The organism is Olivibacter sp. XZL3 (assembly GCF_004368405.1).
Taxonomy (GTDB): domain Bacteria; phylum Bacteroidota; class Bacteroidia; order Sphingobacteriales; family Sphingobacteriaceae; genus Olivibacter.
The window spans coordinates 57672-115342 of record NZ_SBJH01000011.1 but is presented as its reverse complement, the minus strand read 5'-3'; the positions used below and the strand labels follow the sequence as shown (position 1 = coordinate 115342).

Genomic DNA, 57671 nt, shown 5'->3' with positions numbered 1-57671 from the left:
TTGAATTCGATCCGTTTTTCTTGTGCAATAGCGGCGAGGGTTTCCTGTTGTGTAGCAGGGGCGATAGCCGGGAGATCGGCCCGATGTCTCACCACGTTTAAATCGGCATGTGCACCGTTTAGGTTATTCAATGCTGCCCTTGATTCCGCGCGGATCAAATATTGCTCGGCTAGGCGCAAGGCGGTGTAATATTCCGCATTTGCTCCCGTTGCCAGACTGGTATATTTGTTAGCATAGACGTATTCGGTGCCATTATAGTCAACTGAAGACGTCCAAACGGATTTACGGGCATCGCCAGGCTCAAACGCTTGTACGAGCTGAGGTGTTAGGTAAAAAGTAGGGATCTTTGCCACTGGGTTAGGCAATACCTGCGCGGCATAATCGGTATATCCCGACGGGGAATTGTAAAACTGGAAAATGGCTTCTCTACTGGAGGAAGAAAAGACGTCCCCGAGAGCTGGCAGTTCGAACAACGCGGGGTTGTTTATTACCACAGTAGCTTCGCTTTCGGCCTCTGCCCATTGTTGGCGATAAAGGTAAACCCTGGCTAGTAAGGCGCTGGCCGCCCAAGTGGTGGCCCGGGTGCGACTCTGGCCGCTCTGGAAATAATGATCCGGCAAATTTGCTTTGGCAACTTGGAGGTCTTCCACCAGCTGATCGTAAATTTCTTCGCTCCGAGCGTTTCCCAATACGGTATTATGGTCGATATCGGTCTCAGTTATGAGCGGAACGTCGCCAAAATAATTCACCAAGTGGAAGTAGCAAAAGGCTCTTATAAACCTTGCCTCGCCAAGGGCCTGCGCCCTGAAGGAGTCTGACACTGCCGTTGAGGTTTGCAGGTTGCTGATGATATTATTAGCGATATAAATGATGGCATAGTTGGTAGACCAAATATTATCGAGGTAACTCACGTCGGGGGTAAGTCCATTGTTAATAAAGGCGTCATATGTGTTTCCTAAATACCGAAACTCGTCTGCACTCATGCCCGGGAAGGTGCTGGAATACGATAAATAAACGCTGTTGTTTAAAAATCGGGCATACATACCAGTCAAATTCTGCTGTACACCCAGCGAATCCTTAAAGGTTTCAGATGCCAATATCTGTGCGGTGGGCGGATTTATTTCAATTAGATTTTTGCACCCAGGGATCAAGTTGACGGAAGTGATGATGGCGACGATAATCGCTGATCTTTTCAAGTTTAATGTCTTCTTCATAAGTTTTCCTTAAAGCGTTGTTCTTAGTCCTATTAAAATCACCTTCATGGGCGGTAATGCATTAAGCGTTTCGGGATCCAAGCCCTTATAACCTGTTAAGGTTACTAGGTTTTGACCTCGTAAATAGACTTGCAATGCGTTCATTTTTATTTTTTTCAGCCAATCGGTTTTGAAATTGTAGGCAATGGAAAGGTTTCGTAAACGCAGATAGGCTGCGCTTTCCCAGGCCTCGTCTGATCCAATATAATACTGCCATGCGTTCGAGGAAGGCGTCCCGGTGGTTGCGGTATATCGGACCGGGATGTCTAACATGCTTTCCGGTACATTATAGCCCATACCCGGTCGCGTGGCGAGTCCAAGATCTCCCCGTGTTTCATCACGTACGGTGCCCTGTATCAATATATCGATCTGAAATCCTTTGTAGGTAATGGTATTGCTGATCCCTCCGTATAGCTTTGGATCCCTGTTCGCTGAGCCCGTGCGGTCGCCGAGTCCGTAGGCATTTAGTCCTGATGAAATCACGCCGTCCTGATTGGTGTCTGCGACGGTGGCAATTCCATCCACAAAGCCTGTGAATTGATATAGAGGAACATAGTTTAGCGATTGTCCGACAACGTATTGAGAGGTGTAGTAGGTGTTGTCAATGTTTGGAAAGTCGATCAGCTTATTTTGAGGTAAGGTGAGATTGATGGAGGTCGACCATTTCAAGTCGGATTTCTGCACATTCACGGTGCTGAGCTCGAATTCTATCCCTTGGTTCTGCACGGTAGCCGGCAAATTGGCTGTATAACTTGAGAAACCTGTTTGGGATGGGATTCTGATTGTTCCAAGTAAGTGATTGGATCGATTGCGGTAGAGGTTGGTTGTGAATAAGACGCGATTATCGACAAAGCCCAGATCCAGAGAGAGATCGGCTTTCTTGGTTACCTCCCATTGCAAATACGGGTTGGCAACCCTGCTGGGAGCGTAGCCGGTTGTGGGACCGTATGGCTGGCCGGCCATATAAAAGGCATCATATAAATAATCCTGTATTCTATCGCTACCGATGGAGCCATAGCTTCCCCTGAGTTTACCGAAGCTCAACCAAGGAATGGTTTGCTTGATAAATTCTTCTTCAGAGAAGATCCACGCGGCGCCCAAGCTTCCGAAATTACCGAACTTTCGGTTTTCTCCGAACCTCGAGGATCCGTCCCGCCGGAAATTAGCATTTATCAGATATTTATCGGCATAACGATAAGAAACCTTGGAGAAGCCGGAAACATATTTATAATCATTGCCTGCGGATGTTTTGACAAACAGATCGATGGCATTTAGGCTTCGAGCCAATTCGATGGTAGAGAAGCTACCGTACACGTAGTAGGGCTGCACGGTTTGCGTTTGCTGCCAGGTACCGCCTACCAGCGCCAATAAGTTGTGCTTCCCCCAGGTACGGTTGAAATCAAGCTGCGGCTCTACCAAATAAGTTTGGATGTAGTTGTTATTTAGCGTGGACGTTTGTAGGTTGTTACTCGTCGGGTTTAGCGCAGATGAAGGGGTAATGATGGCACCGTTCACTTCTATTTTATTATAGCCGGCGTTTGCTTTGATTTCCAGTCCGGGCAAGACCGTATAGTGAAAAGAAGCGTTGGCGATAAAGTTTTCTGATTCCAGGTTATTGATGATGTTAAAAGCAGCCAGTGGGTTGGTATAGCTCGGTGCAAAATGTAGACCTCCGTTATCATCATAAAGCGGATAGTTTGGAGGCAAGCTATAATTCAGGTAATTGATGGTATAGTTAGGGATTGTATTGTTATCTAGGTTGTAATTAACGGAGGCGTCCATGCCGAACCTAGCATCAGCACTTTTATGTTGCACAGACAGGTTGAATTGCTGTGCATTGTCTTTTGTTCGGGATTGATAAATAGAAGACTGCGACCGGATATTTGCGCCCAGTCTAAACTGGGTCTGGGAATTTCCTCCAGATGCGCTAAGGGCGGCATTGGTCATCTGAGCCGTTTCGCCCGCGATGAGTTCGCCAAAATCGGTATCCATATCGGTGGGCCACGAAAGAAGATCCGGTGCGTTGGTGGCCGTTGGCGTTACGCCGTCGTTCTCAAAGGCTTGTCGTCGGATGTTTAAGTATTGTTCCACCGAGGCCATTTTTACGAGATTAGTAACCCTTCCGTTACCGTGGGAGAGGTCGACCGTTACTTGGGTGTTCCCAACATGTCCTTTTTTGGTTGTAATCAGTATGACGCCCGCGGCTCCTCTGGAACCATAGATGGCCGTTGCATCTGCGTCTTTCAGTACCGATATGCTTTCAATGTTTTCTGGATTGATGGTGTTGAGCGGACTGAAGCCTACCTGTGCCATAAAACCGCCAACAGATTGCTCTACCTGCTTGCTGTCAAAAGGCACGCCGTCGATGATGTAAAGCGGCTGCGTGGTTAAGGAATTGAGACTATTCTGCCCGCGGATGTTCACATTGATCTGAGATCCCGGATAGCCGGAATTAGCGGTAATAAAAAGTCCCGGTACCTGCCCTTGTAAATTTAAGACGGGGTTTGATTGAGGTTGACGTTCGATGCTGACTCCGCTCACTTGATTGGAAGAGCCTGTGTTGAAACGACGTGTCGTATTTCCATAGGCGATAACCTGCACTTCATCCAGCTTACTGTCACTTTGGCTAAGGATGATACTTTCCATTTCAGCGCGGGCTACCACTTCTTTCTTTTGATAGCCCAAATAGGAAATGATCAAAAGATCGCCTTCATCAGCATTTTTTATGCTGAATTCGCCTTGGCTATTGGTTATCGCCCGCGCGTTTTTGTCTTGTATCAGAATGTTGACACCTGATAGCGGTTCGCCTTTATCGTTTATGATTTTACCATTGATGTCGATAGTAAGGTGTTTCTCGACCGGATTATTCGCGCTTTCCGCTTTTTTTCTGGTAATGACAATGGTTTTTTCGTCAATGGTGTAAGTTGCCTGTTGGTTCTGTAGGCATGCATTCATTACCTCGCGTAATGCTGTTTTTTCAAAGTTTGCATCGATTTTTTTATGGGGGTTTAGTGCCGAGGGGAGGTAAAATACATCATAGCCCGTCTGTTTTTTTATCTCATCAAAGACGCTGCCAATGGTTACATTGCGTTGCTTGAGGGTTATCTGTTGCGCAAATCCGATGGCACTAGCCTGCATCATGGTGATGAAAAGGGCCAAGGTTGTTAATTTCATAAAGAGCAGGATTTGGTGTATACGGGCCTTTGCCCTGTATATGCGTTGGTAAACCTTATTCATTTCGTTTTAGGTTGCGACAAGACTTAGGGGATAGCCGAAGACCTTCAATCTTGCTTAAATTCGCAAAATTGCCTAAGTTTGACTGTCTTGTTGATCAAAAATTAATTAAACACTTCATTTGGTTAGGCAAGCCATTTCCGGACTCCGATTGCCGTCGGAGTTCGGTTTTTTGAGGCCGATTAAAGTTTTACGTAGGTATTTCTCCTTTTTTTTTCATGGTGTAATTTGTTTGGTTAATATGAGTAAATGATCATTTTCTTTATTCCACTACGATCTCTCTTCCCTTAACGGTAAAGTGAAAGGCTCCCGTCAATTCCATTTTCTTGAGTAACTGCTCAATGTTGCTATATTTACTGATGGTACCTCCGAGAAGTTCTTTTCGGAGCGAAGGGTTTTTATAGCGTATATTTACATTATACCAGCGCGCTACTTCCTTCATTCCCATTTCCAGCGTTTTTTCATTGAACCGGAAATATCCGTCTTTCCAAGCGGTGGCATAGGTGGTGTTTATGTTGGTGATTTGTACGATATCGCCATCATTTACAGCTTGTTGTCCGGGTTTGAGAACCACGCTTGACCCTTTCAGTGGAGTTACCTGCACACTGCCCTCCAGTAAAGTTGTTTTGAGGTCTTTTTCGTCGTTGTAGGCATTCACATTAAAATGGGTACCTAACACTTTTATTTCCTGTCCTTTTTTGCCCTTGTTTCCTCCGGTTGCCGGAAAATGCTCTGTTGCCACTATGAAGGGGCGGGTATGGTCCTTTGCGACCTCAAAGTACCCTTCACCCGTCAGCTGAACTCGACGTTCACGCTTGCCAAAGCTAACCGGATATTTCAGGCATGAAGCGGCGTTTAACCAAACCGTACTGCCGTCTGGCAGGCGAACCTGGTATTGCCCCCCGTGTGGTGTTTCTATCGTGTTATAGGCATCGGAGGTTGACTGCTGATCGCTTTCTTTTACCTCGTAAATCAATTGCCCATCGGCGGCCTTGCTGATCTTTACACCGGCCTGTATGGCGATGTTTCCGTCGGCAGCATCGGTGAGGGAAATGCGATTGCCGTCGGCAAGCGTTAGGAAAGCCTTATTGCTTCCGGGTGTGATCAGATCCTGAGCCAGTTGTTCGGTTTTTTGTAGGCGGCTCTCTCGCAGGTAATAAAAGGTGCCCGCGCTTAAAGCGAAGAGTATTAGTGCGGCCGCCAGTACATTGCGTAAGTATAAAGGTCCTTTAGTGCGTTCGCTTCGGTGGGCCGACGGTATTGACTCCTTATAGATCTGTTGGTTGATGTTGCGGAGTATCCGGTCTTGAGATTGCCTCTTTTCTGCAGCGCTCATTCCCGCCGCATATTGCTGGTACGGCGGAAATTTTTCGTACCATTCGTCCAGCTCCAGCATATCAGCCTCCGACGCTTGCCCTTTGGCGTAGCGCTCCATAATGCTTAAAATATGCTGTTTATATTCCTCTTCGCTCATGCTCATATACCCAATACTCGTAGAAAAAGCATGTTGGTTCTACTCTGAAGGCAAATAATCTTTGTGTTTTTTGTAAACGACTGATTGTCAATGTTATTCTTTTGTTAAGAAATGGTTATTTTAAGAAGATGAACATACCAATCAACAGGAAATCGAGCTGGTTGTCCTTGAAGTCATGTCGGAGGATCTGTAAAGCTTTGTGGATGTGCTTTTTTATGGTACTAATGGAAATTCCCGTACGATCTGATATTTCTTGATGGGAAAGCTGGTGGAAGCGACTCATGATAAACACCTCTCGACATTTATCCGGCAACTTGTCAGCGGCATGCAATACGCGTTGTTTCAGCTCCTTCAACTCCACTTGCTGATCCGGTGCTGCTAGGGCGAGCTTATGCTCTTCGATCAATCCTTGGAGACGCTGGTAGTATTGCTGTTGCAATCGGTAAGCATCAATTACCTTATATTTCAGAGCCTGCTTTAGGTAGGCTTCCAGCGTCGATTTCGGATTTAGGTCTTTACGGCGGAGATATAGATTCACAAATATTTCCTGTACGACTTCCTCGGCATCTTCGCGCGAGCGTAGGCGCTGGTATGCGGCGTCGGCCAATACCTCCCAATACCGATTATATATCTCGGTAAATGCAGCATGATCGCCAAGGCGCAAAGATGCAAGCAATTGTTCTTCATTACAGCGGTGATAAGCCGACATAGTCTTTACTTTTAGATACGAATGTAAGTAAATGTTATAAAAATGTGAAACGTAAATTCTTTGATTGGGTTTTAACGGCTATTTTGCTTGTTCTTAGTTCCTTTTTTTTAATGATTTTGGCTTGCTTTGGTTGTTTTGTGCGTTTTTGATGTTATCCTTTTTGTTTAGTTGTTTGTTTCGTCGATTGAATGCGTGTCTTTTGGTTTATGGAGATTGGTTTTAGTCGGAAACGATCAGATTCCAGTCGATGGATTGCCGTTAATAAGAAAAAAAGGCTTCCATTAACTCATGTTGGCTTCTTAACTGCTGGGCGTTTAACACGAAGGCCAAGTCGGTCTTTAAATCGGATAGGCCGTATCATTCTTTGTTTCCGAAAGGATGAAGGAACTCTGCACCGTCACAATATTGGGAAGCACTGCGAGCTTATGACGCAAGAAGAGATGATACTCCTCCATATTAGCGGTGGCAATCTTTAAGATGAAGTCAAACGACCCGGTCATTTGGTAACATTCCATCACCTCATCAAATTGGGCAACGCTGCGTTCAAATTCCCCTAAAGTTTTGGCCGTATGCTCCTTTAACAATACATGCGAAATGGCAATGAGCGTTTTGTCGATCTTCTTTCGATCGAGGATGGCAACAATACGGGCAATGTATCCTTGTTCCTTTAAACGTTTGACGCGCTCATGAATGGCCGCTGGCGATTTGTTAAGCTTATAAGCCAGTTCCTTGTTTGTGAAGGTGGCGTCGCGCTGAAGCAATTTTAATAAGGCACGGTCGGTATTGTCAAGTGTCGTAGTCATGTATTCGAAAAATAATATAAAGTGTAAAGTCTTCGGTTATTTCGTCTAATGTCCGAAATTTTTATGGTAAACGCGGTAATTCATGGTTTTTTTTTACTGAATGCCGTCAATTCAAGGTCTTTGTTTTATATCTACCATAAAAACTAAAAGGAATCGATCAATATTTGTTTCTCCTGGACCTGAAAAGGCGAAAAAAAGAAGCCGAATAAAAATTTATTCGCGAGGTAAAAGCAATGTTTATTCTGTTAAAAAATCGGTGTATTTGTTAAATTTCAATAAAATTTTCGTTTATATATCTATAATGTTGTATAAATATTTGAGTTATGTAATTTTGATTTAAATATTTTCGGATTGTGTTAGGTTGCTTGGCGTGGCCGAAACTAAGTTTAGAACCTTAAATAAAAAGAAGACTATATGAAAAAACTATTATTCAGCATCGCAATGCTGTTTTTGTGCACCATGGCTTTTGGGCAGATACTCGAACCTGTTAAGTGGAGTTATGCCGCAAAGAAGATAAGCGAAAATGAAGCTGTCCTATTTTTGAAGGCCGATATCGACGCGGGTTGGCATTTGTACTCGCAGCACATAGAGGAGGGCGGTCCGGTAAAGACGAGCTTTAGCTTTGTCCCGTCGGACCAATACGAGTTGGTGGGCAAGACGGCCGAGCCGAAGCCTATTAAGAAGCACGAAGCGGTTTTCGGGATGGAAGTCGCGTATTTCGAAAAGCAGGCCGTATTTCAACAGCGAATCCGGTTGAAGGATGGGCAGACGGTTGTTAAGGGGAAGTTGGAGTATATGGTCTGCGACGATCATCAATGCTTGCCCCCAGATGAGAAGACATTTAATATAACGGTGAAGTAATGAGGAGCGGAGAACAAGGTAAGAAGGGTATCGGGATGCTCCCTCGTGCTAACGTATGGCTTGTACTGTGGTGTGCGCTTATACTGATAGGAGTGGCGAGCGGTCATGTTTTGGCACAAGATACGGTTTCCTATGACGATATTGAATTCCTTCCGGTAGACGGGGCGGACACAATAACGGAATCTGCAGCGGTGGATAGTGTAGCCGCGAAGGCGCCTGCTACAGACCCTGAGGATGCGGAATCGCAATCCCTTTGGGCAATCTTTATCGCCGGATTTATCGGCGGTTTTGCCGCGCTGTTAATGCCCTGCATCTTCCCGATGCTGCCGCTTACGGTAAGTTACTTCACGAAAAGTAGCCACACCAAAGGAAAAGCGATGGCGCAAGCAGTTCTCTATGGACTGTCCATCATCGTGATTTATGTTGCATTGGGTTTGGTTATTACCGTTATTTTCGGCGCTGATGCCCTAAACAGTTTGTCTACCAACGGCATTTTCAATCTGCTCTTTTTTGTATTACTGGTCGTATTTGCAGTTTCATTCCTGGGAGCTTTTGAGCTGACATTACCCGCTTCCTGGGTGAATAAAATGGATGCCAAGGCCGATAAAGGCGGTTTCATCGGCTTATTTTTTATGGCAGCGACGTTGGCGCTCGTGTCCTTCTCCTGTACCGGCCCCATAATCGGCACCCTGCTAGTGCAGGCTGCAACGATGGGTGCGCTACTCGGCCCGGCATTGGGTATGTTCGGCTTTTCCTTGGCACTGGCGATACCTTTTGCGTTGTTTGCGATGTTCCCAAGTTGGATGAAAGGGTTACCCTCTTCAGGCGGTTGGCTTAACAGCGTGAAAGTGACGCTTGGCTTTCTTGAATTGGCATTGGCACTGAAGTTTCTTAGTAATGTGGATTTATCCTATCACTGGAATTGGTTGGATAGGGAGGTTTTCCTTGTGTTGTGGATCGTCATTTTCGGATTATTGGGCCTATATCTATTGGGCAAAATCCGTTTCAGCCACGACAGTCCCCTTCATTACCTGTCCATTCCCCGCTTGTTCCTGTCGATTATCGTGCTGTCGTTTACCATTTACATGGTGCCCGGCTTATGGGGGGCGCCCCTGCGGGCGGTGTCGGCCTTTTTGCCGCCACAATCAACGCAGGATTTCGACTTATACACGGCCTCATTCGGCGGGGGAAGTAAAGCGGGGGAAGAGGTGTATACGGGACCGCGGAAATACGCCAACATTTTCCATGCCCCTTTAAATCTTGATGTATTTTTTGATTACGATGAAGGAATGGCGCACGCCAAGGCGGTAGGCAAGCCGGTTATGATCGACTTTACCGGACATGCCTGCGTCAACTGCCGGAAGATGGAAGCCTCTGTTTGGCCGGATCGGGAAGTGTATTCCTTACTGCGGAATGAGTTCGTTCTTATTCAGCTTTATGTGGACGACAAGACCGAACTTCCCGCTGCAGAACAATACGTTTCGGAACTAAGTGGCAGAGCAGTGCGTACTATCGGAAATAAATGGAGCGATTTACAGGCCAGCAAGTTCAACGCCAATTCGCAACCCTTTTACGTATTGCTAGATTCGCGGAACGAAGAAGTATTAGTAGCGCCCCGTGGCGCAGATTATAATGCGGCCAGTTATCGTGATTTTCTGCAAGCCGGCCTAGCCGCTTTTAAAAAGTAATGGTTTCTGTGTTTGTTCTACCGGTCCAGGCGATTTCCGTCGCCTGCCGGTAGTCTTTGAGCCTTCGGCGAAGGTGGAGTATTTGGATGAGCCTGCATAAAATTCCATAAACAAAATGAGATGCATAATTTATGCAAGCTTCATTTCCATTAAAAAGCAAATTATTCGAATGAAAAAAATTCTTATTGCCCTGATTACTGCAAGCTGCTTAGGACAAGCGGTTGCGGTTTTTGCCCAAAACAGCGCGCGGCTCATTGAAACTGTCGAAAAAAGGGGAGATGAGATCGTCATTCCCTATCAAAAGTATGTCCTGCCAAATGGCCTGACGGTGATCTTAACAGAAGATCATTCGGATCCGATTGTGCATGTCGACGTTACCTATCATGTCGGTTCGGCCCGCGAACAGATCGGGAAGTCGGGCTTTGCCCATTTCTTTGAACATATGATGTTTCAGGGGTCCGACCATGTAGCGAATGGGGATCATTTTAAGATCATTACCGAAGCGGGCGGTACGCTTAATGGTACTACTAACCGCGACCGAACGAACTATTTTGAAACGGTACCGAGTAATCAGCTTGAAAAGATGCTGTGGCTGGAATCAGACCGGATGGGCTTTTTGCTGGATGCGGTTACCCAAAAGAAGTTCGAAATTCAACGGGCAACGGTTAAAAACGAAAGAGGACAGAACTATGATAACAAGCCTTATGGTCTTGCCTTTGAGGTTGTTGGGAAGAACCTTTATCCATACGGCCATCCTTATTCTTGGCAAACAATCGGGTATATTGAGGATCTCAATCGGGTAGGCGTTTCGGATCTAAAAGATTTCTTCCTCCGGTGGTATGGACCGAATAATGCGACACTCACGGTGGGTGGAGATATTGATGTGGAACAGACCTTGGCCTGGATTAACAAGTATTTCGGTTCTATACCGCGCGGCCCGGAAGTGGAGAACATGGAATTACCATCGCCCGTTGTGACTTCGAACCGCTACGTTTCTTATACGGACAATTATGCGAAGCTGCCTTTGCTGTTCATCAGTTATCCCGGAGTCAAAATGTATCACAAGGACATGGCAGCCCTCGATGCATTGAGCATGATTATCGGACAAGGAAAGAATTCCATTCTTTACAAGAACTTTATAAAGACCCGTAAAGCCGCTCAGGCAACGATGTATTCCAACAATGCGGAGCTGGCCGGGGAGATTGGCTTCCAGGTTGTTCCTTTCGCCGGTCAGTCGCTTGCCGAGATGGATAAGATCCTTAAAGAGAGTTTTACCGAATTCGAAAAAAGAGGGGTAACGGACGAAGATCTGCAAAGATTTAAGGCGCAGTTAGAGGCGAGCGTCATCAACTCATTGGCCAGTATTTCCGGAAAAGTCTCTATGCTGGCTGCAAGCCAGACCTTTACCGGAACCCCCAATTCGCTGGCCTCCGAAATTGCCGCTATCCGGAAAGTAAGCAAGGAAGATGTGATGCGTGTGTATGAGCGATATATTAAGAACAAAGGTGCGGTTGTATTAAGTGTGCTGCCGAAAGGGGCCGCTGTAGCGCCGGTTGCTGCCGATAACTATGAGGCTGTAGTTGACCAGGCCTATCAGGCTCCGGATTACGGTTATGGTAAAACAAGCTATCGTAAAGCGAAAGATGCTTTCGATCGAAGTGTAGCACCGCCTGCCGGTCCAAATCCCTCTGTTAAAGTACCTCCGTATTGGACCGCAAAAACTGCTAAGGGCATTCCGGTAATGGGATCGTTTAATAATGAAATTCCTACTGTATACCTCGCTATTTCGGTAAAGGGAGGTGCTTTGCACGCGGTGAATAATCCCGAGAAGGCGGGGCTTGCATCGGTAGTGGCTGCCATGCTTAACGAAGATACCGAAAACTACACGGCCGAGGAGATCAGTTCTGAGCTCGAAAAAACAGGAAGTGGGCTAGGCGTATCTGCGGCGTCCGATGAAATCGTTTTCTCTTTGTCGGCCTTATCACAGCATGTTGACAAAACGCTTTCTTTATTGGAGGAACGCCTGTTCCGGCCGAAGTTCACCCAAGAGGGTTTAGACCGTATTAAAAAGCAAATGATACAAGGCTTTGAGCTTGCACGAACACAGCCTGCTACCATTGCCTCCGATGTCTATAGCAAAGTGTTATATGGCAAAGACAATATCCGAACTTACGCCTTAAAGGGGAATGAAAAGACAGTTGCCGCTGTTACTTTACAGGATGTACAGGATTTTTATGATCAATATATCTCTTCGAATCTGGCTTCTATCGTGATTATTGGCGATATTACAGAGGAGGCGAGTCTTCAAAAGCTTGGTTTTCTAAGTGCTTGGAAGAATACCCGTGTGGAAGTTCCGGGTTTTTCGGCCGAAAGGCAGCCCCTTGAGAAAAACACTTTATATCTGGTAAACATTCCGAAGGCGGCGCAATCAGAAATCCGTATTGGTTACCTGACGGATGTGAATTTTGATGCTACGGGGACCTATTACCGGCTGGGCTTAGTCAATTATAGCTTAGGAGGCGCTTTTAATAGTCGCATTAACCTGACCCTGCGAGAGGAGAAAGGCTGGACTTACGGCGCATATTCGGGTTTCAATTCCGGTGAATTCGGCGGGAACTTTACTGCTGGAGCTGGTGTTATTGCATCTGTCACCGACAGTGCTGTAACGGAGTTTGTGAACCAAATCAACCTATACCGTACGAAGGGGATCAATGAGACGGAACTCGCGTTTACGAGGAAGTCGGTCGGCCAAGCGGAGGCTAGGCGCTACGAAACCAATCAACAAAAAGCAGCATTTCTGTCGAGAATGTACCGATATAAATTGGATGATTCGTTTGTAAGGGAGCAGGCCCGTATTTTGGACAGCATAGAGGCCACCGAACTGAACGAGCTTGCGGGGCAGTACCTAGATACGGAAAAAATGACCATTGTTGTAGTGGGCGATAAGGAGCATATCTTGCCGGGCCTTCAAAAGCTGGGCTATCGGATTGTTGAGCTGGACGCAGAAGGTAATATTATTTAAAACAGTATTTCCCTCTTCCGGGATATTCAGGTAAAGCTAACCTGGATATCCCGCTGTTTAAAGGGGCATAACAGATAATTTGAGTCGGTACAGATGCTAACAATTGGCTTTATCGCAGCGTCATGCATAGGAATTTCACTTGGCTTAATTGGCGGGGGAGGTTCTATTTTAACCGTGCCGGTTTTGGTTTATCTTTTTGGTTTTGATCCGCTGATTGCTACTCTGTATTCTTTGTTTATTGTTGGCATCACAAGTGCAATGGGGACTCTTGGTTATATGGCGAAAAGAGAGGTTTGCTACTCAACGGCGTTGGCAATTGGACTGGCATCAGTTACAACGGTACTATTGATGCGGTACTTTGTTCTGCCGTCCATTCCGTCTGTTTTATATCGTTCGCAAGGAATGGTTATCAGTCGGAACAGTGCGACGATGTTTTTATTTGCACTGGTCATGCTGGTGTCTGCTTATTTAATGATTAATCAAAAAGCGATCCATCAGCAGGCCGTAAAACAAAAAAATGCGCGTGTCGGACGACTCCTGCTGTATGGTGCAGGGGTGGGAATAATCACCGGACTACTGGGCGCAGGGGGAGGCTTTTTGCTTATACCGACTTTCGTTATACTTTTGACCTTTCCTATGCAAAAGGCCATCGGTACCTCGCTATTGATTATTACGATGAATTCGCTTATCGGGTTCTTGAGCGATGTGCACCGTTATGAAATAGCATGGCCTGATTTACTCTGGATAACCGCTCTGGCAAGTGTTGGCGTCCTGATCGGTGCTTTTTTGAGCAAAAAAATAACAGGCGTCAAACTGAAGAAATCGTTTGGCTTTTTCGTGTTGGCGGTTAGTGTTTTTATTCTATTTAAGGAGGGCGTGTCATATATAAACTAGTTTATAATGAAGCCCGCATGAAGCTATCTTTCAAAAAAACATGATTAGAAATGGCTTATGCTTGCTGCGGTAGGTTTAAGCTTCATCACTATTAAAAACAAGTAATCAGATGAAAATTGAGCAAATCTATACAGGCTGTTTATCCCAGGCAGCGTACTATATTGAAAGCAAGGGTGAGGCCGCGGTGATCGATCCCTTGCGAGATACGCAGGCCCATCTAACAAAAGCGGCGCAGGATGGAGCCAGCATCCGATATATCTTCGAAACGCATTTTCATGCCGATTTTGTCAGCGGTCATTTAGAGCTTGCTGATGCAACCGGAGCCGACATCGTTTTTGGTCCCAATGCCGAAACAACGTATCCGGCACATATTGCTGCCGATGGCGAAGTATTCATGATTGGCGAATTGACCTTAGAAGTCCTTCATACACCGGGCCATACCTTAGAGAGTGTATGTTACCTGCTAAAAGATAGTAAAGGTAAAGCGCTGGCGCTTTTTACGGGAGACACCTTGTTTATAGGAGATGTGGGCCGTCCAGATGTAGCGCAGCGTGATGACGGAACCTTAAGCAGTGAGCTGTTGGCGGGTATGTTGTATGAATCGCTGGTTCAGAAAATTTTGCCTTTACCGGATGACGTGTTGATTTATCCTGCCCATGGAGCAGGTTCTGCCTGTGGAAAGCACATGAGTAAGGAGACTTTCGATACCTTGGGAAATCAAAAGCGCCTTAACTATGCGCTTCAAACGATGGAGAAGAACGCCTTTGTACAGGCCGTATTACAGGGGCTCCCGCCAGCTCCGGCCTACTTTGTACAGAACGTGCAGCTGAATAGGGCAGGTTATGAACCGGTGGATCAGGTGTTGGCGCGGGCGCTTAAAGCGCTTGATGCCGACGCTTTTGAGTGCATGCGGCATACGGGCGAATATGTCGTGCTGGATACGCGCGCAGCCGGTTCGTTCGCCGAAGCGCACATTCCGGGTTCGATCAATATAGGGATAAAGGGCAGTTTTGCCCCTTGGGTCGGTGCGCTAATTGAAGACATTCACCAACCTTTACTCATCGTAGCGGATGCTGGTATGGAGCAGGAAGTGGCGCTGCGTTTAGCGCGTGTGGGCTTCCATAATAGTTTCGGCTACCTTTCAGGTGGCCTCCAGACTTGGATAGCACGCGGGTTTGCCGTCGATACGGTGGCATCAATATCAGGGGAAGCTTTTATGTCGGCTTATGCTGACGGACAGGTAAAGGTGTTGGATGTGCGCAGCCAAGGTGAGTACGACAAGGAACATTTAATCGGCGCGGAGTCGATGCCTTTGGCCAGTTATAAACAGTTTATTGCTGCGGTGGAGGAAGAACAGGACTGCTATGTGTATTGTGCAGGAGGCTATCGGTCGATGATGTTCATTTCCTTAATGAAACAGGCCGGCGTTACCGCTAACATGGTGAACGTCAATGGGGGAATGGCCGCGCTGAAGGCGCTCTCTAACAATAAACACGTATAAATAAAAACGAGTGTAAGGAGCCCATTATCCATTGTATTCGTACACTTACCACTAATTACACACATATGAAACAGATATATTTAGACAATGCCGCTACCACAGCGCTCCATCCGGAAGTGATAAAAGTGATGTTGGAAGCGATGGAAGAAAATTTTGGAAATCCCTCCTCTGCGCATGCCATGGGCAGAAAGGCCAAAGCAATGATTGAGCGGTCGAGGAAATTGGTGGCCGATTTATTGAACGTATCTCCCTTGGAAATATACTTCACTTCTGGCGGTACCGAAGCGGATAATATGGCGATTAGTCGGAGTGTGGCTGATTTAGGGATAAAGCAGGTAATCACCTCCCGTTTGGAACATCATGCGGTGCTGCACAGCTTGGAAGCCCTGGCTGGTCAAGGTGCGATAAAAATCTTGTATGTCGAGGTGGATAGAAAAGGTAATGTTGATTATGCACAGCTCGAGCAGCTCCTGGCCAGTTATCCTAAATCGCTCGTTTCACTCATGCATGCAAATAACGAAATCGGTACGCTTACTGATATCAATAAAGTTTCCTCCATCATCAATGAGTATGGCGGCGTTTTCCATTCGGATACGGTGCAAACAATGGGGCATTTTCTCCATAATTTCGGTGAAGGAGGCTTGCATTTTGCAGCCGGTGCAGCCCACAAATTTCATGGTCCGAAAGGAGCTGGGTTCCTTTACATCAATAAGCGTATCCGGGTTAAACCTTTCATTTACGGGGGCGCGCAAGAGCGCGATATGCGTGGAGGCACAGAAAATATTTACGGTATTGTAGGTTTGGCCAAGGCGCTTGAATTGAGTTATTCACAATTGGACGAGCATCGTATGTACATCCAAAGCCTGAAGGATTATATGGTGATGCAGCTGGCAGCAAACATTCCCGGTATACAGTTTAATGGAGAGATAGATGCACATAACAGTCTTTATACGGTATTGAACGTGTCGTTGCCGATTGCAGGGTCAAGCGAGGAAGTGCTTTTTCATTTGGACATGGCCGGTGTCTATGCGTCTGGTGGCAGCGCATGCAGTGCGGGTTCCGGCAAAGGTTCACATGTTTTACAAGCAATTGGCGCCGATATCAGTCGACCGAGTATACGTTTTTCGTTCTGTAATAGTAATACAAAAGAAGAAGTAGATTTCGTAGTTGCCAAACTGCGCGAGCTGTGTGTTGTTGATTCTGCGGAATGCGTCAGGCAGACGGTTTGATACTTGACAGAGAAGCATGCTGTAAATATCCACTGCTTTCTTTAACTTAGTACGCTTTTATTATCTAGACCGAAAAGTATTTGAGCGGCGATGAAAGAAGCAAACGTTTGACTCGTAGATGGAAGAGAACGTTAAAATCCGAGAATAATTGAATAAGCGTGTAAAAAGACTTCAAACTTTTGGCGATAATCAGTGCGATGACCAAAGGTTATTTGAACGTATCCAATTAAGAGACGCAAAGGCTTTTAATACGGTATACGAACGCTATTGGTCTATACTATTCAATGAGGCTTATAAGCGGATCAATGATATGGAACTGTGCGAGGAAATTGTTCAGGATGTGTTTGCTTCTTTATGGGAAACTAGTCCACAAAGGAATATTCAGGATCTGGGCGCATATTTATTTTCCTGTATGAGGTTTCAGGTCTTTGCGCACTATCATAAAAGAACAAGGGAGCAGGAAGCTACACACGCCGATCTGTTCGATAGTAAGGAGTTTTTAAATGATGGTGCTGATGAATATATGTTGGAAAAGGACTTAGTCTCTTTTATCAAGAATTGGCTTGGAAGTCTGCCAAAAAAAAGGCGTGAGATTTTTCATTTGCGGTATTTGGAGGGCTTGTCGGTGAAAGAAATCAGTGAGTTAATGGGGGTTTCTCCGAATACCGTTCAAAATCACCTTGGATTGTCGCTTGCTAAAATACGTTTTCTGCTGAAAAAGTACTTTTTGGTTCTGTTTTTAGTTTTATTCCGTTGATGGTTTAGTGTTTTGGTAATTTTTTTATTTTTTTATTAGTACGTTTTTCGCTCATTCCACACTATAGGTATAATAATTATTATACAGCGTGGTATGCAGCATAAAAAAGACGGGAAACTAAGCCAACTGATTGAGAAATATATCCAGAAAGAGACGAACGCGTCTGAAAATAAAATCGTAGAAGATTATTTCGATTCTTTTTCCTCCCTACCGAATGTGCTCGAAAATATGTCTCCGGAAGAAAGAGCCATTATTAAACGGCGTATGCAGGAAAAACTGCATCGACGCCTTTCCGGCAAGCCAATCAGGCTGTATCCAACCGTTAAAAATTTCCGGAAAATTGCCGCTGCGGCCGCCGTTCTATTAGCTTCATTAGCTGTTACTGTTTATCACTACCAACCTTTCAGCACGTCTAAAAAAAATCAAGTATTAACGTTGAAAAGTGGGGAACAGCGAGAAGTGATATTGCCGGATGGTACAAAAGTGAGGCTCAATGCATCGAGTAAATTAATTTATCCCAACTCTTTCGACGACGCTAGTCGGCGCGAGATCACACTTATTGGTGAAGCGTTTTTCGACGTTGTTAAGAAAAGCGACAAGCCCTTCCTGATCCATACGCCACGAATGGAAATACAGGTGCTGGGAACGGCGTTTAATGTGCGAGACTACAAAGAGGACAAAATCGCCGAAACATCGCTGATCGAGGGAAAAGTAGCGGTTTGGAAGACAGGGCAAGCAGCAGACCGGTTTCTCCTAAAACCAAAGGAAAAATTCGTTGTAACGGAAAAGCTGCCTGTTAACAATAATCAAATGGCCTCTAAGCATCCCGTGAAACAGTTGAATGCAACGGTAGAGCCGGTTACGATCTCCAAAGGAGACGGCACTACGCTAGAGACTGAATGGCTGTTAAAGCGGATGACAATTGAAGAGGAATCCCTAAGCCAAATCGCCCAAAGGCTTGAGCGCATGTACGGAATAAAGATAGTTATTTCAAATCCGGAAGTAGCCAAGCAACATTATTCTGCAACTTTCGAAAACGAGCATCTGGATAATGTAATTGGTGCATTACAGGTTGTTAAGCCATTCCGGTACAAAAAGGACGACCAAGGTAATATAGAGATCTACTAGTAAAGCCAAACCACAACCAATCTAAATAACATATCAATGAAAAAAGTAATACCCAAACCGATCAAAAAGATCAGATTGACCTTGCTGTTAGCCTGTGTCAGCATGATGAACATTCAGGGTTACGCCTATTCCCAAACAGAAAAGATAGATATATCTATAAAAGGCGGAAAGTTAGAAGATGTTTTTGAGGTTATTAACAACAAGAGCACTTACAAAATGTTTTTCAGTAAAAGTTCACTTCCTGCCGTTAAAATAAATCTGGAAGGCAAGCAGCTTTCGGTAAAAGAGGTGCTGAGTCGCTCTTTGCAAGGGAGTAACCTGACTTATGAATTGATGGAGGATAACATCATCGCCATTAAAGAAAAACCTGCTATACAGCAAAGGGTAGCAGGGCAGGTGGTAAGCCAGGATGGCGAGCCGTTGGCAGGAGTTTCCGTTCTGATCAAAGATTATGGAAAGTTAAATGCCGGATTGCAAAGCAGTACAGCGACAGACGTTAACGGACATTGGTCCTTAGTTCTGCCTAGCCATGACGTCACGCTTATTTTTTCTTTTATCGGCTATCAAAAACAGGAAATTCCCGCACGGCAGCTTCTTGAAAATTCGGCTCCACTACGGTTAAGACCTGATGAAGGTAGTTTGGAAGAAGTTGTTGTTGTAGGGTTTGGCACAACCACACGGCGACTTAACACCGGATCTGTGGCTTCTATCACGGCGAAAGATATCACCAGTCAACCTGTAGGGAATCCGTTAGCCGCGCTCTCGGGTAGGATGTCGGGGGTCTTAATTGCGCAAAACAACGGTGTTCCGGGTAGCAGCGTTCAAATCCAGATCAGAAACCAAAGTTCATTGAGCGGCACAACTTCGGGGTCCATCCCCTTATATGTCATAGATGGCGTTCCCTTTACCAATTTTAATGGGGGTGCACCGGCCACCGATAACCTAAACTCGATGGGGATTTCCGGTTCGGCAGGGGGAATAAGTCCTTTTAGTATGATTAATCCGGCTGATATTGAACGTATTGATGTATTGAAAGATGCGGATGCAACAGCCATCTACGGAAGTCGCGGTGCAAATGGTGTGGTGCTGATCACCACCAAAAAGGGCCAGTCTGGCCGTACGCGTATTGGTGTGAACTTTAACTCGGGCGTTAGCGAAGTGAATCGTTTTATTCCTATGTTGGATTTAGACGAATACCTAAGTTTAAGAAGAGAAGCTTTCGCCAACGATGGGATTACACCCAATACCACCAATGCGCCAGACCTCACCCTATGGGATCAAGATGCATCGACCGATTGGCAAAAATTATTGATTGGCAACACCGGACATATCAATGAAGTGCAGGCCAACTTATCGGGTGGAAACGATCAAACCCGCTTCTTTTTCAATTCCGCCTATCGAAGAGAAAGCACTGTCTTCTATGGTGATAACAAAGACGTTCGGTTTACCTCGCGTCTCAATCTGGATCACCGCTCTGCGGATGGAAAGTTTAATGCGGCCTTCTCCGTAAGTTATGCCAATGGTAACACGGACATGCCCACTTCCGATATCACCTCCTCCTATAATTTACCGCCAAACTACCCGCTATACGACGACGAAGGACAATATTACTGGCTGACGGGGTCTGGGATTAATAACCCGTTGGCGGTACTGAATCGTAGGTATATCGGCACCACCAATAACTTAATTTCAAGTGCTAACTTGAGCTATAAGATTCTGCCTGGATTGACCGCAAAGGCGAATTTTGGGTATACGATCACCAATATGGACCAAAATAACCGGACCCCCGCCTCCACGCTTAATCCGGCAAACAATCCTACCAGTTCATCGAGTTTTTCTAATACGAAGGCACAGAACTGGATCATAGAGCCTACGCTCGACTATGTGACTCGCTTAGGCGGAGGGACCTTGACGGCTTTAGTGGGAACCAGTTTTCAACAGAATTCTTCCGATACGAAAAATATATCTGCATCGAACTACGCCAACGAATCGTTACTTGGCTCACTGGCTGCCGCGGGAAATAGCACCCTGAATAATAATCTGGTATATTATAAATATAACGCCTTTTTTGCAAAATTGAATTACGATTGGGAAAACAAATACCTGATCAATGCAACCTTCCGAAGAGATGGATCATCTAGGTTTGGCCCGAATAACCGCTTCGGTAATTTTGGAGCAATCGGCCTTGGATGGATCTTCTCCAATGAGCGTTTTGTGGCAGACAACGTACCTTTCCTGAGTTTCGGTAAGCTGCGCGGTAGTTTCGGTACTACGGGGAACGACCAGATATCCAATTACATTTATCTACCACTTTATTCATCGTCCACTCCTTATCTCGGAAATGCCACCATGAATTTAGTGACGCTTCCCAACCAGTCCATTCAGTGGGAAACGACTAAGAAGTTAGAATTTGCGCTTGATCTAGGCTTCTTGAAAGACCGTCTATTGTTTACGGCTAACTACTTCAGGAACCGGTCGGGCGATCAGATCACCTCGGCCGCTGTAGCCACTCAGTCGGGTTACAACAGCTATACTGCCAATTTGCCCGCATTGATTCAAAACACCGGTTTGGAACTGGAGCTGAACAGCACCAACATAGCAACAGAGAAGTTCACGTGGAAAACATCCACCAACTTCACCTTTTATAAAAATAAATTACTGGAGTTCCCAGGCTTAGAACAGTCTTTTTATGCGAGTAGCTACCTGGTTGGCGAACCCATTAACCTGATTCGGCTTTACCGTTATCAAGGGGTAAATCCGGAGACGGGGGAAGCCCAGTACGAAGATCGCGATCAAAACGGGCTAATCAATATAGACGACCGTTACGTTGCCGACTTGGGAACGCCTTTTTACGGTGGGTTCAATAATACCTTTGCCTACAAAGGTTTTGAGTTAGGGGTGTTTTTTCAATTTCAGCATCGCTTTGGAGTGACCAAAATACTGAACACGAGTCCTGGAGCGATGGTTAACCAGAATGATTATTGGCTGGGAAGGTGGACGCCAGAGAACCCTGATTCGTCTATTCCGGGTGCCAGTGCAACGCCAGGGAGTCCGATTTATGCGTCCTATAATTTGTATACCAATTCGGACGCTGTTTATGGGGATGCCTCTTATATCAAGTTGCGGTCGGTTAATCTTTCTTATAGCTTGCCGAAGCAATGGATCTCCAGATTAAAGATGTCGGACTGTCGTGTTTTTGTACAAGGACAAAATTTGTTTACCTGGGCAAAGAACAAGTATGTACTCGATACTGAAACGACCGTGCAGGGCGGCCCTTCCGGTTTGGGAACAGGAACTATCAGTCAGGTACTTCCTCCATTGAGAACAATTGTATTTGGCTTTAATTGTCAATTTTAAACAAGATGATCATGAAAAAAACATATAAAGAACTCGTCCTGATAGGTATTACCGGCGTAATCCTTTCATTAAGCGCCTGCGAAAAGTTTGTCGAATTGGGCGCACCACCCACGCAGGTGTCTTATGAAGACGCCTTCGCAACCGATGCTTCTGCACAAAGCGTAGTACTGGGCTTATACGTTTCTGCGGCGGGAAATATAAATAACGCAAATATGTCAAGCATGACCACATTTTATCCCGGTATTTCAGGCGACGACTTGCAGTATAATGCAACGGATGCTACGACGCTTGAATTTGCGAATAATAGCCTGTTAAATACGAATAGTGCTGTTTCCAACCTATGGTCGAACCTTTATCAATTGATTAAGAATACCAACAATGCGATTGCCGGATTAGATGCTTCAACGAGTTTGACGACAAATGTTAAAAATCAACTGTTAGGTGAAGCCAAGTTCATACGTGCCTATACGTATTTTTACCTAGTTAACTTATATGGCGATGTTCCCTTAGCGCTTGAAAATGATAATGAGGTTTTTGAAAATGCGCAGTTACCGAGAGCATCGGTCGAACAAGTATATACGCAGATTGTTGAAGATCTACGGGATGCCGAGGAGAAATTAGCCGCCGTTTATCAGGGGACTTTTAGGGCGCGTGTAAACAAACATGCCGCCAGTGCCTTGTTGGCACGGGTTTATCTATACCGCGGGGACTATGCAAATGCCGAGCTTTTCTCCACCAAGGTGCTGACTGCAACAGACTATCAACTTCCGGATCCAGCGGTATCTTTTGAAAACGACAGTCAGGAAATCATCTTTCAGATCGCGAACCTGACGGGGGTTACCACCTTTGGTGCGAACTACATTACGTCAGCAACAGTGGTGCCTGCTTATACACTTCCTGAGGTTGTGTATAACAGTTTTGAAAGCGCGCCAACGATAGATTTAAGGCGAAGCAACTGGACCTCGTTAAAGACCGTGGCGGATCAGGTTTATTATGCGATTACAAAATACAAAATAGCCTCGGGAACGGGTAATGAATACCATGTGGTATTACGCTTGGCCGAACAGTATTTAATTCGCGCCGAAGCGAAGGCGCATCAGGGTGACCTGGCCGGTGCCAAGGCCGATTTGGACGCCTTGAGAGCCAGGGCCGGCTTGGCTGCCCTAGGGGATAATTTGAGTCAGGCCCAATTGATTCGAGCTGTAGAACAAGAACGTCTCCACGAGCTTTTCGGTGAATATGGTCATCGCTGGATGGACCTTAAAAGAACTAGCCGGGCTGACGAGGTGCTATCCGCCACCAAAGGAAACTGGCGGTCTACGGCGGCTTTATTTCCAATCCCGCAAGGTCAGATCGTTATCAATCCTTCCTTAACGCAAAATCCGGGTTATGAAGACTAACTTAAATCGCCGAAGGACTATAGAAAAGGATCCGAAGGCTAAATACTATGTTTCCATTATTAAACAAAAACGTTATATGAAAAATTTGTTAACGGTTGCTATACTCTTTTCTGCGAGTATAGCGTGCGCTCAGCAACGGAATCTGGAAGACCGTGCGAAAGCCTATTATGATATTATACAATCGGGCACTAAAGAGCAGAAGGAAGAGCTCTCTCGGAAACTGTTACAAACAGCGAGAACAGCTAAGAGCGAGAAAGAGCTTCAGTTGAGCATTAACTATCTTAATGGTCTCGGTAAGGAAGACAGCGCTGATTCACTGATCCAGGTTGTTGCTAAGAGATTTCCAAAAGGAGAGGTTGCACGCGATCAGTACATTTCTAATGTGTTCCACAAGCAGGACGATGCTACCGCCATGGAAAAATGCTATGCCGAACTGATAAGAAAATGGCCACGAGAGAACTTCAAAGAAACCTCTATGGCCTATGAATATGCCATAGCTGCCCTAAGTAGGAAGCTGGCCGAGCAAGGCCAGACGGATAAGGCAATTCAGTACCTAGATCAAATGCAGATGCGCTTTTGGCGTGCGCAAGGTTATTCACCGGTAGCCGCTATACTTTTGGAAAAAGGAGACACAGCCACTGCGGTTAAGTTGATTCAAACAGCGATTGATGATGCCGAATATTTTATCAATTTACCAGAAGAGCAGAAAAATAACGAGACTAGGTTTGCCGCGGTAGGGTATCCTGGCTATGTAGCGCAAATGGTGTCTGTATATGATCATCAAGGTAAACAGGCCGAATCGCTAGCCTTGGTAGAAAAGGCGCTCCAATTAGCACCTGATCAAGCCCCCCGGTTCAGCCGGGCGTATTATACAGGATTGGAAGCGGCAGGGCGTAAACTTGAAGCGCTCCAGCAGCTGGAGATGCTTTATAAACAGGGAGACTTTACCTTTAAAGACAAAATTAAAGAGCTCTATACGTCCCTTAATGGCAGTAGTAAGGGGCTGGATGGCTACTTGACGCGCATGGACGAAGACGTTATCAAGTCTATTCGTGAACATATCGCAAAAATGGCCACTTACAAAGATGCGCCTGATTTTGAACTGCTGAACCTAAGAGGAGAAAAGGTTTCGTTGGCAGATATGAGAGGGAAGGTGGTTGTGCTTGATTTTTGGGCAACATGGTGTCAGCCATGTATCCGCTCTTTTCCCGGGATGAAAGCGGCTCAGGAACATTATGCCGACGACAACGAAGTACAGTTTCTTTTTATGAATACCTGGGAGCGGACCAAGGGCTATAAGGCGAATGTTGCCGCATTTATCGAAAAGAATAACTATCCTTTTGAAGTCCTCTTTGACGATCAGAAAGACTCAGAAACAGGAGAAAATTTGGCTGCGAAATTTGGTGTACAGGGAATACCTGCCAAGTTTATATTGGATAAAGAGGGGAAGATCCGGTTTTCTCTCATGGGTTCGAACGGTAATAGCGAATACACGAAAATGGAAATGATCGAATTGATCGAATCTGCCCGTAAACCGCATAAAGGGTAAAGCGTTTTCTAATTTGCGGGATAACTCGATAAAGGTTATCCCGCATAACAACCAGCTATATTGAAGCAGGTTTATTTATTAAAAATCGTTTTTAATTTTTCATCCAGTTTCTTGGTGTCTGCGGTATATCTGCCGATAATAATGCCATCCTTGTCGATCAAAATTTTTGTGGGGAAGGCCTCGATGTTATATAATTCGACAATATTGCTTTGTGCTTCGTTCTCATTGTTCAGTATTTGTGTCCAAGTGAGTTTGTCTTTTTCTATCGCTGCTAGCCAAGCTTTACGCGGATTGGCTATTCGCTCTTGTGCCACGTTGATAAATTCGATATCCGCGTTGTATTTCTTGTGCAACTCAACAAGGTGTGGGTGGCCTTCCCGGCAGGGCATACACCAAGTTCCCCAGAAATCAAGTAATACGTACTTGCCTTTGAGTTGAGACAGGCTTATTGTATTGCCATCCTTGTCTTTTTTAACAAAATCGGGGGCTGGCTGACCGGGTACTGCCTTTTTCATTACGGCGATACGTTGCTGTATTTCCTTACCCTTAGGGGATGCTCTTACCGCGTCTGCCAGACTCAAAAACCGCTTTTCAAACTCGGTTATGGGACTGGCGAAAAATTGCTTCTCCAGAAGCCATAGGGATACGCCTTTTGATGGGTTGTTTATAATAAAAGCCTCTTCCAAAGCCTGGACTTTCTGTTGGGTTTCAGCGTAGTCCTTCGCAATTTTTGTAATTTTTTCTTGGTCGCCCAAAGCATTTACTTCCGATCGTAACAATTCGAACCGCCTGCGTTCCAAAGGACCAACTTCCTTCCATAGGCTGCCGTATTTGGTGTTTTCCTCACCTCCTGAAATAGCAGCTTCTGGCCACTGGTCGTTGTCAAAGCAAATCCTTACCTGCTTTCCGTTTTCAGCGAAAAAAGGGAAAGCGGGTGCAGGAAAAGCCCCTGAGCCCACTGCTATCGATTTGGAGTCATCGAAGCTCATTAGATGGAGTGAAGTCAGTTCAGGAACTTTAATGTCTATTTCGCCGCTGCCATCTTTTAGATGGATGATTTCTTCCTTTATTGTTTTATCCTTGAACCATACGACTTTTATGCTGTCGATAGGATAGTTTTTGGTACTAAGTATGATGCGGCATGTGTCGCTTGGTACACGGGATGTGCACCAAGTAAAAAGAAAGATGGATAAAGAAATCAGGGTAAAAATGATAGTCGTTTGCATGATTTACGAGGAGTTAAAGAGCTAAACTGTTGAATAAGTTTTGAACGGCTTCTTTTTCCGAGGGTCTAGGGGCATTTGCGGATACAATATTTCCCTGTGGATCGATCAAAATAAAACGAGGAATGCCGCGGATCATATATTGTTCTATAAAATCCGATTTTCCCGCCTTCGGCGCCAAAAGTTGAATACCACCCATATTATTTTCTGCAATCATTTTTTTCCAGGCGTCACGCGCTTTTTCGACATCAATAGAGATGCTGACAAACATGATGTTTTTGTGTTCATATTCTTTTTCTAATTGCTGCAAATACGGTATCTCTTGTCTGCAAGGCATACACCATGTTGCCCAAACGTCTATATAGACATATTTCCCTTTTAAATCGGTCAGTGAAGTGGTTCCCCCGGCATAGTTTTCATAATCGGAAAATCGGGGTGAAGGATTCCCTTTAGCGAGTTTCATCAGCTCTTTGTACGTCTTTGTGATTTCTTTTTCTTGCGCTTCGTCCAATGAAAGTTCCTTGTACAAGGTATAATATGTCTCGGGATCTCTCACAAAAGTGATGTTCCGCTTAATTTCATTGTAAGCTATTTCGTTTTTTATAACGGGATTGGATAAGGTGCTTACCGCCTTTAGATAGCTTATGTTTTTATCTGTTATCTGTAAACTGTCTGCAATTTGTTGTGCTTTGGCGGCACAGTACCTTTCTACCAACGTTCTGTAGGCTGCCGAATAGAAGTAATCTTCCTCGTTGTTGTAGTGGGATAGGGTATCTACATCGGCGAAGAAGTTTTCCGAAACTTTGAAGTCTTTCAGCTCAGCAAAATAGCCATGAAAGGATTCATAGCGCTCGAGATTTTCTAAATATTGATAAAAAATATCTCTTTTTTCCTTTTTTACGAAGGCTTCAGGCAGGTTTTTATAAGACGACAAAAACCTTTCAAATATTTCCATCTGCCGAAGCTGCTCGGCTTTAAAGGATTCTTCCTCTAATAAATACAAGTCCTTAATAGCGGCTTCTGAATACATCGATCTGAAGGTGTCGGCTTTCTCTAGCAAATAATTATTAACGGTCGCAGTAGTTCCTGTATACGTTAGTGAATGTTTGACGTCATCGAGGTCTATCTGTATCGTAAGCTCTTTTCCATTTTCCAAATAGGCATTCCATTGCGCTTTTCCATTCACGAAAGTATATCGCTGGGGATATTTTACATCCATCGTATGTAAAAAGCTACCGTCTTCAGCGATCGCTATACTATCTATAACCGAACTCTCTTTGATGATCAGTATTTGATTTTCCTGTTGGTGTTTAATGGTTCCTTTTACGATCGCGTAAGTTTCGTTGGTTGTTTTTTTGTTATAAGAAAGCAGCGCTAAAAAGAGTACAAAGGCTCCGTAGGTTATTTTTATTGACATGGCGTTTTTTTAAAAAAGGGCCTTTCTATCAAAAAGCGGCTCCAATATATCGGCCCCTTAAATGTTGGTTAATCTCTATCGTTTTCTCCTAATTCTGGCGATGCCAGTATATATTTTTGAGCAATAGGCACCGCCCAGTTTTTACTGCCTGCCGGTAAGGTGTAGGTAGTACCCCCTAGCGTTTTCGTTAAGGTGATATTGGCATTGTCAAATTCATTATACCTTTTTAAATCAAAATATCGTAATCCGCCACCGGCAAGTTCTTTCCGTCTTTCTTCTTTTACGATACGAAGTGCTTCTTCTGGTGTTGATGCTATACGTGGCGTGAAGCTACCCGTTTTTATCCTAGCCTCAAGTAGGGTATTCACGTCCTGCATGGCGGCGGCAATATTTCCATTTCTGGCATGACATTCTGCTCGCGTGAGATACATTTCAGGGGTTGACGGTCCCACGGGGAATTCATTGGTCAATAAGGGGGCTCCTAATGTATATCCGTCATAGGGGAGGCCATATAGAAACGAGATCGGAGCGTATTTTAAAGGCCGAAGATCATCCCCCTCGAATAAATCGTACAACTCGTCAGAGGCTACAATAAGTGCATAGGGCCAGCCTTCTTTAAACCATAGAATTTCAGTGTTCTGAGGTTCAAAATACTGCGGGTAATACAAGATCCCATAGCCAAAACGGTCTTCCAAGGCGTTGTAATTGATCAGGCTGTTTTTTAATGATAAAGACTGTTCCGCATAGCTGCGTGCTCTATCGTAATCTGCCCGATATAAGTATATCCGAGCTAAGAGTGCAGAAAGGCCGGATGCAGTAGGTCGATGTAAATAGTTGTTCGACTCAGGAACGGAAGGTAAATGATCCAATGCACCGGTAGCGTCCTCAATAATCTGATCATACACCTCTTTGACACTGGCTCTAGTGAGGTTAACCCCTTCAATATCCGATGTTAAACGGAGGGGTACGGCCGGTGTGGCTGCGGCGGTTTGCTCGTTGTAATGCCGGGCATACAGATTGACCAAAATAAAATAAGCATAGGCGCGTTGTGCTTTTGCCTCGGACAGCAGTCTTTCTTTTTCGCGTATATCTCCCTCTGCATCCATCACTTCTTCTATCACGATATTACATACGTAAATTTGTGCGTACAGATTTTTCCAGTCGGGGTCTTCTTCATTCGAAAGAAAAATATTGTCGTTCCAGGTGTAACGATTTACATTGGTTGATGAGTAGTAATCGATTAATTCGTCCTTGATTACAAAATCATCGTCCATCATAAATGAGTTGTAATGCGAAGCTCCGAATCCGGTGGAAATTCTGGTTCCGGATCCAGCACCGCTTATGTCCACTTGGTCCAACAACAAGCGGTAGTCTTGCGTCTTGTTAGGTATCACCACGCCTTTGGGTTGAATATCTAACCACTTGTCCCTGCTACAGGAACTTAAGGAAAGTATATATATTAAGAGCGTTAATATTCTTTTCATTTGTTTATTGTTAAAAGCTGGCCGTAAGGTTAAATGTTATTGCAGACTGCATAGGCAACACCATGCTTTCTGGATCTATGCGCCATTTGTTGAATGTAATGACGCCAAGGTTATTAGCCTGAATAGCCATATGTAGGTTATTTAGTCCGAAACGATGTGCTATGTTAGGATGAACGTTATAGCCTAAAATAATTTCTTTGAATCTAATGTGTGAAGCGTTATCTACATATTGGTTACCCAAGGCATAATAATAATAGCCGATGTATGCTGTGTTCATATTTTCGGGCTCTCGGGGAATAATCGTGGTGTTTTCATCTCCGGGTTGTTTCCAGCGCTGGTTGAAATCCCTGTGGATATGGGCTACCGAATAGGAAGAAACCATATCTGTATAATTTAAGATATTGGTGTTTCTGAACACATAGCCCAATTTATAAGTGATTAATACCCGTAGCGAAAATCCTTTATAGGAAAAATTATTCACCCAGCCTCCATAGTACTTCGGTACGGTGCTTCCGTGGTATTCCAGGGCTTGTATGTCTTCGATAGTGCTTGCAACCCAATTACCGTTTTGTAGCTTCTGGCCATAGGTGTTTATGATTTCATCGTTCTCGTTATAAATCTGCGGATAACCATCGCTGTCCAGTCCCGCAAATCGATAACTGTACAGATGGTTCAGCGGGTTTCCTTTTATAGGGTTCAATCCGGACATATAAAATGCCGGGGTTTCTTGCGCGTGTTCGACCTCGATTAGCTTGTTGGTGTTACGGCTGAAATTTAATGAGGTGTTGTACTTAAAGTTTTTATTGTTTACGATCAGGGCGTTTAAGCCGATATCCCACCCGCTATTTTTCATTCTGCCGGAATTGACCAGTGCATTTGTAAAGCCTAGCGTAGAATTGAAGGTTACGGGAGCTAGTAAATCCTGACTGTTCCGGTTGTAATATTCAATACTACCCCCCAGTCTGTCGTTGAAAAAACCGAAATCAAGACCTACATTGGTTACAAACGTTTTCTCCAGGCGTAGGCTCGGATTTTTTACGTTGGAAATATAGGCGTATGGAACACTGGTATAGGGATTTTGCGACGTTGATGCCTGTACATAGGGACTGGTTCCGGTATGCACATTACCGTTGCTTCCCCTTGTAACCCTAAGTGCCAATTGGCTTAAATCAGCGTTGTTTTTCAGGAAGTCCTCTTTGTACATATCCCACTTAGCCCCCACAGAGTATAAGGGGATGTTTCGGTACTTGCTATCTCCACCGAATAAATTAGCATCGTCTAAGCGGCTGCTGAGAGAAAGCGTATATTTGTTGTTGTAGGTGTATGCGGCATTTCCATAATAGGAAATAAAGCGGTTCTCTACCTCAGAATATGCTGCCGGATTACTGAAAACACTCGTGCCTACCGGTACTACCGGAAGTATTTGGCCAAAGGGTGCGTTTACATATTGCAACGTTTGTGGGTCGTAGCCATAGTGAGTGAAGTTATGTCCTTCGCTTAATTCTTGGCGCACTTCGTATCCGCCTATGGCCGTCACCTGGTGTAGGCCTTCGTTAAACGACTGGTCAAAATTTAGTTGGAATCTTGCCGAGTGCGATTTTGTAGTATTATTGTTTTTAGAAAGAATATGCCCTTGTGGTATACTGCTGCTTAGGTTTCCGTTGGCGTCTATCACCGTATACCGGTTCACGGTATTCCGAACTGTATACGTATTTTCGTTATACAGGTTGCTTCCGTTGTATTGTCCCCACTCATATTGATACATTCCCGATGCCGAAAGGTAGTCGGTCAATTTGTATTCAAGTGCGGATTGTAACCTTAGTAAGGTCTGGTTATTTTTATTGTTTTTATTATCAAATTCCTGTTTTAAATTATAGTTCCAATCATAAGGATATCCAGCAGCGACCAATTCGTCTTTATAGGATTGGGTAAATGTTGCGGGTTGTGTAATATAATTTCCGTTTTCATCCAGAATACGCTGGTGTTGGGGCAGGACAGTTAAATCAGAAAGGCTCATCCCATTATTTTTACTGGCGATCATATTAAAATTCACATTATTCGAGAATTTTAATTTAGGCGTAATATCTACTGTGTTGTTCAACGTACCAATGAGCTCATCTCTCTTATTTCCTACATAAGACCCCTGATTCCTGTTTCTATTATACGTGATGGAAGTTCGGTAAGTGTTGCGTTCTCCTCCTCCTTTTACCGCTAGGTTATACTGTTGCCAGTATTCGTTTCTTCTGAACAGTCTGTCAAATTCTTCCCGGCTGTCGATCCTTTTCAGTCCATCCGTGATGGACTCAGCCTCTGCCTCGGTCAAGTCGCCGTTGTTCAACAACAAATACGTTTCCAATGCCTTTCCCATGGGTGGTTTGCTAATCCCTGTAGGCAGCTGTACTCCCCAGGAGATATTCCCGGCCCTTATTTTTTCGAATTCGAGAAAACTTTCGGTAGAGGCATAAGGTAGATGATCGTAATTTTGTTTTGGTTTGATGTTGAAATTTGTAGAAAATTCGATAACCGGTCTGCTGTTTTTCTTTCCGGCTTTAGTTGTGATCACAATAACGCCATTAGCCGCTCTGATGCCCCAAATAGACGCCGCTGCAGCATCTTTTAACACGGTAATGCTTTCTACATTGCTTGGGTTAATCGAATTTATATCTTGCGTTATCGGAAAACCATCAACGACTATTAACGGTGCTTTATTTGCGTTAATCGTGCTCGTTCCACGTATGGTCATAGACTCGCCTCCAGTGTTGAAGACGATACCGGAAATCTCCCCTTCTATTTTGGAAGCTATATCTTGACTGATCTTCGTGTTTAACGTTTGCTCATTGATTTTTTGAAAGGAGCCTGTGGCACGTTCTTTGGCGATCTCCTGATATCCAGTAGAAACCAGTTCGACCTCGTCCAATTCAAAGGTGTTTTCTTTTAACACTACATGGATCGTCTGTTGGTCTCCCAAGGGTATTTCCTGTCTGACATAACCGATAAAGCTGAAAATTAAAGAAGTGTCCTCGTCATCTGCCCTGATGCTGAAAAATCCATTTTTGTCGCTCGTGGCAGAATGAGATCCTGTCTTTAATCGTATATTAACACCTGGCAGCGGTTTTCCTCTTTCGTCGGTTACGGTACCGGTAATAATACGCTGGCTAAAGGCAATATCGTTACCCTGTGTTGTTTCCCGGCTTTTTGCGGATACAATAATTAATTTGTCTTGTTGTTGGTAGGTAAGACCTGTATTTTTAAGTCCGTGTGCTAAGGCTTCTGATACCGTAAGCTTCTGCACGTTTAAATTTAATTTTCCGGTCTGAGCCACTTTTTCCGCCGGATAAAACACCACAAGACCGGTTTCCTTTTCGATCTGTGTAAAGAGTTCTTTTAGGGAAGTGATCGGCGCGGCATAGGACAGCTTTTTCTCGTAAATGCTCTGCGCGTTCGACTTGTTTTCTGCCGAAACAAGGAGCGCAAGCGTAAGTATAAATAGCGTTAGGGTGTTGATCTTCATAAAGTATCCGAATTTATATCTGATCCGGACCTTTTGTAAAAGGTATAGTAAACCCTTTACAAAAAATTGCATTTTTTGCATTATATTTGGTTGGTTTTAAAATTAGGACTGATTTTTTAACTCCGCTCCCTATTGCTTTCCACGGCTAGGGAGTTTTTTTTTGCTTCGATTTAGGGTGTTTCCGTCTTCTTTTTCATCGTCAAGTTTGGTTAAGATTATTAAAAATATTAGTTACATCCCTCGCCGTCTATTTCGATCGTTCGTCCACGTATTGTGTAGTCGGTTCCTCTTGTTTGGTTAATGATTTTCAATACTAAGCTCAGGGGTTCAGTACCTGTAAACTTCCCCGTTATAGGGCACTTTTCCAAGGCCGGATTTTTAAAAGCAATCTTTACCTTGTATCGGTTTTCAAGGCGGTCAGCCAATTCCCGGAAAGGTGTAGCGTCAAATATCATGTCTCTGGCAATCCAATTTTCAGGCGCTGCTGCTGCGAGTTTGTTTTTCAAGATCGACTTTTCGCGCTTGCTATAAATGGCTTGCTGTCCCGCAGTAAGGATGGCTAGGTCATTTTGATCACTTTCCATTTGTATCTTTCCCTCCTTCACATTGACAACAATATTCTGTTGTTCGGGATAGGCCTTTACAGTGAAGGAAGTGCCCAGAACACGTACCTTCATTTGATCGGTAAGGATAATGAAAGGCTTACCTGCGCGTTGCCGGACATCAAAATATGCTTCGCCGATTAATCGGACTTGCCTATCCACGTTATTGAAGTCTTTTTTATTGTAATGGATCTCACTTCCGGGGCGCAACAGCACCAAACTGCTGTCAGGTAAAACAACATACCTGTTTTCCGTGGCGGTTAACGGAATGTCCTCTCGTATATCGGCGCCGATTGAAGCATAGTGAAAATAGGCAAACAGTCCGATTCCCAATGCGAGGATAATAGACGCCACGCTCGCCATCTGCAACAGTCGCTTCTTCTTTATTATCGTTTTTTCGCCCATACGTTTTTGAATGCCTGACAAAATACGCCCATGGACATGCTCTTCACTTTCTTCTTCGTGCCAAATGTTTTCTTCTGCATTGACTTTTTGATACCAGTCCAGCAACCGCTTCGTTTCCTCTCGGGTTGCCGTTCCGTTCATATATTTTTCGATCAGTTCGCGTAGCAATTTGTCTTCCATCAGCGTTTCGTAGAGCTATTTATTAATATAGTACCCTAAATTATAGGCACCCCTATATATAAAATTGATTTTTTTCTTTTTTGAGATATTAACCTGTCCTTGCTAACGGTTAAAATGCAGAGAAATCTGTACCGGGGTAGGGATTATTTGCCGAAAATATTACTAAGCATAAAAGAGAGGAGCGATAAAATACCGGCTCGCTCCAGGCTATATCGTAGCGACTTCAGCGCTCGGGTTAGGTTTGCCTCGACTGACTTTTCGGAAATATTTAACTCATTTGCGATTACTTTATTGGGCTTGTATTCATACCTACTTTTTTTGAATACCAGTTTGCATTGTTTGGGTAGTTCATTAACCAAACCCTCAAGTGTGTCCTGAATAATTCGCAGGTCTATTCTTTGTTCGTTAAACACGTGCTCCACTTGTTGCTCGTGATTATCTAGCAGCTCTTTGCGCCGTTTTTCTCTGTAGATGGTTTTGAAAACGGAAAATTTGATAGCACCGGCGAGGTAAGAACGGAGGTTGTCGATAGCCGAATGCTCCCGTCTGGCCCAAAGATCCAAGAAAATATCCTGTACCAATTCCTCGGCTTTGACCGGATCTTTTAAATGGTTGTAGGCTATGGACAGTAAGGATTTCCAATATCGGTCATAAATAATGGTAAAGGCCAGCTTATTGCCTGTTTTTAGAAGCTGTACCAACTTCTCGTCGGATATATGGCCTTTTTGCAACATAAACGGTGGCTAATATACAAATATGGACGTATTCTTCACATTTTGCCTGTGAATTTTTGATCAAACAGGAAGAAAAAATACCCATATTTTAACTTTTATGTTATATTTTGTGCCTCTGAGGTAATTTGTATTGTGTCCGGCAGGAGGCTATACTTCAAGAGAGAAGGGAGGGCCTAGCTTTAAGCTATAAGCAGTAGCTTTAATAGTGAGTAAAGGGTGGTTAAATGGTGAAATTGTATAAGGTATATACGCTTTAAGCCGGTTCAGCGCCAACCGGGAAATACGTGCAGTCTGCGATGCGCTAAGCGCGTCGATGTATACTTTCCGGGAATAACTAACCAGTTTCTGGATATTACCTTAAATAATGGTGTAAATTTTTATCTTTGTGCAGGTTAGGTTGATATGCGAAGTCCGGAATAACCCACATGCCGGATTTTTCTTTTTTGGTCGAATCGCAGTAGAAGGTTTTGGCTGCAAAAAGTTCAAAACCAATTCATTTATTAATTTAAGAAAACAATGCAAGAAGGAGTAGTAAAATTCTTCAATGAAACCAAGGGTTTCGGATTCATTACCCCCGTTGGTGGTGGTAAGGACGTATTTGTCCACTCATCGGGTCTTATCGACCGTATCCGCGAAAATGACGACGTATCATACGAAGTGGAACAGGGAAAGAAAGGCCCTAGTGCGGTAAATGTGAAACTTATCTAAGATTAGAACGTGGGAACCCGTTCATTGAAGCTGCCCCCAAAGGCAGCTTTTTTGTTTATCAAAGGAATGTCGTAAGTTAATCCAGCTGTTAGGAAATCACTTGTAAACGAAAAAGGAATGTTTACGATATATCAATTGCCTATATTGGCGTCATCTTCCCTATGTTATTAACTCTTTAGTTCGTGGTGTACATATATGCAGGATTTGTGATATTAAGAATACCTTTAGATACGAGTTTTCGACTATCAGTATTGCGGTATCGCTGCTATCGTGTAATGACAGCTACCTGAAAGCTATTTTTAACAGCAAATTTTGCTTGTCATTATTTCTTAAACTAATTAAATGAACCGAACCTGGTAAAGGTGTTAAATTGCAATCAAATATTTAAACAAATTAAATAACCTTTTTGTCTTATTGGTGGGGGCTGTTCGCCATGATAATCCGAGAATACTTGTTTTTGTCTATTAGAGGTTTATCATTAAAAAGCCATATCGTAGCCTCATTTATTAATCTAGGTTAACGCAGATCAATTTGCCTAACAGTAACTTAGCTTAAAATATTAGAAGATATGGATGATAAGGTACTAGGATTGCATTATATATAAAAATTTACAAAGACGCCTGAAAGGTTTCTTGCTCATATCGGAAAATGGAAAGAACAGAAGTAGTATTAAGCGACAGTAATCAGGGAGAAGTCCAGTTGTTTTCTAACGAAAGCAAAGCCGGAATCATGGAAATTTCCGTGGGCGACGGTAAGTTGACGGTTTACCATACGGAGGTAAATCCGGAATATGAAGGGAGGGGCTTTGCGAAAGTACTGTTGGAAGAGTTGGCGTCCTACGCCCGTGAAAACGGGCTGAAGATTGTACCGTTATGTCCGTACGTGTACGCGCAGTTCCAGCGTCATCCTGAGGTTTACAATGATGTATGGCTTATTCCGGATTAAAAGCAAGTCCAGCGGACGCTGACTTCTATTAGGCTATAACATAATGAGTTTTTAAAAATGAGAATAACCCGTATCTATAGTAATGCAAATGGAGACTCCGTTTTTGACGAAATGGAAATTCCGTTAAAGGATCATGGCGAAATCGGTCGGCTCTCTGATCATTTTATGGTTAAGGTCGTTCAATTCAGGAAAGTATCGGCCGATTATGACTATGATTTTCACTGTGCTCCACAAAAGCAGTTTATCGTATTGTTGGACGGAGGGGTACAGATTGAGAATTCGATGGGGGAAACGCGTATATTCCAAACAGGCGAAATCCTACTTGTAGAGGATACGGTAGGGAAAGGGCATAGAACAAAAAATCTGGAGCAACGGGAGCGCACTTCGCTGTTTATCCATATATGAAACGGTGGCACCGAGATTATTTATTGCACTAAGATTGTGATGTGTCATTACAGCCCAATGAAATATATTGGAAAAACCCGTATTGGCATCATTGGGAGGGAGAGTATATAACTTCCATTCAGTGGGAAATGGAGCATTAATCGGCGATGAGCAGGAGACGCTAGTCGAGAAGGATTTGTGGGATAGGCGGCAGAAAATAACGAAAAGCAAACGGCGTATAAATATATGTGATTTTTTATGGTCGGAAAAGCCTACTTAGTAAACGAAACGAATTATAGATATGGCGCATTTACCAGAACTGATACGGGATATGGCGCTCATCCTCTTGGTTGGAGCGTTGGTTACGATTCTTTTTAAGAAAATTAAACAGCCGCTGGTATTGGGCTATATCATTGCCGGCTTTTTGGTGGGGCCGCATTTTAGCTACCTACCTACGATCGTAGATCACGAAAATATAGACACTTTTGCTGAAATCGGTGTCATCATGCTGCTGTTCAGTTTGGGCATAGAGTTTAGTTTTAAAAAACTGATGAAAGTGGGTGGTTCTGCATCCATTACAGCTACCATTGAAATATTATTCGTGGGATTAGGTGGATACCTTACAGGTCATTTATTGGGATGGAACGAGATGGATAGCCTTTTTCTTGCCGGTATGCTGGCTAGCTCTTCCACTACCATTATCCTACGGGCCTTTGATGAATTGGGGCTGAAATCTAAGCAGTTCGCCAAAGTCGTTTTTGGTGTTTTGGTGGTGGAGGACATTATTGTCATTTTACTCATGGTGTTGCTGTCCACGGTGGCTGTTGCCGAACAGGTTGAAGGATTGGAAATTATTTTTACCATACTTAAGCTGGGTTTCTTTTTGGTGTTGTGGTTTCTCGTCGGTATCTATCTGCTGCCGGTGTTTATAAAAAAGACTAAAAAGTGGATGGATGAGGAGACGATTCTGATCCTTTCCATCGGTCTTTGCTTTGGAATGGTATTACTGGCCACCCAAGTTGGCTTTTCTGCTGAACTAGGTGCGTTTGTAATGGGTTCGTTGATTGCAGAAACTGTATTGGCAGAAAAAATAGAACACCTTACACAACCGATTAAACAGTTTTTTGGTACCATCTTCTTTGTCTCTGTCGGCATGATGATTGATCCGCAGGCGATGTATACCTATGCGGGCCCCATTTTTGCCGTAACCGTACTCACCATCACGGGAAAATTTTTCTTCAGCGCGTTAGGGGCTTTAATTTCGGGACAACCCTTAAAGCAAGCTGTACAAATAGGCACAAGTATGGCCCAGATCGGCGAATTTGCCTTTATTGTGGCCTCTTTAGGATTGTCGCTCGGCGTGATTTCCGAATTTCTATTTCCGATAGCTGTTGGTGTTTCGGCCGTTACTACGTTTACTACACCCTACCTGATAAGGTTTTCGGAACCTTTATACAATATTATTTTAAAAATATTTCCGGCGAAATGGTTGGCCCGGCTGGATTCTTTCACCTCTGAGGCGCAAAAGAACCAACGGGATCCGCTTTGGAAAAAAATGCTAAGCGTATATAACAGAATCTTGCTTATCAATAGTATTATCTTAATAGCAATCGCTTTGCTGTTCAAATATGTCTTCATTCCATTCATAGATGCACGAATAGATCAGGTCGTATGGCGTAATATCGTGTTGATAACTTCGGCATCATTGTTGGCGTCACCTTTCCTTTGGGCCATTCTGATTAAGAAGATCCATGTAAAAAAGGGAAGCCAGACCGTCAATGCATATTACTTAAATTATTCAGCAACCGGTATCATAATCAATGCTGTCCGATGCCTGTTAGGTATATTCGTCATCGGCTTTTTTATCGACCAGATCACAACTACCCGACATGCGCTTATCATAGCTGTACCGCTTATTGTGCTGTTGCTGTGGTTTTTCTCTGAAAGAATCCAGCGGATTTACCAAAGAATAGAACAGCAGTTCATGTTTAACCTGAATGAACGGGAACGACTTGAGTATCTTCAGAATAAAGGAAGTGTCGAATTACAACATAAAAACGAGGAGGTAGGAGCGCACCTGCAGGAATGGAACGCCTATGTTACAGAGTTGGAGGCCAGCGATACCTTTGCCTTTGCAGGGATGACACTGTATGAGTTAAACTGGAAAGAAAAATACGGTATTGATATCGTGTACATCCGGAGAAATGAACGAATTGCCCACCTTCCTGGCGGAAAGCAACGCATATTGCCACGCGACAAGGTCGGCATATTGGGGACAGATGAACAGATAACGCAAATCAAGGCAGTTTTTGAACAAACAGATTTCAAGGAGGATATGGAAGAAGATGTCGATATCAACGATATCGGAATGATCAAAGCCAGCGTTACAGAGGCAAACCCTTATTGTGGTAAAACAATAAAAACATCCGGTATTCGAAACGACCTCAGAAGTCATGTAGTGGGAATCGAAAGAAATGGCGAACGGATCCTCATCCCGAAATCGTCTGAAGTTATATTAGCTGGTGACATTGTTTGGCTAGTGGGGGACACCAAGAGGATAAAAGAATGTTTGAAGAACCATAAAGAAAATTTTCTGGAAGTGTAACTGTTAACTGGTAGGTGATTTATGCTTTTGAGACGGCTTCTTGTGCTTTTTTGTAACTTCTAAACGAAACAGGGCCGCGATCATTGTTGCCTGTGTTGGGATTTAGCGGTTTGTTAATGCTTACGTGGAAAAGCGCTCCGCCCAATGCATAGGCCAAGACATCGAAAATGTCTGCAGTATAAGCGTTAGCCACTCTTGGTAAAATTCCTTCAAACACTAAAGTCGTATAAATCACCATAACGTATACATAGCTCGCAGGAAAGATATAGAGGTTGTTGCGAACGATGAGTAGGCGCATAAAGGTTAATACCATTGTGCCAATAACCGGGATGGCGAAAATGTCGGTTAGGTAATCGTTTATAAATCCAGGAAGTTCGCAGACGGTTCGTAATTTGCGGACAGCAAGCCAGGTAAAGCAGCCTGTTAAGAACAAAGGATGTAATAGTATACGCATATCAAGCGAAAATAACGGCTGCAGCCCCAAGTGCGGCGGTAAGGGCGGCAAAAAAAATGATAAATAATACGAATCCGATGTGTTTAGCCACGCGCTTGCCCGACGAGTCTCCTTCACGGATCGGAAGTACTTGTTCACGCAGCTGCTTCAAAAGTGGTTTTTGTTCCAGCTTTTTTCCTTGGTATGTTTTTTCTTTCATATTGCTTCTTCATTAAAGATAAGTTTGCCCTCTTAAAAAACAAAACGAACGTGCTTTAGTTGAGAGATTCTTTAATTGCCCTTCTTCTTTAGCCACTTTATTATCTGCTGCTCGCAAAGAATACGCTTTTTTTGGATATCGCGTTTTAAAACTTAGTATCCTGCTTCCTTAAAGGTGCACCGGTTCCAGCAGCGACCTTTGTAAAGGAAGGAATTATCACTATATTGGATGGATGGATTATACGGGCCATCTCTTTATTAATATGCAGTTAATTTTAACCTTGTATTTTTGAAGCGTTCTCAAATAAAGCGCGACGCAGGCTTGCTATTGGGCTTGAGCCGCCTACTATGGACAAATCAGTAATCATGGATATTCACTATTGCTGACTGGATCCGTTTCAGTTCTGGTCGGCTCATTACAAACAAGATGAAGAACAATCGCTATCAATGTATGATTTTTATCTGTGTCCTGTTGCTCTTTTCGGCAATTTCGGGCTATGCACAGTCTTTGAAAACACTTACCTATAACATCCACCATGCAAATCCGCCATCCAAGGCGGATCACATCGATCTGGAAGCTATCGCTCGCGTTATTCGCGATAGCGGAGCGGAATTGGTGGCACTGCAAGAAGTGGATGTGCGAACCGAACGCTCGGGCGCAGACTCTGATCAGGCTGAGGAATTGGGCCGACTTACCGGTATGCGTCATTATTTTGCTAAGGCGATCGATCACCAGGGTGGGGAATACGGCGTTGCCATTCTTTCCAAGCATCCGTTTATCAGCACTGAAAAGCATCCGCTACCGATGGCTGAAGGGGTAGGCGGGGAGCCGCGAACCATAGCCATGGCCGTTGTGGAGCCACATGCCGGAAAACGGGTGATTTTTGCTTGTACGCATCTCGATCTGAAAGCCGAAAATAGATTGTTGCAAGTGCGGCATATTGCCGACTTGACGGCTGAATTAGACTACCCCATGATATTGGGCGGTGATTTTAACGCGAAGCCCGACAGTGAGGCCGTCCGTCAGCTGGACGCGCATTTTCAGCGGAGCGCCATTAATAAGGGTTTTACCATACCAGTCGAATCACCGAACCGGGAAATCGATTTCATTATGTTCAGACCGAAAGGGCGGTTTGAGGTCGTAAGGCATGAAGTTATTGATGAACAATACGCATCGGATCACTTGCCGGTATACGTGGAGCTGAAATTCCGTTAGTATTGAATGATGGCTTTTAATTTAGATTTCATTCGTTTTCCATTCCTGCTATCTTTGTATTATATCTGTACTAGATGCTGGAATTGAACTTAAAAAAGTCTCCTATTTTAAGTTCAATTCCCTGGTATATTTTCCAAAATATCCGGCTTCAGGAATGTAGAATTTTCCGTTCTGATTTCTAATTTTTCGGCATGGATTTCTGTTACGTCGATAAAGTTCCATTTCCACAACCGTTCAGTAAGTTCTTTAAGATAAAAACCGATTTTTCGCCCTTGGAATTTCGGCAGTCGTTTAATTGATTTTGCTCACAAAGTTTAACTTGCGTTAATACATTTTGGGGCTGAGCTGTTGCGGGCCACGGTCAGGGGGGCTTCTGTAGCCCCTGATTTACATTTAATATTTGCCCACATTCAGGGTATCTTCTTGAAACACCTTTTCAAGTCTTTTACTCCATTTATTCAACAAGGCAAGTCTTTCTTCTTCCATAATGTGTGCAACGGAATAGCTGAGTTGCGGTTGTAATACTGAAAAACCCGTGTACTCGAAAATGCCGCGATGAATGGGCTTCAGAATATTGTTGATATCGCCGTAGGGGCCGTCTTTTAAATAATGCCCTTCCGGGCTACCGGTGGTGATGGACAGCAGGGCTTTCTTCCCTGAAAATTTTCCGCTTACATAAGGAATGCGTCCGGCCCCATAAACTTTTCCGGCAGCAAAAACGCGATCAGTCCAGCCCTTTAAAATTGCAGGGACGGAAAACCACCACAAGGGGAATTGCCAAATCATCAGATCACACCATTCTAGCTTGTCCTGTTCAGTTTTAATATCAGGCGCGAAACCATCGTGCTCGGTTGCATAAATTTCTTCCATGCCTAGTTTCAGAAAACTTGGATCCTTGACCGTAGTGAAATTGTGCCGATCTGAGATCGGATTGAATCGCATGCTATACAGATCGGAAGTCCTGATTTCATGGCCTTTCATTTTCAACGTTTCAATGGCCGTCTGAAAGAGTGCTCCATTGAAGCTTTCTGGTTCGGGATGTGCTAATACAATTAATATCTTCATGTTTCAATCTTTAATTCTTTTGTGAAAGCAAATTTCTACATAATTTCATTATTATGTCTGTATATTTTTTCTATAAATCGGTATATTTACGGAATGAGGGAAAAAAATCTGTATGAGCCGTTTTCGATCAGCGTAAGAACCTTGGAAGAATGTCCAATAGAACATACGCATAGCTTTTTTCAATTGGTGTATATCCTTTCAGGTCACGGAAAACACTGTGTCAGCGAGCATAAATTCCCTTACCAGCCCGGACATCTGTTTCTAATCAGCCCACAGATTCGCCATTCTTTTGAAGTGGAGAGGACCACGCAATTTTTCTTTTTGCAGTTCAATAACATTTATATCCAATCGAATGCCCTGCAAACGGAAAATATCCAGCGGCTGGAGTTTATTTTACAAAACGCCAACCACCGGCCCGGATGCATCCTGAAAAACCAGACGGATAGAAGCTTAGTCGGTGCACTAATCGAAGCCTTGGTGAGGGAAGCGGTAAATCGCGACCTGTACGACAGAGAAATCACGCAGCAGTTGGTAAATACGATGATTGTGGTGGTGGCAAGGAATATAGCAAAGTATATGCCCGAAAAAATAAATGGCGGGTCGGAGGAAAAGATCGTAGATATACTGAATTACATCCAGTCCAATATCTACGAACCTGACAGAATTCGGGCGGAAGCGATCTGCAGTCGTTTTGGCATTTCAGCGAATTACCTTGGGCGCTATTTCAAAAAACATTGTGGTGAAACAATGCAATCCTATATTGCCCAATATAAAACCACACTGATAACACATCGCCTGGAGCATAGCGACCGACGCATTAACGAGCTCGTCGTAGAGTTTGGTTTTACAGACGAAAGTCATTTAAACAGGTTCTTTAAACGGCAGAAAGGTATCAGTCCGAAAACATACAGGCAACAGTTTCTGAATAGCGGCCTAGGGCGTAAGGCTTCCCTGTAAGTCGGCACTCATAGAATATATGGTCATATCTAGCTGTATGTAAATAGCAATAAAATATATACAACCATGTGGCGTTTGTTGTATCTTTGTATGGAGATAAAAGATAATAGGTTACTTTTTATTCGGCGCAGATAACTTATTATCCCTTAAATAGCCATCAGTTTTTATGATGCATTTTCTCTGTATGGATAAATTTTCTTTTCAAATGATAGTAACGGAACAATAGACGGTCATACCAAAGGGCGATTACCAGCATGCTGATCGGCAAGAACAAGGTTCTGATTCCAATATATCGATAAACGAAGGCACCTATGATGCCTCCTAGGAAAAAGCAGGCTATAATCGTAAGTTTTAAGAAGATATTTTTACGTAAGGATATTTTATCTGCCTCCTGTTTAAAGAAAAATAATTGCGATAATGCCGTCCCCAAATCGGTAAAAAGGCCAGTCAGGTGTGTAGTTCTGACAACCGATTGTGATATACGCGTTACCAAAGCATTTTGAAGCCCCATAGCGAACAATAAAGCGGATGCGATTACATTGGGATAAGATAGAGAAGAAGCAGAAAGAGCGACCGCCAATAAAACGACAATTTCTATAAATACCGGAAGGACGTAAGGTATATGTGATTTTTGTTTTGATGCCCATTCGGTAATCAAGCCGGAAACAAACGCACCGAACAAAAAGCATAGTATATAGCCAAGAAAGGTGAAAGACATACTGTGATTTTTCAAAAACAATTGTTGAGAGAAAAAAGCAAAATGTCCCGTTACGTTGGTAGTTAACGTGTTTATTCCTAATACACCTGTAATGTTGACCAGGCCCGCGACGCAGGACAAGATGGAAGCTAATTTAATATTGTGGGAATAGGTGCGGCGTTTTCCTTTGTGCCTAAACATGGATCGATTTCATTTGACCCAAATCTACAATTTTACCATCTCGCAAAAAAATATAAACTGAGCTGCAACACCTTTGTGCGTGAGATAACGTCATTCGGCGGCCGGACGACTACAGGGCCTTTTCTACCAGTCATCCATAAACAGTTAAATACAAACCCTAACAGCCGCCGAACATTCAATGGAACTAAGTCATCGTCATCCCACCATCGATCACCAATTTTGTGCCTGTTATAAACTGACTGTCGTCCGATGCGAGAAAAAGTACACCTTTGGCGATATCTTCGTTGGTGGCGTATCTGTTCAAGGGGATTGCCGCTTCGAAGCCTTTTTTTACATCCTCTCCGGCGCCGGGGGAGAACCCTTCTTCCAATGACCACATCATCCGGTTATCAACCGGCGAAGGATGAACCGAATTTACCCGTATCTTTTTTGGCGCTGCTTCCAAGGCGATGGTACGCGTAATGCCGATCACGACATGTTTACTGGTGATATAAGCGCTCATAGAGGCCGTGCCGGTCAGGCCGGCTACCGATGACGTGTTGATGATACTGCCGCCATCATTCATTTCGGGCACATGATAGTATTTCTAGTGTTTTAATAGATTTTGGTTTTTAAAAGAGGAACGATATCATCAATAACTAAGTGAGCACCTTTATAGATTTTAGCTATAAAGAAGCGCCCTTTCCTGTTCAGCACATCTGGCCTTCTCTGATACCCGTTCGTTCTTCGGGAATGCTTCGACACTTGTTCGGGTCCGCTTCGACAGCGCTTCGAGTCGGCTTCGACTCATTCCCGAAGCTTTCCCGAAGAGCACTCGAAGAACAGTCGAAGAAATGCCGACGAAAACAACGTGCAGGTACACACTGGTTTTGGAAAAACTGGCGAGGCGTGCACCGCTATTTTATAAAAAAGACCCAGGTCGTAAAGTCATCTGAAAATTCGATAAACCGATGTTCTACAAAAGCTGGAACGAAGAGAAAGTCGCCTTTTTGAAAAGGTGTAGTTTTTCCGTCCAATTCAAAAATACCTGAGCCGGAGATGATGACATAAAATTCATCCCGGTCATGGGGCTTCTGCTTATCCACCAGATCGGGTTTGTAAATTTCGACTGATAGATTGTTTACGTCAAGCAAGGAAATAAATTCCTTTCCCGATTGTGCCAGCTTTTCAATTGCTTGTTTTTCCTGAATCTTAATCATATCTCATTGTTATAGTCTAAAAATCGTTGGTAAAATGCCTTCTTTCTCTATCTTGTTCAAACTTTCGTTCATTGTATTGTGCAGACTTGTTCCGAGCGATGGAGAGTGTTTGCCAATCCTCGTTTTTTATCATTTTCGCGATATACACGATTTGTCCGATGTGGTAGGAAAATGAACCAACTGTCTGTTTACGACTGTCATTACGTGCCTATCTTTTAATTATTTACCACCTGTCACATCAATGAAAATACCTGTCGAATAGGATGATTTCTCTGACGCCAGCCAGAGAATAGCTTCCGCAACCTCTTCCGCCAATCCCCCTCGTTTAAGTGGAATACTTTCTTTTATCCGCTCAATCCGGTTTGGTTCTCCACCATCGGCATGGATATCGGTATGAATAAATGCAGGACGAACGGCATTTACGCGGACACCTTCTTCCGCTACCTCTTTAGACAAACCGATCGTCAAGGTATCTAACGCTCCTTTGGTAGCTGCATAATCGGTGTATTCAAAAGGCGCTCCGGTTCGAGAGGCAATGGAGGAAACATTGACAATGGTCCCGCCTTCGCCACCCAACTTTGTGGACATGCGTTTAACGGCCTCTTTACAGCAGAGAAACGGACCAAGAACGTTGGTGTTAAACATCCGTTGCAATCTGTCATAATCTAAATCAACGAATTTCTTTTGGTGCTCCAGTATTCCCGCATTATTAATCAGGCAATGGAGACTTCCAAAGTGGTTATCCACTGCAGAAAATAGGCGAACAATCTCATTTTCTTTGGAAACGTCGGCTTGGATCGCAAAGGCTTTTCCTCCCTGTGAAAGGATCTGCTTCACTACACCATCGGCGGCTGTTTTGTTTTTTTGGTAATTGACCGCTACTGCGTAGCCATTTTGGGCGGCAAGGAGGGCTGTTGCGGCACCTATTCCCCGGCTTGCGCCTGTTATCAGCATGGTTTTCATCTAATCTATTAATTTATTGCAGGTTTACTCTTTATTGTTAGCCCCGATTACAGTCACTTTATCCGGCAATTTTAAGAAAAACAGTAAGCGCTTTGCCGAGAGCCCCTGAACCACCGATAAATATGTGCTCCTTATAGGATTCCATTATTAGTCTTTTTAAGCACGGTTATCGTACATTATGGCAATGCCCTAAGTTATACAAAATTCGACAATATATTTTTGCGACAGCAGGTGCAGGTTTAATATTTTTGTTGATAGCAGTTTGGAGATTAAGAATGCGAGATGTATAGGCCTGTGGGTGGGCAGATGTGCATTTGCAAAACCAATACAAAAAATTGCCTTTGATTAGATTACGGTTTATTATGGAACGAACGATTAGAACGGGATCTCAAAATGGGAATTTATCCATAAAGCTTTGTGAAAGCTATTCCCAACCATTGTTTTTCTTTAGCACGATAATATGCGCCAAATGGTGGTTGCAATGCCATGCATACATGCCAATAACTTCATCCAGTGGGATCGGTCGCCCTTGTTCAGGATGAACGTACGTCCTTTTTAGGTCTTCGTCGTCAAGGCTTTCAAGTAATTTACTCCACCTCTCATGTAACCCTTTTAAAAGGTTTAACGAGGGCTCCAAGTGAATTTTGCTGTCCGGCAATTCTGCCCATAATGCTTCATGATAAGGCTTGATAATGGGGTCAGTTTCTGTAAGCGCCAGCTTAAAACGTATGAAAGCATTCATATGGCTGTCCGCACAATGATGGACGACTTGTCTTACCGTCCAGCCGCCATCTCTGTAGGGTGTATCTAATTGTTCGTCCGTTAGCGTTGTAACTTCCTGAGCAATTTCTTTCGGAAATAGCGCTATTGTTTCCATCCAACTGGAAAGTTCTTGTTTACCGATAAGATTCGGCTTTTCGAACTGTCCGATGGGGTATCTTAAATCCATTGTCGACATGTTATGGCTATTTGGGTTTTTTCTGTTTTCTTTCAATTGGTCCTTCAAGCGGCGCAGCATTGCGTCATCTCCCGGGTAATCTGTCGTTCCTCGGCTACAAATAAAAAAGGGCAAAAAGCTCTTGAAAGCGATTTGCCCTTCAGGTGCTCCCACCTGGGCTCGAACCAGGGACCAAAAGATTATGAGTCTTCTACTCTAACCAACTGAGCTATAGGAGCGGCAACCATTGCTGATTTGCGAGTGCAATTTTACATATTTGTAGGCACATTTTAAAATTAATTATGCAAAATATTGAAAATATTATCTTCGATTACGGCAACGTGATTTTTATGATCGACTTCGCGCGGGCGCATAAGGCTTTTACCGATTTGGGCATCAAGGAGGTAGAAAAGGTGTTCGCTCATACTGCGCAGAGCGCCTTGTTTGACGACTTTGATATGGGGAAAATAAGTGCCGACGAATTCAGGAACGGTATCAGAGCGCTTACTGGGAAGTCTGATTTGACGGATGAACAGATTAACGCTGCTTGGAACGCATTGCTCATAGGGGTGCCCGCAGGCAGGCATGACCTCCTGTTGCAAATAAAAAGCCGTTACAATACTTTTTTGCTAAGTAATAACAATGAAATTCATTATGGTTTTATTATGGATTACTTAAAAAAAGAATTTGCTTTGGAAGACAATAGTGGATTCTTTGTGAAAGACTATTATTCCCATTTATTGGGAATGAGGAAGCCGAATATTGACATTTTTGAGTACGTCCTGCATGCGCATCAGCTAATACCGGAAAAGACATTGTTTATTGATGACAGTCCGCAGCACTTGGCAACTGCAAAAAAGCTCGGAATACAGACTGAATTGCTGACGGCGCCAGATACGTTGGAGCAACTGATCGAAAGAAGGAAGCTTCTTTAAAAGGGCTAAGGTGTCCTGTTGTTTCGGTCGGAACTAGTTAATGGATTTATTAACAGCTATCTCCAGCCTGCCGGCAGAGAGATAGCTGGGTCCAGTTAAGGCGACGGTATAAGGCTGCTTGCTCCTAGGAGCGCGCTTTTTTCCGGCGATTTTTTTCTTTTATAAGCAGGCTCAATTCACGGCCCGTTTGTCCGGCAACCGAGGTGTTTTCCTGCGCTCTTCTAAAGAGGTAAGGCATCACGGCTTTAACGGGCCCATAAGGCATGTATTTGGCTACATTATATCCTGCCGCCGATAAATTGAAGCTAAGGTTATCACTCATGCCCAAAAGCTGTGCGAAATAAACGCGGCGGTCATTTCTGGCTATGCCTCTTTTATCCAATTCCGTTGCCAGCAGGTAGCTGCTGTTTTCGTTGTGGGTGCCGGCCATAAAACCTACACGCTCGATATGGTCGAGACAGAAATGAATGGCTAAGTTATAATCGTTGTCGGAAGCCTCTTTATCGGGTTGAATAGGTGAGGGGTAGCCCATTTTTTCGGCCCTTTCTCTTTCGATTTCCATATAAGCACCGCGAACCAATTTTGCTCCGATATGAAAGTTATCCGTCTGCGCTAAGTAAACGTCTGCTTTTAATGCCGCTAATACATCGTGGCGGTAAAGCTGATAGGTATTATATACGATGGCCTTTTCCGTATTGTACTTACGCATCATGTCTCTCGCCAAGTCGTCTATGACGCCCTGTATCCAAGAATGTTCCGCATCGATCAATACTGCTACGTCCGCCTGCTTAGCAATTTGACATATCTTGTCTACACGGTCTTTTACTTTGTTAAATTCAGCGGTTTCTGTTTCAGTAAGTGCTTCGTTTGCGCTTACCTTGGCCAATAGATCGAAACGGCCCAAGCCCGTTACCTTAAAGACCGAAAAAGGGATGTTTTGATCCTTTTTTGCTCGCTCAATCGTTCTGAGGGTTTCTGCTAATACATGATCAAAGGCCTGTTCACTTTCCTCCCCCTCAACGGAATAGTCCAGAATCGTGCCGACGTGCTGGGCTGCCAGCTGTTGAATGGCCTGTTCACATCCGGCTATGGTTTCCCCGCCACAAAAATGATCAAATATCGTTTTCTTTATGATGCCTTTGATAGGCAAACCAATGTTTAGGGCAAAATTTGTCACGGGAGGCCCTACTTTGGTTAAAAAATTACTGGAAATGATTTTAAAAAGCCAGTAGGCTCTGTTTAATTCAGCAGTGCTTTTACTGCGAAAAGCGATTTCGGTATTATCGAAAGTAAGCTTTGTTTCGATAATAGACGGCGGTTCTTTGGATGATGAAATCATGGAGCAAACTTAGATAAAAAATCGATTGCATAATAGGAGAAAATGTCATTTTAGTTTGTGTTGGTGTAAGAATTTTATGTAGGTTTGGTTTATGATAAATTTTAAACTTGATAGCGAATATATCCATCTTATTCAGTTGTTAAAAGCTGTCAATGTAGTAGAAAACGGCGGGGAGGCACAGGCCGTGGTGAGCGACGGGCTGGTAAAGTGCAATGGGCTTACGGAGCTTAGAAAGCGATATAAAGTTAGAAAAGGCGACATAATCGAGTTTTTACAATATAAAATAGTGGTAGACTAGCTATCGGCCATCGGAAATCGGATATCGGCTGATTTCTGAAAGCTGAGAGCTGAGAGCTAATGAGCATGATCAAAGAGTTAAAAAGTAATACCTATTCTGTATATTTTGATAAAGAATTTAATGCGCTGCGCGCGCTTTTAGCCAAGCATACCTATACGAAAGTTTTTATTCTGACCGACCGTAATACAAGCGAGCATTGCCTGCCAATATTCACTGCGGCGATGTCAGAATTGAAGGACTATGATTTGATTGAGATTGACCCGGGTGAAGAAAACAAGAACATCGATTTCTGTATCGGTATATGGAAGATGTTGCTCGATTTTGGGGCAGACCGGAAAAGCTTGTTGATCAACTTAGGTGGGGGCGTGATCACGGATATCGGCGGGTTTGCTGCCTCGACTTTTAAACGGGGGATCGATTTCATACAGATTCCAACCACTTTGCTAGCACAGGTCGATGCTTCTGTAGGGGGAAAGACCGGAATCGATATGGACGGGGTGAAAAATATTATCGGCACCTTCGCACAACCTAAAGCCGTGCTGATTCATAGTGGCTTCTTGGCTACGCTGGATGAAAGGCAGTTAGTTTCCGGTTTTGCTGAAATGATAAAACATGGATTGATCTACAGCAATGCTTATTTTGAAGAATTGCAGGCAGTCGAGCCAGCGCACGTGGACCCCGACTATATTTATCGGTCTGTTGCCATAAAAAAAGAGGTGGTTACGAAGGATCCGACGGAAAAAGGGCTTCGTAAAATTTTAAATTTCGGGCATACGGTTGGACACGCTATTGAAAGTTATTCTTTAGCAAACGATTCTTTTCCCTTACTTCATGGCGAAGCCATTGCCGTGGGAATGATTTGCGAGGCCTATTTGTCTCATCGCTATAATGGATTGCCGTTGGCCTCTTTAAATACTGTTGTATCCTATATCATGCAGGTATTTCCAGCTTATTCTTTTGGCGAAGGTATTTATGAGGATTTATATTCCTATATGCTGAATGATAAGAAAAATACGGGGAGTGAGATCGGCTTCGCTTTATTGAAGGAAATTGGAACCTGTGATTTTGATATTTATCTTTCAAGCGAACAAATAACCGAAAGCTTGGATTATTATCGATCGTTGTTGAGTTAAAAATGAAAACTAGCCTCCGGTAGGGATGGTAAAAACGGCCAAGAGAATTCAATGGATATCTTTACATTAACTGATCTATAAATCTATACACTTATGAAACTGAAACGTTACGCATTGATCTACCTCATCGTTTGGGGGTCAATTACTTGTTTTTCCTTTTGTAAATCGGAGTCGGAATCCCATACTTCGGATGCTGAGCCGTTGGTGCTCGTTTTCTCGAAAACGACCGGGTTTAGACATGACTCCATTGAAAAGGGGGCGGAAACCATCGAAGAACTTGGCAAAGAGAATGGCTTTGCTACAGAACATACAGAAGATGCTTCCGTTTTTACAGAAAATAATTTGAAAAAATATAAGGCAGTTGTTTTTTTAAGTACAACAGGCGATATCTTAAATGATGCACAACAAACGGCTTTTGAGCATTATATACAGCAAGGAGGTGGATTTGTTGGGATCCATGCAGCAGCCGATACCGAGTATGATTGGCCTTGGTATAATAAATTAGTGGGAGCGTGGTTTCTGAGTCACCCGAAGCAACAGGAAGCAACGATTATGGTGTTAGACAAAAACCATCCGTCCACCGAACATTTAGCAGATTCGTGGCGCCGGTGGGATGAATGGTACAATTATAAGGATATAAATCCAGAGGTTCAGCTATTGATGAAGCTTGACGAGTCGAGCTATACAGGTGGTGAAAACGGGGCTAATCATCCCATTGCTTGGTATCATGATTTTGACGGCGGAAGAGCCTTTTATACAGGGCTAGGGCATACCAAAGAAAGTTATGATGAGCCAGACTTCCGAAAGCACCTATTGGGAGGCATTGCGTATGCAATGGGGCAATAAGATAGTAAACAGTAGCACCGGCAGTGGCGAGGTATATGGTTTAATAACCTTATATCAAATACTCGAATAGGGTTTGATCGGTATTGACCTCTTTGAAATCGAAGCGGTGTTGACGCATGCGGTTTAACAGCGCTTCGTAATCTGCTGCTTTTTGTAGTTCGATACCCACCAATGCTGGGCCTCTTTCACGTTCGGTTTTCTTTATAAACTCGAATCGGGTGATATCGTCATGTGCTCCGAGCACGTCGTTTACAAAGAGTTTTAGTGCGCCCGGGCGTTGCGGAAAGCGAATAATGAAATAATGCTTCAGGCCTTCGTATAGCAGCGAAAGCTCCTTGATCTCGGCCATTCGATCGATATCGTTATTACCTCCGCTGATGATGCAGACCACTTTCTTTCCTTTTATGTCTTCTTTGCAAAAATCCAAGGCCGCTACAGACAAGGCGCCGGCGGGTTCAACAACAATTGCGTCTTCGTTGTATAGTTTCAAAATAGTGGTACACACTTTTCCTTCGGGAACCAACACTACTTTTTCCAGTACCTCTTTGCAGAGAGGGAAGGTGAGCTGGCCAATTCGTTTGACGGCCGCCCCGTCTACGAAACGATTGATCTCTTCGAGGGTGGTCGGTTTATTAACTTTCAAGGCTTCGGTCATGGATGGAGCGCCTGCCGGTTCGACACCCAAAATTTGGATTTCACGGTTTTGACTTTTCAAATAGTTTCCTACACCGGCGGCAATCCCACCTCCGCCTATAGGGATGATAACCAGATTAACGTCCGGTTGATCTTCCAGTATTTCTGCGCCCACGGTGCCCTGTCCTTCTATGATGCGGTAATCATCAAAGGGAGGAATGAAGGTCATATTATTAGCGGTTGTATAGGAGAGAGCTTCTTGCAAGCAGTCGTCAAATGTGTCGCCGGTGAGCACAATCTCTATTTGTCCGTTCCCAAACATGGCGGTTTGGCTTACTTTCTGTTTAGGGGTGATTTCTGGCATAAAAACAACTCCCTTAACGCCTAGCTTGTTGCAGGAATACGCGAAACCTTGCGCATGGTTGCCTGCACTGGCACAAACAACGCCGCGTTTGAGCTGATCATCGGTGAGTGAGCTCACCATATTGTAGGCTCCCCTGAGTTTGTAAGACCGTACCACTTGTAGATCTTCTCGCTTAAGGTAAACCTCACAGGCGTATTTTTCTGATAACCTGGGATGATAAACCAAGGGTGTGCGGTTGATTACTCCGCTTAAACGGTCGGCCGCTGCTTTATAATTCAATGCTAAGTCCATTTTGAAAGGTAAAAATAAAAAGAAGATATCAGCAAGAAGTCAGGTAAGCGACAACGGGCTGATATCTTCTCGGTCTCAAAGTTAAATATTAGCGGCTAACCAGTCGCCAACCTCGCTGGTTTTATAGGCCTTATTGCTTTTGCCAGCTAAATCTTCTGTCACAATTCCTTCCGCGAGCGATTTATTTACGACTGCACGGATGGCGGCGGCCTCCTCTTTTAAATTAAAGGCATCTTCAAACATCATGGCTGCAGAAAGCACCGTAGCCAGTGGGTTGGCAATGTCTTTTCCCGCCGCTTGTGGATAGGATCCATGGATCGGTTCAAAAAGAGAGGTGTGAATACCGATAGAGGATGAGGGCATTAAGCCCATTGATCCCGAAATAACCGAGGCCTCGTCTGTCAAAATATCGCCGAATAGGTTTTCTGTGATGATCACGTCATAAGCGCTTGGCCATTGAACCAGGCGCATAGCTACTGCGTCCACAAATTCGTAGCTCACTTCTACTTCCGGAAAATCTTTTTCCATATCCTGTACGGTTTCTCTCCACAAACGGGAGCTTTCCAACACGTTGGCCTTATCTACACAGCACAGCTTTTTACGGCGGCCCATAGCCATTTCAAAGCCTAGTTTGGCGAGGCGCTTGATCTCCTCCCGGGTATAGGTGCAGGTATCGAAGGCAGTATCGCCGTTATCTTTGCGGCCTCTTTCACCAAAATAGATTCCTCCGGTCAATTCGCGCAGGATTACTAAGTCAGTACCCTCGATGCGCTCGCGCTTTAACGGAGAGTTGTCGATCAAAGACGGGAATGTAAAAGTCGGACGAACATTGGCAAATAGGCCCAGCTTTTTTCGCATTTTAAGCAAACCTTGCTCAGGCCGCACGGTGGCTTTGGGATCGTTGTCAAAGCGCGGATGGCCGATGGCGCCGAATAAAACGGCATCTGCTGCCATGCAGACTTCGTGCGTTTCCTCTGGATAAGGTTCTCCCACGGCCTCTATTGCCGCAGCTCCGGTTAAAGCAGCTGTCCAGTTAATATCATGGTTAAATTTATTGGCTACTGCGTTTACAACCTTTACGGCCTGATCGATAACTTCGGGGCCGATTCCATCTCCTGCTAGAAGAGCGATATTCAATTTCATAGTGTTAATTAAAAATTAAAAAGTCAAAACCCCGAAGGGCTCATTGATGCCTTATTAAAATAAGCAAGACATCAATAATTAAAAAGTAAAAAAGCCTGTCAGGCGTGCCGGTTTTACATCTAATACCTAAACGCCAACTGTTAACGCCTATCAAAACCTACTAACCACTCCTACAAAACTTTCCTATCAAAGTAAAAAGCTTGCCTCCCGTAGGGACGATAACAATTCAACAGTTGCGAGTTGCCGGTTGCCAGTTGCCTGCATTTGGTAAACTATATAGGTACTCACAACGCACAACGCGTAACCGGCAACTATTGATATCATTAAATAATATTCAACATCTTTTGTGTTGCTTTAATCGCGCAAACCGTTTGATCGGAATCCAAGCCGCGGGTAGCGAAGGTGCGATTTCCCACTTCCCATGTAATCACGGTTTCGCACAAAGCGTCCGAGCTACTTCCAGGAGCGATTCGGACGTTATAGTCAATCAATTTGGGTAGCCTGAGGTTCTTCTTTTGATACACTTTTGCCAAAGCTTTCATAAAAGCATCGAACTGACCGTCGCCCTGCGCATGCTCTTCCATGATCTTGCCATTCATACATACCGCGATGGTGGCCGATGGACGTAGTCCTTTGGCATGTGTTAAAACGTAGGATTCTACCTTTACTTTCTCTTCGTACAAATTGCTGTCGAGTACGTCAGAAATAATGTAAGGCAAATCGTCTTTGGTAACCGTTTCTTTCCGGTCGCCCAATTCGATAACCCGCTGCGTAACCTTTTTGAGATCCTCGTTGTTGAGCTTTAAGCCGAGCTCTTGCAGGTTCTTTTCAATGTTCGCTTTGCCCGAGGTCTTTCCGAGGGCATATTGGCGTTTTCTGCCAAAACGCTCGGGGAGAAGATCATTGAAATAAAGATTGTTTTTATTGTCGCCATCGGCATGAATGCCCGCTGTTTGCGTAAACACGTTTTCGCCGACAATCGGTTTGTTGGCGGGAATTCTCACCCCCGAAAAAGTTTCGACTAACTTACTTACTTTATAAATGGCGGCCTCCTTCACAGCAACCTCAACATCGGGAAGAAAATCGTTTATGACGGCTACTACACTGGCCATAGGCGCATTACCTGCTCTTTCCCCCATCCCATTGACGGTTAGGTGCAAGCCATTTGCTCCGGCCTTTACCGCTTCCAGCACATTGGCCGTGCCCAGGTCGTAGTCGTTGTGCGCATGGAAGTCAATATGTTGATCCGGATATTTTGCCTTTAATTCGGATATATATTGAAATGTTTGAGCGGGTGTTAACACGCCTAAGGTATCGGGAAGCAGAATTCGTTTTATGGGTTGTTCACAGAGGAACGCGAGATACTGATGTACGTATTCCGGCGAATTTTTCATGCCATTACTCCAGTCCTCCAGGTAAACATTCGTTTCGATCCCTTCCTTGTCTGCCGAAGCAATAATTGTTGCGATCTCTGAGAAATGTTGTTCCGGCGTTTTCTTTAGCTGATGCGTAAGGTGGTTTAAGGAGCCTTTGGTCAGCAAATTCTGTACTTTCACGCCTGCCTTCAACATCCAGTCGATAGAAACGCCTTTGTCGACAAAGGTTAATATTTCAATAGCGTTGAGATGTCCGCTCGCCTGCGCCCAGCTGCTTATTGCTTTCACTGCTTCGAACTCGCCCTCCGATACGCGCGCAGAGGCAATTTCAACGCGGTCCACATGCAGTTCTTCCAAGAGCAGTTGGGCAATGGTTAGTTTCTCTGAAATAGAAAAAGACACACCCGACGTTTGTTCGCCGTCGCGCAGCGTTGTGTCCATTATTTCTATTTTCCTTTTCATTTATTTTTAATTAAAAATTCAAAAGTAAAAATTCAAAAAGTCTGTCAGGCGTGCCGGTTTTACATCTAATACCTAAATGTCAACTGTTAACGCCTATCAATACCTACTAAAACTTCCCTGTCAAAGTAAAAAAGCTTGCCTCCCGGAGGTGCCATTACCTCTGCAACTGTCGCCGCTACGGCAACGGCTACCGTTACTATTTTATCGCTCGCAATTGACAACCCACAACTGGAAAATTAAAACGGCAAGGTCGATGCGAAAGTCTGAATCTCTCCTTTAATATTCTGCAAGTAATCGATATCGTCGAAGCCATTGGATAGGTTGTCCTTTTTATAGGGACTGATATCAAATGATTCCCGTTCGCCTGTAGATAAAAGGGTAATGCTTTGCTCTGGAAGGTTCACTTCTAACTGCGTTTGCGGATCGGCAAAGACAGCGCTAAAAATCTTTTCCAGGAATTCCGGACTTACCTGCACCGGTAGTACCCCGATGTTAAGGCAGTTGTTCTTGAAGATATCAGCAAAGAAGCTGGACACTACGCAGCGAAACCCGTAGTCGTATACGGCCCAAGCAGCATGTTCACGGGAAGAGCCGGAGCCGAAGTTTTTTCCGCCTACCAGAATTTTGCCGCCATAAACTGGGTTGTTTAACACAAAATCGCTTTTAGGGGTATTGTCGGAATTATATCGCCAATCGCGAAATAAATTGTCGCCAAAACCTTCTCGTTTAGTGGCTTTAAGAAAGCGTGCCGGTATAATTTGATCGGTATCCACATTCTCGATAGGAAGGGGCACCGCTGTACTCGTTAATATATTGAATTTATCGTAAGCCATAAAAAATTAAATTAAAGTTCTTGGATCAGTAACAACGCCGGTAACAGCTGCGGCTGCGGCAACAAGGGGGCTGGCGAGCATGGTTCTTGCGCCCGGCCCTTGGCGTCCTTCGAAGTTTCTATTCGACGTACTGACCGCATATTTGCCAGCCGGTACCTTATCGTCGTTCATGGCTAAACATGCAGAGCATCCTGGTTGGCGTAAGGTAAAGCCGGCTTCTGTCAGAACATCCAATAAGCCTTCTTTTTTAATCTGCTCCTCTACGATATGCGATCCTGGAACGAGCCATACGGTAACATCTTCTGCCTTTTTCTTTCCTTTAACCAAAGAAGTAAAGGCCCTGAAGTCTTCAATACGTCCGTTTGTACAGCTACCTACAAAAACGTAATCTACTTTTTTACCGATCATGGATTCACCTTCGTGAAAGCCCATATAGCCGAGCGATTTTTCGTAAGTGGCCACACCACCTTCGATTTCAGAAGCATTCGGTATATGATTGGATATGCCGATTCCCATACCTGGGTTGGTCCCATAGGTAATCATGGGTTCAATGCTGCTTCCATCAAAGGTAAACTCTTTATCAAATACCGCATCGCTGTCCGTTTTCAGGGTTTTCCAATAGGCCATCGCTTTATCCCAAGCTTCGCCTTTAGGCGTAAATTCCCTATCCTTGATGTATTCAAAAGTCGTCTGATCGGGCGCGATCATTCCACCGCGCGCACCCATTTCAATACTGAGGTTGCAGACGGTCATACGGCCTTCCATGCTCATCTTTTCGAAGACTTCGCCCGCATATTCCACAAAATAGCCGGTAGCACCGGATGTGGTTAACTGGGAGATGATAAAGAGGGCCACATCTTTCGGAGTAACCCCTTTGTTGAGCGATCCGGTTACATTGATGCGCATTTTTTTAGGCTTCGGCTGCATGATGCATTGTGAGGCCAATACCATTTCGACTTCTGAAGTTCCGATACCAAAAGCAATGGCGCCGAAGGCCCCATGAGTAGAGGTGTGCGAATCGCCGCAGACAATAGTGGCACCGGGTTGTGTAATGCCGTTTTCGGGGCCGATAAC

The 57671-nt window shown here is 44.1% G+C and carries 47 protein-coding genes and 1 tRNA gene (2 of these 48 cut by a window edge); 21 read left to right on the top strand and 27 right to left on the bottom strand.

Going from position 1 to position 57671, the window contains the following annotated elements; genetic code table 11:
* The 5 genes from EPX21_RS05330 to EPX21_RS05310 form a co-directional block, all read right to left on the bottom strand.
* Window positions 1-1214, bottom strand: partial view of a RagB/SusD family nutrient uptake outer membrane protein gene (locus tag EPX21_RS05330; RefSeq protein ID WP_134088635.1) — the 5' portion only. Its footprint begins 163 nt before the window's first position; the window shows 1214 of its 1377 coding nt (coding positions 1-1214); its start codon is at window positions 1212-1214; its stop codon lies beyond the left edge, outside the window.
* A gap of 9 nt (window positions 1215-1223) precedes the next feature.
* Complete coding sequence (locus EPX21_RS05325; RefSeq protein ID WP_166670680.1) at window positions 1224-4427, bottom strand: SusC/RagA family TonB-linked outer membrane protein; 3204 nt, start codon at window positions 4425-4427, stop codon at window positions 1224-1226.
* Window positions 4428-4749: 322 nt separating this feature from the next.
* A complete protein-coding gene (locus EPX21_RS05320; protein ID WP_166670679.1) occupies window positions 4750-5961 on the bottom strand; it encodes a FecR family protein in 1212 nt (403 codons plus the stop codon).
* A 115-nt stretch (window positions 5962-6076) separates the two neighbouring features.
* Window positions 6077-6670 carry an RNA polymerase sigma factor gene (locus EPX21_RS05315; protein WP_134088632.1) on the bottom strand — a complete coding sequence of 198 codons (594 nt, stop codon included), beginning with the start codon at window positions 6668-6670 and terminating at the stop codon, window positions 6077-6079.
* A 338-nt stretch (window positions 6671-7008) separates the two neighbouring features.
* The gene (locus tag EPX21_RS05310) at window positions 7009-7473 is read right to left on the bottom strand and encodes an Lrp/AsnC family transcriptional regulator (protein ID WP_134088631.1); all 465 of its coding nucleotides are present in this window, start codon (window positions 7471-7473) and stop codon (window positions 7009-7011) included.
* Between the two features lie 414 nt (window positions 7474-7887).
* Here EPX21_RS05310 and EPX21_RS05305 point away from each other — a divergent pair, with 414 nt between their 5' ends.
* The 11 genes from EPX21_RS05305 (at window position 7888) to EPX21_RS05255 (ending at window position 24859) form a co-directional block, all read left to right on the top strand.
* Window positions 7888-8334 (top strand): protein-disulfide reductase DsbD N-terminal domain-containing protein, encoded by a 447-nt coding sequence (locus tag EPX21_RS05305; RefSeq protein ID WP_134088630.1) that lies wholly within the window; start codon window positions 7888-7890, stop codon window positions 8332-8334.
* Window positions 8334-10022: a protein-disulfide reductase DsbD gene (locus EPX21_RS05300; RefSeq protein ID WP_240768521.1), complete on the top strand. Its 1689-nt coding sequence runs from the start codon at window positions 8334-8336 to the stop codon at window positions 10020-10022. The genes EPX21_RS05305 and EPX21_RS05300 overlap by 1 nt, the downstream gene beginning before the upstream one ends.
* A 169-nt stretch (window positions 10023-10191) precedes the next feature.
* Complete coding sequence (locus EPX21_RS05295) at window positions 10192-13044, top strand: pitrilysin family protein (RefSeq protein ID WP_134088629.1); 2853 nt, start codon at window positions 10192-10194, stop codon at window positions 13042-13044.
* Window positions 13045-13137: 93 nt separating this feature from the next.
* Window positions 13138-13938: a sulfite exporter TauE/SafE family protein gene (locus EPX21_RS05290; protein ID WP_134088628.1), complete on the top strand. Its 801-nt coding sequence runs from the start codon at window positions 13138-13140 to the stop codon at window positions 13936-13938.
* Between the two features lie 109 nt (window positions 13939-14047).
* Window positions 14048-15439 (top strand): rhodanese-like domain-containing protein, encoded by a 1392-nt coding sequence (locus EPX21_RS05285; RefSeq protein WP_134088627.1) that lies wholly within the window; start codon window positions 14048-14050, stop codon window positions 15437-15439.
* A gap of 65 nt (window positions 15440-15504) precedes the next feature.
* The gene (locus EPX21_RS05280) at window positions 15505-16668 is read left to right on the top strand and encodes a cysteine desulfurase family protein (protein ID WP_134088626.1); all 1164 of its coding nucleotides are present in this window, start codon (window positions 15505-15507) and stop codon (window positions 16666-16668) included.
* Window positions 16669-16816: 148 nt separating this feature from the next.
* Window positions 16817-17425 (top strand): RNA polymerase sigma factor, encoded by a 609-nt coding sequence (locus tag EPX21_RS05275; RefSeq protein WP_134088625.1) that lies wholly within the window; start codon window positions 16817-16819, stop codon window positions 17423-17425.
* A 93-nt stretch (window positions 17426-17518) separates the two neighbouring features.
* The gene (locus EPX21_RS05270; protein WP_134088624.1) at window positions 17519-18553 is read left to right on the top strand and encodes a FecR family protein; all 1035 of its coding nucleotides are present in this window, start codon (window positions 17519-17521) and stop codon (window positions 18551-18553) included.
* Window positions 18554-18589: 36 nt separating this feature from the next.
* Entirely contained in the window at window positions 18590-21910 is a 3321-nt protein-coding gene (locus tag EPX21_RS05265; protein ID WP_134088623.1) for a SusC/RagA family TonB-linked outer membrane protein, read from the top strand.
* 11 nt (window positions 21911-21921) lie between these two features.
* On the top strand, window positions 21922-23310 hold the full coding sequence (locus EPX21_RS05260) for a RagB/SusD family nutrient uptake outer membrane protein (protein ID WP_166670678.1): 1389 nt from the start codon (window positions 21922-21924) through the stop codon (window positions 23308-23310).
* The gene (locus EPX21_RS05255; RefSeq protein ID WP_134088621.1) at window positions 23300-24859 is read left to right on the top strand and encodes a TlpA disulfide reductase family protein; all 1560 of its coding nucleotides are present in this window, start codon (window positions 23300-23302) and stop codon (window positions 24857-24859) included. Before EPX21_RS05260 ends, EPX21_RS05255 begins: the two co-directional genes overlap by 11 nt.
* A 71-nt stretch (window positions 24860-24930) precedes the next feature.
* On the opposite strand, the gene EPX21_RS05250 is transcribed toward EPX21_RS05255, so the two are convergent.
* From EPX21_RS05250 to EPX21_RS05225, 6 genes are all read right to left on the bottom strand, one after another.
* Window positions 24931-26085: a TlpA disulfide reductase family protein gene (locus EPX21_RS05250; RefSeq protein ID WP_134088620.1), complete on the bottom strand. Its 1155-nt coding sequence runs from the start codon at window positions 26083-26085 to the stop codon at window positions 24931-24933.
* 13 nt (window positions 26086-26098) lie between these two features.
* Window positions 26099-27499: a TlpA disulfide reductase family protein gene (locus EPX21_RS05245; protein WP_134088619.1), complete on the bottom strand. Its 1401-nt coding sequence runs from the start codon at window positions 27497-27499 to the stop codon at window positions 26099-26101.
* Window positions 27500-27567: 68 nt separating this feature from the next.
* Window positions 27568-28983 (bottom strand): RagB/SusD family nutrient uptake outer membrane protein, encoded by a 1416-nt coding sequence (locus tag EPX21_RS05240; RefSeq protein ID WP_134088618.1) that lies wholly within the window; start codon window positions 28981-28983, stop codon window positions 27568-27570.
* Between the two features lie 10 nt (window positions 28984-28993).
* Window positions 28994-32494, bottom strand: coding sequence for a SusC/RagA family TonB-linked outer membrane protein (locus EPX21_RS05235; RefSeq protein ID WP_166670677.1), 3501 nt, complete (start codon window positions 32492-32494; stop codon window positions 28994-28996).
* Between the two features lie 227 nt (window positions 32495-32721).
* Window positions 32722-33681: a FecR family protein gene (locus tag EPX21_RS05230; RefSeq protein WP_134088616.1), complete on the bottom strand. Its 960-nt coding sequence runs from the start codon at window positions 33679-33681 to the stop codon at window positions 32722-32724.
* Window positions 33682-33824: 143 nt separating this feature from the next.
* Window positions 33825-34415 carry an RNA polymerase sigma factor gene (locus tag EPX21_RS05225; RefSeq protein WP_134088615.1) on the bottom strand — a complete coding sequence of 197 codons (591 nt, stop codon included), beginning with the start codon at window positions 34413-34415 and terminating at the stop codon, window positions 33825-33827.
* Between the two features lie 516 nt (window positions 34416-34931).
* Between EPX21_RS05225 and EPX21_RS05220 the strand changes: the two genes are divergently transcribed.
* The 4 genes from EPX21_RS05220 to EPX21_RS05205 all read left to right on the top strand — a co-directional run bounded on the left by EPX21_RS05220 (window position 34932) and on the right by EPX21_RS05205 (window position 39057).
* Window positions 34932-35123: a cold-shock protein gene (locus tag EPX21_RS05220; RefSeq protein WP_134088614.1), complete on the top strand. Its 192-nt coding sequence runs from the start codon at window positions 34932-34934 to the stop codon at window positions 35121-35123.
* 648 nt (window positions 35124-35771) lie between these two features.
* Entirely contained in the window at window positions 35772-36068 is a 297-nt protein-coding gene (locus EPX21_RS05215) for a GNAT family N-acetyltransferase (protein WP_134088613.1), read from the top strand.
* 57 nt (window positions 36069-36125) lie between these two features.
* The gene (locus tag EPX21_RS05210; RefSeq protein WP_134088612.1) at window positions 36126-36473 is read left to right on the top strand and encodes a hypothetical protein; all 348 of its coding nucleotides are present in this window, start codon (window positions 36126-36128) and stop codon (window positions 36471-36473) included.
* Between the two features lie 280 nt (window positions 36474-36753).
* A complete protein-coding gene (locus EPX21_RS05205) occupies window positions 36754-39057 on the top strand; it encodes a cation:proton antiporter (RefSeq protein ID WP_134088611.1) in 2304 nt (767 codons plus the stop codon).
* Window positions 39058-39076: 19 nt separating this feature from the next.
* On the opposite strand, the gene EPX21_RS05200 is transcribed toward EPX21_RS05205, so the two are convergent.
* Both EPX21_RS05200 and EPX21_RS05195 read right to left on the bottom strand, forming a co-directional pair.
* Window positions 39077-39511 carry a hypothetical protein gene (locus EPX21_RS05200; RefSeq protein ID WP_134088610.1) on the bottom strand — a complete coding sequence of 145 codons (435 nt, stop codon included), beginning with the start codon at window positions 39509-39511 and terminating at the stop codon, window positions 39077-39079.
* 1 nt (window position 39512) lies between these two features.
* Complete coding sequence (locus EPX21_RS05195) at window positions 39513-39710, bottom strand: hypothetical protein (protein ID WP_134088609.1); 198 nt, start codon at window positions 39708-39710, stop codon at window positions 39513-39515.
* A 426-nt stretch (window positions 39711-40136) separates the two neighbouring features.
* On the opposite strand from EPX21_RS05195, the gene EPX21_RS05190 reads away from it, so the two are divergent.
* A complete protein-coding gene (locus EPX21_RS05190) occupies window positions 40137-40925 on the top strand; it encodes an endonuclease/exonuclease/phosphatase family protein (RefSeq protein WP_206106002.1) in 789 nt (262 codons plus the stop codon).
* A gap of 393 nt (window positions 40926-41318) precedes the next feature.
* Here EPX21_RS05190 and EPX21_RS05185 read toward each other — a convergent pair whose 3' ends face one another.
* Entirely contained in the window at window positions 41319-41990 is a 672-nt protein-coding gene (locus EPX21_RS05185) for an NAD(P)H-dependent oxidoreductase (protein WP_134088608.1), read from the bottom strand.
* A 93-nt stretch (window positions 41991-42083) separates the two neighbouring features.
* Between EPX21_RS05185 and EPX21_RS05180 the strand changes: the two genes are divergently transcribed.
* Entirely contained in the window at window positions 42084-42947 is an 864-nt protein-coding gene (locus tag EPX21_RS05180; protein WP_134088607.1) for a helix-turn-helix domain-containing protein, read from the top strand.
* A gap of 157 nt (window positions 42948-43104) precedes the next feature.
* Here EPX21_RS05180 and EPX21_RS05175 read toward each other — a convergent pair whose 3' ends face one another.
* From EPX21_RS05175 to EPX21_RS05145, 7 genes are all read right to left on the bottom strand, one after another.
* A complete protein-coding gene (locus tag EPX21_RS05175; protein WP_134088606.1) occupies window positions 43105-43845 on the bottom strand; it encodes a YoaK family protein in 741 nt (246 codons plus the stop codon).
* Window positions 43846-44029: 184 nt separating this feature from the next.
* Window positions 44030-44410, bottom strand: a complete 381-nt coding sequence (locus EPX21_RS05170; protein ID WP_134088649.1) for an SDR family NAD(P)-dependent oxidoreductase — start codon at window positions 44408-44410, stop codon at window positions 44030-44032.
* 331 nt (window positions 44411-44741) lie between these two features.
* Entirely contained in the window at window positions 44742-45044 is a 303-nt protein-coding gene (locus EPX21_RS05165; RefSeq protein ID WP_134088605.1) for a cupin domain-containing protein, read from the bottom strand.
* Between the two features lie 16 nt (window positions 45045-45060).
* Complete coding sequence (locus tag EPX21_RS23405) at window positions 45061-45192, bottom strand: hypothetical protein (protein ID WP_206106001.1); 132 nt, start codon at window positions 45190-45192, stop codon at window positions 45061-45063.
* A gap of 71 nt (window positions 45193-45263) precedes the next feature.
* Window positions 45264-46007 carry an SDR family oxidoreductase gene (locus EPX21_RS05155; RefSeq protein WP_134088604.1) on the bottom strand — a complete coding sequence of 248 codons (744 nt, stop codon included), beginning with the start codon at window positions 46005-46007 and terminating at the stop codon, window positions 45264-45266.
* 424 nt (window positions 46008-46431) lie between these two features.
* Entirely contained in the window at window positions 46432-46956 is a 525-nt protein-coding gene (locus EPX21_RS05150; protein WP_240768519.1) for a YfiT family bacillithiol transferase, read from the bottom strand.
* Window positions 46957-47109: 153 nt separating this feature from the next.
* Window positions 47110-47183: transfer RNA gene (locus EPX21_RS05145), tRNA-Ile, on the bottom strand.
* A 63-nt stretch (window positions 47184-47246) separates the two neighbouring features.
* Here EPX21_RS05145 and EPX21_RS05140 point away from each other — a divergent pair.
* Window positions 47247-47879: an HAD family phosphatase gene (locus EPX21_RS05140; protein ID WP_134088602.1), complete on the top strand. Its 633-nt coding sequence runs from the start codon at window positions 47247-47249 to the stop codon at window positions 47877-47879.
* A 124-nt stretch (window positions 47880-48003) separates the two neighbouring features.
* On the opposite strand, the gene EPX21_RS05135 is transcribed toward EPX21_RS05140, so the two are convergent.
* Entirely contained in the window at window positions 48004-49218 is a 1215-nt protein-coding gene (locus EPX21_RS05135) for a proline dehydrogenase family protein (RefSeq protein ID WP_134088601.1), read from the bottom strand.
* A 91-nt stretch (window positions 49219-49309) separates the two neighbouring features.
* Between EPX21_RS05135 and EPX21_RS05130 the strand changes: the two genes are divergently transcribed.
* From EPX21_RS05130 to EPX21_RS05120, 3 genes are all read left to right on the top strand, one after another.
* Complete coding sequence (locus EPX21_RS05130; RefSeq protein ID WP_134088600.1) at window positions 49310-49516, top strand: RNA-binding S4 domain-containing protein; 207 nt, start codon at window positions 49310-49312, stop codon at window positions 49514-49516.
* Between the two features lie 68 nt (window positions 49517-49584).
* On the top strand, window positions 49585-50649 hold the full coding sequence (gene aroB / locus EPX21_RS05125) for a 3-dehydroquinate synthase (protein WP_370450929.1): 1065 nt from the start codon (window positions 49585-49587) through the stop codon (window positions 50647-50649).
* A 93-nt stretch (window positions 50650-50742) separates the two neighbouring features.
* A complete protein-coding gene (locus EPX21_RS05120) occupies window positions 50743-51495 on the top strand; it encodes a ThuA domain-containing protein (protein WP_134088598.1) in 753 nt (250 codons plus the stop codon).
* A 49-nt stretch (window positions 51496-51544) separates the two neighbouring features.
* Here EPX21_RS05120 and ilvA read toward each other — a convergent pair whose 3' ends face one another.
* From ilvA to leuC, 5 genes are all read right to left on the bottom strand, one after another.
* Window positions 51545-52783: a threonine ammonia-lyase IlvA gene (gene ilvA, locus EPX21_RS05115; RefSeq protein ID WP_134088597.1), complete on the bottom strand. Its 1239-nt coding sequence runs from the start codon at window positions 52781-52783 to the stop codon at window positions 51545-51547.
* A gap of 81 nt (window positions 52784-52864) precedes the next feature.
* Entirely contained in the window at window positions 52865-53926 is a 1062-nt protein-coding gene (gene leuB / locus EPX21_RS05110; protein WP_134088596.1) for a 3-isopropylmalate dehydrogenase, read from the bottom strand.
* A gap of 323 nt (window positions 53927-54249) precedes the next feature.
* On the bottom strand, window positions 54250-55764 hold the full coding sequence (locus EPX21_RS05105; RefSeq protein ID WP_134088595.1) for an alpha-isopropylmalate synthase regulatory domain-containing protein: 1515 nt from the start codon (window positions 55762-55764) through the stop codon (window positions 54250-54252).
* A gap of 236 nt (window positions 55765-56000) precedes the next feature.
* Window positions 56001-56597, bottom strand: coding sequence for a 3-isopropylmalate dehydratase small subunit (gene leuD, locus EPX21_RS05100; protein WP_134088594.1), 597 nt, complete (start codon window positions 56595-56597; stop codon window positions 56001-56003).
* 6 nt (window positions 56598-56603) lie between these two features.
* Window positions 56604-57671: the 3' portion of a 3-isopropylmalate dehydratase large subunit gene (gene leuC, locus EPX21_RS05095; protein ID WP_134088593.1), read on the bottom strand. The gene runs 327 nt beyond the window's last position; 1068 of the gene's 1395 nt are visible here — the last part of the coding sequence; its start codon lies beyond the right edge, outside the window — the gene reads right to left on this strand; it ends in the stop codon at window positions 56604-56606.

Coding starts and splice junctions, on each gene's coding strand:
- EPX21_RS05325 (WP_166670680.1), bottom strand. CDS start 4,427: ATGAAATTAACAACCTTGGCCCTTTTCATCACCATGATGCAGGCTAGT.
- EPX21_RS05320 (WP_166670679.1), bottom strand. CDS start 5,961: ATGAGCGAAGAGGAATATAAACAGCATATTTTAAGCATTATGGAGCGC.
- EPX21_RS05315 (WP_134088632.1), bottom strand. CDS start 6,670: ATGTCGGCTTATCACCGCTGTAATGAAGAACAATTGCTTGCATCTTTG.
- EPX21_RS05310 (WP_134088631.1), bottom strand. CDS start 7,473: ATGACTACGACACTTGACAATACCGACCGTGCCTTATTAAAATTGCTT.
- EPX21_RS05305 (WP_134088630.1), top strand. CDS start 7,888: ATGAAAAAACTATTATTCAGCATCGCAATGCTGTTTTTGTGCACCATG.
- EPX21_RS05300 (WP_240768521.1), top strand. CDS start 8,334: ATGAGGAGCGGAGAACAAGGTAAGAAGGGTATCGGGATGCTCCCTCGT.
- EPX21_RS05295 (WP_134088629.1), top strand. CDS start 10,192: ATGAAAAAAATTCTTATTGCCCTGATTACTGCAAGCTGCTTAGGACAA.
- EPX21_RS05290 (WP_134088628.1), top strand. CDS start 13,138: ATGCTAACAATTGGCTTTATCGCAGCGTCATGCATAGGAATTTCACTT.
- EPX21_RS05285 (WP_134088627.1), top strand. CDS start 14,048: ATGAAAATTGAGCAAATCTATACAGGCTGTTTATCCCAGGCAGCGTAC.
- EPX21_RS05280 (WP_134088626.1), top strand. CDS start 15,505: ATGAAACAGATATATTTAGACAATGCCGCTACCACAGCGCTCCATCCG.
- EPX21_RS05270 (WP_134088624.1), top strand. CDS start 17,519: ATGCAGCATAAAAAAGACGGGAAACTAAGCCAACTGATTGAGAAATAT.
- EPX21_RS05265 (WP_134088623.1), top strand. CDS start 18,590: ATGAAAAAAGTAATACCCAAACCGATCAAAAAGATCAGATTGACCTTG.
- EPX21_RS05260 (WP_166670678.1), top strand. CDS start 21,922: ATGAAAAAAACATATAAAGAACTCGTCCTGATAGGTATTACCGGCGTA.
- EPX21_RS05255 (WP_134088621.1), top strand. CDS start 23,300: ATGAAGACTAACTTAAATCGCCGAAGGACTATAGAAAAGGATCCGAAG.
- EPX21_RS05250 (WP_134088620.1), bottom strand. CDS start 26,085: ATGCAAACGACTATCATTTTTACCCTGATTTCTTTATCCATCTTTCTT.
- EPX21_RS05245 (WP_134088619.1), bottom strand. CDS start 27,499: ATGTCAATAAAAATAACCTACGGAGCCTTTGTACTCTTTTTAGCGCTG.
- EPX21_RS05240 (WP_134088618.1), bottom strand. CDS start 28,983: ATGAAAAGAATATTAACGCTCTTAATATATATACTTTCCTTAAGTTCC.
- EPX21_RS05235 (WP_166670677.1), bottom strand. CDS start 32,494: ATGAAGATCAACACCCTAACGCTATTTATACTTACGCTTGCGCTCCTT.
- EPX21_RS05230 (WP_134088616.1), bottom strand. CDS start 33,681: ATGGAAGACAAATTGCTACGCGAACTGATCGAAAAATATATGAACGGA.
- EPX21_RS05225 (WP_134088615.1), bottom strand. CDS start 34,415: ATGTTGCAAAAAGGCCATATATCCGACGAGAAGTTGGTACAGCTTCTA.
- EPX21_RS05220 (WP_134088614.1), top strand. CDS start 34,932: ATGCAAGAAGGAGTAGTAAAATTCTTCAATGAAACCAAGGGTTTCGGA.
- EPX21_RS05215 (WP_134088613.1), top strand. CDS start 35,772: ATGGAAAGAACAGAAGTAGTATTAAGCGACAGTAATCAGGGAGAAGTC.
- EPX21_RS05210 (WP_134088612.1), top strand. CDS start 36,126: ATGAGAATAACCCGTATCTATAGTAATGCAAATGGAGACTCCGTTTTT.
- EPX21_RS05205 (WP_134088611.1), top strand. CDS start 36,754: ATGGCGCATTTACCAGAACTGATACGGGATATGGCGCTCATCCTCTTG.
- EPX21_RS05200 (WP_134088610.1), bottom strand. CDS start 39,511: ATGCGTATACTATTACATCCTTTGTTCTTAACAGGCTGCTTTACCTGG.
- EPX21_RS05195 (WP_134088609.1), bottom strand. CDS start 39,710: ATGAAAGAAAAAACATACCAAGGAAAAAAGCTGGAACAAAAACCACTT.
- EPX21_RS05190 (WP_206106002.1), top strand. CDS start 40,137: ATGAAGAACAATCGCTATCAATGTATGATTTTTATCTGTGTCCTGTTG.
- EPX21_RS05185 (WP_134088608.1), bottom strand. CDS start 41,990: ATGAAGATATTAATTGTATTAGCACATCCCGAACCAGAAAGCTTCAAT.
- EPX21_RS05180 (WP_134088607.1), top strand. CDS start 42,084: ATGAGGGAAAAAAATCTGTATGAGCCGTTTTCGATCAGCGTAAGAACC.
- EPX21_RS05175 (WP_134088606.1), bottom strand. CDS start 43,845: ATGTTTAGGCACAAAGGAAAACGCCGCACCTATTCCCACAATATTAAA.
- EPX21_RS05170 (WP_134088649.1), bottom strand. CDS start 44,410: ATGAATGATGGCGGCAGTATCATCAACACGTCATCGGTAGCCGGCCTG.
- EPX21_RS05165 (WP_134088605.1), bottom strand. CDS start 45,044: ATGATTAAGATTCAGGAAAAACAAGCAATTGAAAAGCTGGCACAATCG.
- EPX21_RS05155 (WP_134088604.1), bottom strand. CDS start 46,007: ATGAAAACCATGCTGATAACAGGCGCAAGCCGGGGAATAGGTGCCGCA.
- EPX21_RS05150 (WP_240768519.1), bottom strand. CDS start 46,956: ATGGATTTAAGATACCCCATCGGACAGTTCGAAAAGCCGAATCTTATC.
- EPX21_RS05140 (WP_134088602.1), top strand. CDS start 47,247: ATGCAAAATATTGAAAATATTATCTTCGATTACGGCAACGTGATTTTT.
- EPX21_RS05135 (WP_134088601.1), bottom strand. CDS start 49,218: ATGATTTCATCATCCAAAGAACCGCCGTCTATTATCGAAACAAAGCTT.
- EPX21_RS05130 (WP_134088600.1), top strand. CDS start 49,310: ATGATAAATTTTAAACTTGATAGCGAATATATCCATCTTATTCAGTTG.
- EPX21_RS05120 (WP_134088598.1), top strand. CDS start 50,743: ATGAAACTGAAACGTTACGCATTGATCTACCTCATCGTTTGGGGGTCA.
- ilvA (WP_134088597.1), bottom strand. CDS start 52,783: ATGGACTTAGCATTGAATTATAAAGCAGCGGCCGACCGTTTAAGCGGA.
- leuB (WP_134088596.1), bottom strand. CDS start 53,926: ATGAAATTGAATATCGCTCTTCTAGCAGGAGATGGAATCGGCCCCGAA.
- EPX21_RS05105 (WP_134088595.1), bottom strand. CDS start 55,764: ATGAAAAGGAAAATAGAAATAATGGACACAACGCTGCGCGACGGCGAA.
- leuD (WP_134088594.1), bottom strand. CDS start 56,597: ATGGCTTACGATAAATTCAATATATTAACGAGTACAGCGGTGCCCCTT.